This window comes from Bacillus cereus group sp. Bce041, assembly GCF_052646455.1.
The window spans coordinates 346,030-400,923 of sequence record NZ_JBQXON010000004.1 but is presented as its reverse complement, the minus strand read 5'-3'; the positions used below and the strand labels follow the sequence as shown (position 1 = coordinate 400,923).

Sequence of the window (54,894 nt, the reverse complement as noted above, 5' to 3'; positions counted from 1 at the left end):
CAACTTCCGAAGCGCGTTTTAATAACTGAAGGGGTGTTGTAAAATGAAAAAATTTTTAATCACTACATTATGCGCACTTGCGTTATCAATTGGGGTTATCGGTTCTAGTTCAGATCAGACTAAAGATTTAGGTAAAGAAAAAGCTACTGTACATACTAAAGAAGTACAATTAATGATGGTCGATCCAGGTGGGATGTAGTACATTAAGATAAATGAATATTTAAAAAGACGCTACTTATAGTAGCGTCTTTCGTCTTTTATAGGCGTGTCACGTTTTTGGAGGTTTCGGAAAAATTATACCAATTGATACATATTTCACAAACTTATAAGGATGAAGGGGAGGAAATAAGGTGAAAAAAGAGACTGCAAAACAAGAAACAAAACGTTTAATCGGTGAATTATTCGGTGCTGAAAATGTAAGTTGTGATATGAATTATCTGATGGGGGAACTTTATAAGCAAGGACAGATTACACAGGAGCAGTACAATCAAATTACAACTATATTGCAACAAAAAAAGGAATAGCATCTGGCTAATCCTTTTTTACTTATTGCTGTTTTCTTTGTAGGAGTTGTCTTAATAGAACATTAGCAATTTCAGCTTGCTCATCAGTAATTTCTACCCCATCAGAATGAAGTCTTCCTTGATCTAAAAAGTCTTTTACATTAAAGTTAAGACCGTTTGGATTTTCTGTTCTTCCTAAGATGAAGTCTGTAGTAGTATCAAATATGTCTGCTAACTGTACAAGAACTTCAGCGTTTGGTTTTCTTTTATTTGTCTCATATCCACTATACGTAGAATCGTTTTTACCAATACGATCTGCGACTTCTTGCATTGTCCAACCGCGTCTATTTCGTAAGAATTTTAATTGAGTTCCTATATCCATACTTTTTACCCCCGTTAAATTCTTTTTATATTTTTTCTTGATTTTATTTTTATAATTTTTATGAAAATATATAAAACGTTTTTTATTTTTTTGATGTTATCTATATATAAGATAACACTTTAGGGCACAATTACACAATGGAAAATGTACGCATATTGCAAGTGAAATTTACAATGATTTGGATATTTTTGGAGAGTGAGGAATAGAATACACTAGAAAAAAATAAAAATACCACTTTACTTACTTGCAAAACGCCAGTATAATAAAATCATTAAAGGTTGTCTGGAGGTGGACATATGAAAAGAACTTGGTTAGCAGATTTACGTGGTAAAAAACGTATGTCACAGGTGGCTCTAGCAGATAAGGTTGGTGTAACCCCTGGACATATTGCAGATTTAGAGACTGGTAGACGCGATCCAGGAGGAAAATTAGCCTTGCAAATCGCAATTGTACTTGGGTTCCCTATGGAACATTTTTATTTACCCTCTTACTTGCGAAACGCCAGTAAAAAAGAAGTTAGACAATCGTTTGAACTGGGGTTTCCACCAAAAGAAAAATTTTTAGAACATTATCCTCATTACGTTGATAAAACTGTAAAGGGCTGAGGAGTATGCGGAAAAAGAAATCAGGTTTGTATATTGGGGAAGAAACTTACGGGGGGCGGAAAATTGAAGATGTGTTTAAGGAAGTATATGAACACTATTTCAATGTCAAAGTAACTGTTACACGAAAAAAGAAAGCGGAAGTAAAGGCAAGTTAAATCATTGAAAGGAGGTGATACACATGCAACGGTACGTGACTTATGCGACTCGATTAGTAAAAGCAAAAGACGTAAAAGCTGTATGTTGCGAAAGTAAAAATTACTTCAAGAATGGCTCAGAAGAACAAGCGGTAAACACCATGTTAAAGCTAACGGAAAGGAGTGAACGTGTTGGCCAACATTAATGAGATTTTCGTAGAAGGATTCCAGTCACATACAAATAGCCATTTCAATTTAGGAAATGGGCTGAACGTAATTACCGGACCATCTGATAGTGGTAAAACATCCATCATACGAGCAGTTCGCTGGATAGCATTTAACGAACCTCAAGGTGAGGCTTTTGTTAACGAATCGGTTGGACATGCTACGGTTGCGATTCACTTGGATAACGGCATTATTATTTCGAAGCATCGTAGAAAAGGGAAAACATCGTACAGAATCCAAACAGATCATGGGGATGTAGGAAGCGTATTTGAGAAGTCAGAAGTACCAGAAGAAGTAAAACAATTACTCGGTATCACAAAGCAAACATTTGGAGATTTTGTTACTGCTTTAAATTTCGCATTTCAGCTCGAAGCCCCGTTCTTAATAAGTGAGACACCATCATCGGGTGCAAAAGTACTAGGTAAGTTAGCAGGAACAGAAGCTGTGGATCTCGCGGTAAAAAGTGTTTCAAAAGATACATACGCAGCAAGACAAGAGAGGTTACTAGCTGAAAAAGAAATTGAGAGATTAGCAGGTAACTTACTCGAGTACTTGGATGTGGATGATAAAGTACAGCAGTTAAAAACAGCTGAAAGTCTGATGGAGCACGTGGAGGAATTGCATAAAAAGAAAGAGGTACTGCAGCAACTACAAACTCAACAACAGATAGCATTTGAAAAATTCCGTGTAGCGTTTGTTGAGGATGAGAGGCTTTCAAAAGTGCCGGTTCTTATACAAATACTTGAAGAAACAGAAAAAGACCAGCAGCGTCTGCAAACACTACTGGACTTACAAAAAAGATACGAGTCACTGTCCACCGCCAAGAAGACATTGACTGAAACATTAAAACAATTTGATGGATTAGTAGAAGTAAGTAACTTATTACAAGATTCTACTAAATCTGAAGAAATATATTCTTTGCTTTCTATCTTATCACAAAACTATAAGAAGTATAGTCAAGTATTACAAGAAGCTCAATTGCAGGTCGGGAGGTTAACTGTAATTGAAAACATTAATGTAGCTGTGATTGAAGAGGAAGTAAAGAAAACAGATGAGTTAAAGAAACTCTTTGTACAACATAACGTGGTTAAACAACGCTACGAAAAAACAAGTATGGATGTAAAAAGATTATCTGTACCTGGTAATACGTCAGATCAACTACAAGAATGTGAAGCAAGTATTACACAACTAAGTCAAATGAGTGTGCTCTTACAAAAATACCAAAATATACACAATTATTATATGAGCTGGACAAGTCGTACGGAACATTTAAATGTTCCGAGAGAAGTGGTAATACAGATTGCAAATGCTGAGAACAATGTCACTCATTTAGCTGAATTAAAAGAGTTGTTACGAAACTATATGATCTGGCATCAAAGAGTTCGTCATAGTACAAGCACATTGGAACTATATGAAAAGCACATTGAAAATTACACAAAGGAATTGGAAGAAACATGGAACGAGGCTGGTGGAGTTTGTCCGCTATGCGAATCGCCGATGTCTTTTGAACATTCTCATTGAGGGGTGATTAGTGTTGGTAAATACAAAAGAAATTGATGAGTACGTTAATACCGTTGGACGTTTAAATACAGCACTTTCTGAAGTGCAGTCAACGTTAGCTGCGCTAGAAAGTGGGGAAGGTCAATTTGAAATAGATCTTCGTAGGCATCATGTTTATCACAGTATTCACAAATTAAATATGGTAAATCGTAAAGAACTAGATACGCTTATTCGCTATGTCATAATTGGGCACTTAAAAGATAAAGAAAAATTTGTGGAATCCGAGCTACAAAATTTACTATCAAAACAACTTGAAGGGGGAAATGAGTAATGGAATTAAAACAACGTATTGAAATTGCAAAAGCAAATTTAAAGAAAGCAGAAACAGCAAAAATCCAAGCAGAGGCGGAAAAGTCTTCAGCTGAAAAGCAATTAACGGAAATCGCTGAACAAATGGCGCAGTACGGGGTAACGCCTGAAACGATCCAGGAAGAAATCAATAAGCTTGATACATCAGTTAAAGAAAACCTGGAGCATGTAGAACGACTCATCCCGCAGGTATAAGGAGGCAACTTTTATGTACGAGCTTCTAAAAGCAAGAGCGGATATCCGTCAGGCAAGCGATAAATTGAAAATGAAAATCGGTCAACGTGATTTGTTAGTTAAGCAACAAAAAAGCGCAGAAGCAAGAAAAGCAAAAGCTGAGGAGCAACTTGGGGAGTTTGATTTAGTGCAAATTCTACTTCAGAAGACAAGCGATTATGCAAGGCAGCAAGCAAAACGTCGTATAGAAGAAATTGTTACGTCAGCCCTAACAGTTGTATTTGACAAAGACTACAGATTTGAAATTGAAATTGCCGTAAAAAGTAATCAACCGGTAGCAGAGTACTGGTTACAGTCTGAAGATGTAAGAACGCAATTAAAGCCACCTGATTATGATCGCGGCGGTGGTGTAGCAGACGTAGTTAGTCTAGCGCTCAGATTGGCCGTAGGAGAGATTAGTGGTGTAAGAGGCCCATTATTCTTAGATGAGGTTGGAAAGCACGTGAGTCAAGAATATGCTCCGAACGTGGCGTACTTCTTGAAAGAATACAGTACAAAATTTAAACGTCAAATCATTTTAATTACGCACAGTACTCACTTGGCTGAGATAGGTGACGTAGCACTTGGTGTGACTCAAAAACAAGGGAAAAGCATAGTAACTGCTTTATAGAAAGGGAGATCTGGATATGTGTATGAAATGCGAAATTAAAAATGTGTTAAAAGGTGCATTAGCTAATGCTGCAGGTTTAAAAATTACTGAGGAAGTTGTCGGGAAAGCAACCGAAGCTCAGTTAAAGGAATTACAAGCTGCAGATGCAGCGGAGAAAGCTATTAAAGAACAACTTCAAGCTGAATATAAAGCTGAGATTGCACCTATTCGTGAGAAGTATATAAAACGCACTGAGGAACTATTAAAACCAATTTTTGACCGACATGATGCGGCTTGTATAGAAATTCAAAATGCTTTAGGTATCAAAGAAGAAGACGATGTATCAATAGATCTCAAAACAGGTGAAGTTACAAAGGAAGTTATCAGAGAAAAACAATCCAGCACCCTTCACTAATGCGCCATATTGTTGATGGCGGTATTACCTTAGATACAACGTTACGAAGAACACGAAAAAGCAGAGGTGAGAGTATGAAGTTTCTATATTTCGGTGATCCACATATACGAGGTACGAATCCTCGTAACCGTAAGGATAACTACAAAGAGGCATTAATTGCAAAATTACGTGAGATTTTTGCTTTAGCTAAATACAAAGGTGTGACAGCAATTATTCAACCTGGGGATACGTTCGATAGGCCTGAGGTTACGACAAGTGTGTTACTAGAGTTCGCAAAGGTATTGAAAGAAAGTCCAGTTCCAATTTATACAACAGCTGGTAATCACGATATTTACGGGTACAATCTTGCAACGTATGAACGGACAAGCCTAAGAGTACTGGAGTTAATCGTTCCACAGCTTACAGTCATTAATGATCCTGGACAAGCTCATATGTTTCATCAAGATGGTAATCATGTACAGCTAACATTTACACCATACAGTGACCGAATTGATAAAGCTGGATATGGTTATTCTCCAGAAGTTATTGAAGATTATGATTCAACAAAAATACACGTAGCACACGGCATGCTACTTGATCACGATCCACCTTTTGACCGATACACAAAAGTACAGGATGTAAAAACAGAGGCGGATTTGGTTTTGTGCGGCCATGACCATACAGGTTTCGGTATCTATGAACGTTCTGATGGAAAAGTGTTTGTGAATGATGGGAGCCTGACACGATTATCAGCGTCAGAGGCTGAGATGCGAAGACAGATTTCTGTTCTTCTAATCGATGTGAAAGCACCCCGTGTTTTTGATTTAGAACGGATTCCGCTTCAAAGTGCAAAACCTGGTGAAGAAGTACTTGACCGTAGCCGGATTGAAGCTGAGAAGAAACGAGCGTATGCGATGGAGGAGTTTGCCTCATTAATTCAAACGGAAACAGGAGAAGATGTGCTAGTTGATATTAATACAATTGTTGAAAGTATAGCGAAGACAGATTGTATTAATCCTGATGTGGTGGAAATAGCGTTAACAAAAATAGCGGAGGCAAAGGAGGGATTACGAGCGTGATTGTTACTAAACCGCAATTTGATGAAAACGAATTAGGTGAAGGTACACCGGTGCAATTATGTATTTCTAGTAAAAAAGAGAAAGACTGTAAAACAAATTGGAACGGTATTGTAGTTGGTTTTACTCCTCTAAAGTTGAAGGTTGCTGGCTACACACCGAAGTGGGCTTTAGATATCGAAATTGTAGAAATCAGTATTGACCAGGTTTTAAAAGAAAAAGTATCAATTGAAAAATTGGTTCGACCGATACGTTGTACAAATCCTGAGGAGGTTTCAATAAATGACTGAATTAAATAATCAAATTCGTAGCCTACAAGAAGTCCATGGGAAAGAAAAGTTACTTGCTGCCGCAACCGAAATTTTAGGTAAGAAAGTACCGACAGACTACATTCGAGTATTAGATCCACTTGAGTTACAAGCATCCTTACAACAAATCGATGCTGCAGTACAAGATGTTCTTGAAAAAGGTAAGGCACGTGAAGAAGCTTATGGTAAGAAAGCAGAACTAATTAAACAAAAAGTGAAGCTGAAGACAGCTGTAGAACTAAAAGAAGCCGAAGCGTTTATGCAAATCCAAGGTGAAGGGCGTAATCAATTTGCTTATGTAAATGATCAAAAGGTTGCTCTTACTAACGACACATTACGTGATGCGTACCGACAACACTACAGTAAAGAAGAACGTCAACAGCTTACTGAGATAGAGCAAGAATTAGCTTCTATTGATATCAAAATTTATCAAACAAAAGATGCTTGGGAAACAGCGAAAGAATCAGCTGATCTTGTAAAGGCAAAAGCTTACGTACAAGCAAATCTATTGAAATTTTTAGCGTAGGGGGTAGAGAAATGGGGTGCGATATCCATGCATATGTAGAGGTTAAAAGATATCCATATCAAGATGAGAAAAGAGAAAACGGGGTATGGATAAATGCTGATAAATGGACGGTAAATCAAGAGCAAGTTCTTCACCCTGAAGATGATCAACGACATATGATTATTGATTATGATGATCATATTTATAAAGGACGTAACTACTATTTGTTTGCAATCTTAGCCAATGTGAGGAATGGAAAAGGATTTACACCAATTAGTGAACCAAAAGGGTTACCAGTAGATGTAAGTCCTGAGGTGAAAAAAATAAGTGATTATTGGGATCGTGATGGACATTCCCATTCGTATTTAACTTTGAAAGAATTACTAAGTTTCAATTGGGATGAAGTGATTGAAGCGGCGGAATTTTATGGGAGTGAAGAGAGAGCTAGAGAGATGCTGGGTGAAAAAATTACACGAATTATCCCTGAACTCTTAGGGGTAACTGTATATTACAACACAACTATAAGGGGTACAATGAGTGGATTTATGGAGACTATCGATAAGTTAAAAGGGTTTCTGAAAGATCATGACCACCCTTATTGGAAGACAACGGAAGAAGATATACGTTTAGTATTTTGGTTTGATAACTAAGGAGGTTGCTATGGATCCAAAACAAACAGCAATGAGAAATAAACAGCGTGAACGTCAGCAACGTGGGGATGATTTCCAAGCCGAAATCAGAAGAAGCTGGAGAGAAATTCCGAATGTATGGCGTATGAGAATTGCAGATGGTGCAGGTGCAACTCGTCCAGGTGATGAGATTGTGTTAACCCCTGAAGTAAATATATTAGCGGAGATGAAACGTACTGAGAGTCGTAGATTTTCATTAGATTATATGAGACCAAATCAGATTCTCGGTTTACGAGATTTTGATCAAATTATTGATAGAAATTTAGGTTTAGTATTTATTAGTTTTCTAAACGATAGCAAGGGGCTCGATGAGGCTTATGCATTCAGACTTATTACAGCTCTTATTCATATGAAAAAACGGAATGTGAACCATATAAAACTTGAAGAATTTCAAAGTCAGGCGGTTCCCTGTGTACCACTTCCAAGACTTACATACCACGAACCTTCTTACGATCTATTGGGGGTGCTCACTTGCTACAAATCTTTGTAAAACACAACATCCGAATAAGAGGTGCTAGTACACCTCTTAAGGCAGCAATTACTAAGGCGCTAACATTCGATAATCCAGCGTATTTGAAAGCAAAAAAACAACGTAGACCTACATGGGGCGTACAAGCAAAACTTGAATTGTTTGTATATGACAGAGGTGACATTGTTACGCCTCGAGGCTTCTTGTCAAGGTTGCAAGAGGTACTGAAAAGCTTAGGCTACGACCCAAGTAAAGTTATTACCTCACAGATTTCATATGGCCGAGATGTTAGTTTCGGGGAATGGGATGACGGGTTTGTTTTAAAAGAAGACCAGACACCAATGGTTGAAGCACTTATGCAAGAAAACGGAATAGGTGTAGCACCAGCTGGTTCAGGTAAAACCGTAATGGGCATGCGCTATATCTATGAAAAAGGTAAAGCGGCTCTATGGCTCACGCACACTAAAGACTTAATGTATCAATCCGCAAAGCGAGCTAAGGCTACAATGCCTGGTATCGGTCGTATCGGCTTTTTCGGTGACGGCGTACATGACTGGGGAGACGGTAAACTAATCGTTGCTACAGTACAAACCTTGCAGCGAAATCCACAAATAATCGATGCACTAAATGATTTTATCGGGACGGTAGTAGTGGATGAAGCCCATCACTTTCCAGCAATACAATTCATTGAAACGGCTGGGAAGTTAACGGCTGAAAATGTGATCGGTCTCACCGCAACACCTTCCCGAAAAGATGGATTAGAAATCTACATGTACAACGGTGTAGGTCCAAAAGTGTATGAGATTAGCAGAGATGGAATGTATGAAGCTGGGAGACTGGTAAAACCGACAGTGAAATTCGTATATACCGAATTCAATTACGAGACGGCAAGTAACCGTAACGAGATTGATAGTGTGGATGCTGGTGGAGAAAATCTTGATTACACAGATCTAATAAGGCACCTCATTTCTGATAAAAAGCGTGCGAAGTTAGTTTCTGAGAATATTGTTGAGTCTGCAAGTTTAGGGCCATCCATTGTTATAACAGAATCAGTTCGCTACTGTTTCGTACTTGAAGAACTCGTAAAACGAATGGCAAAAGCAAGATTCGGTATCGATGTTAGAACAGCTGTAGTACACGGAGGTATTAGTCGTTATACATGGAGAAAAGCAAAAAGCGAAAAACATGCACAGCAGCTTATCAATAGTGGTCATGCGGTAGATAAAAAGCAAGGTAAGTACGGTTGGCAGGTAAAGGTTGCTCAGTATTCAGAAAAAGAAATTCGTGAATGGCAAGTAACAAAACAACAACGTAAAGACATTTTAGAGGCTTGCGACAGAAAAGAAGTAGATATTTTGTTTGCCACTCAGTTAGCGCGTGAAGGACTGGACATGCAGCATTTAGTAGTTGGTCACATGGTAATGCCGAAACGTGGTGACTCCCGTGAGAGTAATAGTGGTTCATCAGTAGAGCAAGAAATTGGACGTATCATGCGTCCAGATCGGAACAATCCGGATAAAGAAGCATACTGGTTCGATTACGTTGACTACAATGTTGGAGTATTTAAGGACCAATATCACAGCCGTAGGAAAGTATACAGCAGAATCGGGTTAACGGTACCAAGAAAGCCGAAAACAGAACGCGATACAGTGGCTGACTTCTTAAATGATATGCCTTGGTGAAAGGGGTGATAACGATGGAAAAGTACGAATATGTGGGTGCGCTTTATGAAATCACAGAACTAATTGCTTCAGCGAAAGAGGTGGAGTAAGTGGGTTTGAAAGAAACAGGTCAAAAAATCGTTAAAAAAGTGATGAGGGTGTTTGCAAGAGGATCCGGTAAAAGTTTAACTCTTCAACGAGGAATCCCGATAATGGTAGAGGTTCCGGAATACGATTCGAAAGATTACGAGATTTCGTATAACAGAAAAGTAACCTATCGAAAAAAGAAAAGCCAAGCAAAACGAAAAGCATGGAAAAAACATGGCCTACAGGGGCGCGGGAGGAAAAAATAATGACACAAGAAACAAATCAAAATGAAGTAGTGGTACAAAATAACACGGTGGCGAAAAGAAACGATGGCAGCAATTATATTTCAGCAATTTTAGAAGAAACAAAGCAGGGATTCGTTGAAGCGAATAACGGTCTTGATATGGATTTCGTCCGTATGGGCGAGTGGTTAACGGTTAACAAGAAAGGGAATTTCGTAGAAAAAGATGATGAAAATGTAATGTACGGCGACAATATTGATGTAGTAATCGGATACGGTGAGCAACGTTGGTCTGTATGGGGGAAACAAGATTCTCCTGAAGATGGTCAGTTGATCGTGGCGGAAAAAACAAAAGAAGATGCGGAAGTTGTATTCAATCAATGGCTAGCTGAAAACCCTCAAGCAGAAGAACGTTATGAATTAGATGATATTCAACTTCGCTATATGGCGTCAGTTGTTCCAGTATCAACGTTAAGCCCAGAAGATTTCCCTCGTATCTACTTAATGAGCTTTAGCCCGACAGACACAATTATTTTCGGTCGTTTTGCGATGAATGTATATACAGGGAAATATAAAGCTCTAGGTGTTCCATCTAAATTAGGTGTCAATAAAATTGTTACACGCTTAGTAACAACAGAACGTAAAAGTCGTACAAACGCTAGTAACCAATGGATCGGTATCGACTTCCAACCTGTTGGTGTATTTAAACCAGAAGATTACGGAATTAACGTGGAAGAAACAGAACAAGCTTCAGAATAATTAAGGAGGGCGTCTACAAATGGCAAAAAAGAAAGATAAAACAAGTGAGTATCAATATGTAGACGCATGGTACAGCAATCAGAACGGTAGAAGCATTCCGTGGAAACGAATCCCTTCCTCTGAAGTGAAGCAATTCCAAACGGGAGAGGCATTCAATTTCAATTGCTTTGCTACAGTTCAACGATTTGCGAACGACACAAAAGTAAAGGGGGAGGCATTTATTGCTCCCCTATATTTTGACCTTGACCATGCGGAAGACCCATCAGTCAGCCAAAAGGATGCAATAAAGCTGGTGGAATTTTTTACGAAAGAGATGGATATTCGTGAATCGGATATGTGGATTTACTTTTCTGGATCAAAAGGATTCCACATCTTAATAAGCTCCGATGCGCTCGGTATTGAACCGAGGAACGACCTTCATAAAATCTTCAAACATATGGCTGGGTACTTAGTCCATAGACTAGGACTCACGTCACTAGACCTTGTGGTGTATACAGAAAAACGGATGATTCGTTTACCGAACAGTATGCATCAAAAAACGAACCTATTTAAAACAGAAATTAGTGTAAATGAATTAAACAAATTAACGTTGGAAGAAATTAAAGATTTAGCGAAATCACCAAGACACGCTGACGATCTACCTTATACGGCAGAAGAACGTAAAAAGGCCATGAAATACAGACCTCGTACGGGGTATTTACTAATAAATAAGACAGAAGAATATGAACAAGCTGCAGCAACGAGTGCTCGTAAGTATGCGAAAGAAGAATTCCAGTTTAAGAAAGATAAACCACCGGCATGTGTCGTTGATATTTTAAATGGTGGCTGGAAAAAAGACGGTGACCGAAACCAGGCAACAGTACAGCTTGCATGTTACTTCAAAGACGCTGGCTACACGAGAGAAGAAACAATGAAAGAGCTGGAAGACTGGGTGCTTAAATTCACATCTGAGAGTAACGAGTACGGAAAACAACAGCGTGTAGCAAATACGAGAAGTGTTGTTGATGCGGTATACAGCGGTGATAATACATACAAATTTGGTTGCGCGTTTATTCGTTCACTACATGGCGAAAAGAAACCAGGCAGCAAAGAATATGAGCGTGTAGCATGTGCGGGTGATATGTGCCACTGCATTAAGAAGAATGCGGAAGAAGAGGAAAATGCAAAGTTACTTCATTTAGCAGAGACAGGGAATGCAGATCTTACTGGAAAGCTTGTAAAAACACGTGTCATGGTTGCAGGTAAAAAGCATACGCCTTACATCATTCCGAAAAACATTGAGTACCATTGCTGGGGCAGGGAAAGTTGTAAAAAGGTACATTGCCCTCTATACGACATCCATACGCATACAGGATACAAAGACCTGGGTGTAAGTGATCGGGAAGTTATTCAAATGACGGGTGTAGGTGACGATAACATAAAAGGTATTTTACGAGAAATATCAGGCATACCGAATTGCCCGAAATACAATACGGATATTTTAGAGAACATGAACGTGGAAGAGTTACTTGTAATCCCGATGGCTGAAGAAGATGACGAAAAGCAAGAGCAGCATAAAGGGAATTATGTACTACGAAAAGTGTACGCCGTAAATGGACTAAACGTAAGTGAGAATAAGTACTACGAATTAACAGGTTATGTATACCCACATCCAAAGAACCAGGAGTCAACACTACTTGTAAAGAGTGCGGTACCGCTTCAGGATGTGGTTGAAAGTTTTGAGCTAAATGAACAAGTGAAGGAAGATTTGGCAACGTTTCAGCCGGCAGATTATACAGCAGAATCGATTGAACAAAAGTTAGGAGCTATTTGTAACGATTTAACGTACAACGTAACACACATCGTAGAACGCGATGAAACGCTACTTGCAGTATTGTTAACACTTCATAGTGTCCTTCGCTTTAAGGTACCTTGGGATTTAAATCCGTTACGTGGTTGGGTGGAATTAAAAATAGTAGGTGATACAGGTACCGGTAAGTCCGCGCTCATTGAAAAAATAATGAAATATGCAGGACTTGGAACACGAGTGAATGCGGAAAGTACGTCTCGTACAGGTCTAACATACAAGATGGAACAGTCAGGTGCTCAAGGTGCATGGTACATCGTTTGGGGTGCATGGCCGTTAGCGGACAAAGAAATGATTTGGATCGATGAGGATACAGGTATTACAAAAGACGATTACGGCGAAATGACACTTGCTCGCTCTGACGGGAAGCTAGAAGTAAAACGAGCTGTAACAGCTGAAACACCTTGTAGAGTACGTGCCATTATGTCAGGGAACGTACCAAAAGGGAAACGACTTGCTGATTACTCTCAAGGCGCTGAAAGCTTAAAAGATATTTTCAATAATGAGGATATACGTCGTTTTGACTTTGCGGTATTTATGAGAGCCAGTGACGTGGATCCTGAATTATATAACCAAACACTTGCTACGTACCCATCAATCATACAAAAGGATACGTTGAAAAATAACATCTTATTTTCATGGTCACGTAAGCCGGAGGACGTGTTATTTACAGACGGTACGATTGATAAAGTACTGGAAGTTGCGACAGACCTTGCGAAAGTATATGGAAATGCGAATGACATACCACTTGTTTCTCCTTCAGATCAGCGGAATAAAGTAGCTCGTTTAGCAGTAGCACTTGCCGCTCTTACGCATTCGGTTGATGAATCAGGTGAAAGAATTCAAGTTTGGCCGGGACACGTTGAGTTTATTGGGGAGTATTTAAAAGCTTTATACAATGCTCCAGGTTGCGGCTTAAATTACTATGCTCGTTTAGCAATAAAAGAGGAAGAAATGACTGAAGAAAGATACCAGAAGTTTACGGCTGATCTTAAGAAAATCGATACGTTAACAGGTGAAATGAAGTTCTATGAGTTTATTAAACTATTTGCTCAGCAGAAGTACTTACGACTTGGTGACGTTGAAGCGATGCTTTCTATCGATAAAGAAGAAGCGAAAGCAATTGTAAATCAATTAGCGAAAATGAGGATGATCCTTTTAACAAGTGGTGGCTATCGAAAAACACCACGCTTTAATGCCTACATTGCGTATTGCATGAAGAAAGGACTCTTTGATCATATACAGGATGAGTACTACTAATTATATGGACAAGCACTACAAATATGACTGGAAGTGAAAATATGAAGCTCGGAAGCTTATTTGGGAAACCAAGAACGTTAGCAAGTGGCAAAAAACAAGTACCGGTAAAGGAATCGAAATTAGCGGTAGAAATGGAAAAAAAGAAGAAGACCGGACAATTCGATATTGTTTGGCCAAAAGTAGAACCGCAACAAGTGAAAGACTATCAAGCTATTCTTACAGTTTCAGATTTAAAGAAATATCTTGAGCGTTGTATACAAACAGGTAAAGCAGGATTTGATTGGGAGACAGCAGCAAGTCAAGAAATTAGAGCGCATTATAAAAAGGCGTTTGAAGATATAGAAGAAGCCTGTGTTACAGGTACTATTGATGAGAAAGGAGCAGAAAAACAAAGAGAAAGTTTAGAAAAAGCATATTTAAAAACACCGTTAGATCCGTGGAAAGGTGAAATTTGTACCGTATCTTTATCAGCCGCAGCACATGAATCAAGAGTTGTTCCAATCTCACATAAAGTTGGCCAAGTATTCGAACCAAGTATGGATAGAGATGAAGCTAGGAAATTGGTTCTAGATTTGCTTGATGAATACCTATTTAAAAATGAAAAGGTATTAAAGATTGCGGTCAATTTGTCTTTTGAAACGAAATATGCAGCGAAGTACGGTAAATACATTTTAGGGAAAGTAGCAGATCCATTGATTATGTGGGTACGGTGTTTACAAATCGTAGCACCTCAAAAGATTAATAACCCGAAAAAACCTACAAGTGGATGGGGTTTAAAACCAGCTACGAAACACATTTTTGGTGTAACGATGAACGACTTTTCAGCCCTTTTAAAGAAATACAAGGTCAATTTCTTTGACGAAATTGATGCGAGTAAAGGTGAAGGGCTGCTTTACTCAGCTGAAGATGCGGATTATGCACTGCAGCATTATGAATATTGGTCTCAAATCGCTTCGCAAATTCCGCAATATGAGGAATGGCTTCATAAGATTGAAATGCCATTCACACGTGTTATCGGCCTTATGGAATATTGGGGGATGAATTGGGATCCAAACCTTGCAATGCAAAAGAAACAAGAAGCAGAAATTATGCAAGAGCAAGCGGCTGAACGAATTAAACAAATCGCGAAAGAAACGTTCAATATTGATATAAATACCGGTAAATCAGGTAAGACAAACGAAGTGAAAAGCTTAATGTTTGATTACTTAAAAATACCGATTGCCAAATATGGAAAAACAGGCGCGAGTCTTGATCAAGAGGCGCTTATCGATATGGCATTTATGCTTGAAAACAAGCTGAACGATATCGACGAGGAAAAATACCTCGGTGTTTCATCACCTGAAAATTGGGAAAATATTGATCCGGAAAAGGATCCTACTTTAGATAAGCTAGAACGCGGAGCGATTCGTATCGCAAAACGTGAACCGCATCCTTATAAAGAACAGGCGCTAGAAGTTATTGACCAGCTAAAGAAAATACAAAAATACACGACATTACTTTCTTCGCACATCATAGGACGTGAAAAGTACTTGAACTTTATGAGTGGACGGATTCATGCAGGGTACAGCCCATTTACGGAAACAGGACGTTTAAATAGTTTTAACCCAAATGGACAAAACGTTCCTAGACCTGATAATGACGAGTTTAAAATAAGAAACTTCTTTGTACCTAAACCAGGAAAGATATTATTCTTCATTGACTTCTCAGGGTTCGAGCTTCGCTTAATGGCATGGAAATCAGGTGACGAGGTCATGACGGAGCTGTTTAATACAGGCGGGGATATGCACCGTAGAACCGCATCTGTAATGACTGGAAAGTCTGAGGCTGAAATTGTAAAGAAAGAACGTACAGATGCAAAGGCAGGAAACTTCGGTATCTCTTATGGCGGTACGGAACACGCTCTACAATTCACATTTAAAACAAAGTACTTAATTCGTAAAACATTAGATGAATGTGCGCAGATTGTGAATGCTGTTAAAACAGCGTACAAACGCATACCAGAATATCAACGCAAGGTTGTTTTAGAAGCACGGGAGCAAGGCTATGTACAAACGATTTATGGGTATATGAGATTACTACCCGGCATTAACAGCGCGAATAGAAGAGATCGTGGCTCTGCTGAAAGACAAGCAGCGAATACACCAGTGCAAGGTAGTGCAGCTGACATTATGAAGAAAGTACAAAATGAAATTTATGAATCTATTGGTAAACAAGAAGGTGTACTTGCTCATGGTAGTGCCGATATGATTGCACAAATTCACGATGAAATTATTTTTGAAATAGATGATGATCCAGAGATTGTAGTGGCAGCAGAAAAACAAATTAAACAAGTTATGGAGCAACCTCCAGTACCAGGATTTCCAGTTCCTATTGAGGCAGAAGGAAGTGTAGGTTATCGATGGGGCGAGAAAATGAGTGTTGAGTCCTGGCTTAAACAAAGGGAGGAATAGCATGTGGGAAGAGGAGAGGGACCGCGTAAATCGATGTTTACAAAGCGTCACGCAACAGCATTACCACGTGTAAAACCAGCAAGAATTGTGGGAAGCATTGCTGGAGAACCGTACAACATGGTTTGGGTAGTAAGTTCATTAAGAAAAGATAAAAAGACTGGTGTGTTAGACCCAGCACCACAGGATCCGTACGCAGAATTACTATTCAGCAGTTGCTTTAAAAAATGGGGGGAAGATGATGAACGCCTTGAACCGTCAACAACGCCGGGCGAGTGAACGTGAGAGAAAAAAAACAAGAGAGCGTCAAAGTTTTCACAGAGGTGAAGTGCAGCAAGTATCCCTTTTATCGTATAAAGATGGCCGAACATTAGCATTACGAGCGGTAAAAGAAGTGTTAGGTTTGGGGCCAGTACGTTTAGAGCGTATACAGAAGCGATTGGAAGAATTAGAAAACGAGAATTTTAATGAACTATTTTTAGAGCATTTAAGAAAATAAAAAGCTGTAGAAAGGAAGTGCAGTTGTGGGTGGTAGACAGCAAGGAAAGGGGTACGAAAATCGGAAAAGTGATCGGAAGATGGAAAGATTAAAACGTGAAATGAGTAAGCAAAAAAGAAAAGTAGCAAAAAGTGAGCCACGAAAGGCGGTAGTGTATTTGGACAATTCGGAGCAACAGTTAAAAGATGTGATGCAAGAAAATCGTGATTTGCAGTTAGCAGTTGATTTATACAAGTCTCAGGTGAAAGTGAAAGACAATTACGCAAAACGTGTATTGAAAGAAAATAACGAATTACGGGAACAGATTAAAAATTTACGTAAAAAGTCTATTTCGTTATTTGTTTCTTATATGGTGGTAGCGGCCATTGTTAACTTTGTGATTACTAGATAAGAAGGGGGCGATTGAGGTGACTGTAGTGAAAGATAACGAGTTCTGGAAAGAAGTGTATTACTACATGGAAAAACATGCTTGCTATAAGGATGAGGCTGTAAAGATCGTGGAGGCTCAGTTCAATAATAAGAATGAGAAAAGAGTAAAAATTATTGAAGCTGTAAAAGAAAAGTTGATTTGTGCAGGAATACCTGAAAAGGACTCTTTAAAATTGGCAGAAACTGCACCTTTTGTTAATTCCTTAACTGGTGCCAGTGTAGAAAGAATGGTGAGAAGTTTTATAGATTTGTTTAAAAAAGGGGAGCGTGCAAAACAATGAACATCATTCATTTATTCCAGCTTCAAAAAGACCTTGATAACAAGATTGTTGAAAAACGTGGTTTACAAAACGTTCCATTGTTTCAAGAAAAGAAATTATCATTTCGTGATGAACTAAGTGAATTACTTCATATGTGGCGTGGTCATAAGTTCTGGAGTGAAAATAACAAGCCGATTACAAAAGGTGTACGTAACAAGGGTCAAATGATGGAAGAAGATAAGGTGTACTATAATCCGTTATTAGACGAATTTGTTGATGCACTTCACTTTGCTTTATCGATTGGATTAGAACGTGAATGGAATAAATATATCGATTTCTTTGTAGTACGTAATAACAAAGGAAATACAAAAACGGAAATTATCGATGTGTTTAACGATTTATATGAAAACAAATTATGGACTGCGGCACACTACATGACCTTGATGAATGACTTGGCGTACTTAGGTGCGGCACTTGGATTTTCGGCTATTGAGATTTATAACGCGTATATCGAAAAAAATAAAATCAATCATGATCGTCAGGCATGCGGGTACTAAAAGGAGGCGGAACGGTGGGGAAAGTTATTCTTTGGACAAAAGAAGAAATAGCGTATCTGGAAGATTCCTGGGGGACATACAGCATTAAAAGTATCGCGAAGAAGTTAGATCGCACTGTAAATGCCATAAAACTAAAAGCAAATCGTATAGGGTTAAGTGATCCACGGTTACATTTCAATGGGCTTACAGTGCTCCAATTAGCAGATGTATTACAAGTAAGTTATAAAACAATCGAATCGTGGTATGAAAGGTTCGCATTTCCTATAAGACTAAAGCTATTTGCAAAAACTCAAAAAATTAAGGTTGTTTACTATAAGGATTTTTGGGGTTGGCTAAAACAACATAAACAGGTAGTTGATTTTTCGAAGGTTGAATATGGAATTTTAGGACCTGAACCAGAATGGATGAAAGAGAAACGTGATGCGGATGTGTATAGAAGGAAAAAAGAGAGAGAGCCTTGGACCAAACAAGATGAATTATTACTAAAAAGTATGGTCAAAGCGAATTGTTATACGTATTTGGATATCGCGAAACGTCTCCAGCGAACAGAAAGTGCAATAAAGAAAAAACTGGAGGAGCTTGGGATATTCGAGAGACCTGTAGAAAGTCAGGCATCTTATACAGAAAATGAAATACGAATTAGTTTAGACCTATTTGAAAAAGGTTACACGGTAGATGCAATTGCAGAAAGGTTTGGGAAAAGTGCATTAACACTTGTTGGATACTTAGAAAGTAAGGGGTATCGGTTTAAGGCGAAAACGGTGATAAAACCGGAGAACGTCGCATTTTAGATTTTAAATAAAAAAGACTAGGATTGCTCCTAGCAAAAGAGTTATGTCGTACAGAAAGGTACTTGTGTGCAAACCAGGTGTTTGCAAATTCATTATATAACGTTTCTGAGGTGGACAGGCTGAATCATAGCAATCTTTACGTAAACTTTACATGGCATTGAAGAGTTTGATAGATATCAAATTTGAATTTTATTAGAAAAGGAGAATGCGAGATGAAGTTTCTACTAGTTACCTGTATTGAGGACGTGGTCATTACAGGTAGAAATAGTGATGGTACTCCAGACCATTGTTTTATTCAAGGCAAAGAATACGACATGTGCCTTGACGAGAAAAAAGGCGACTGCTTTACAGTGAATGAAGTTAGAGAAATGCACTTTATAGGCTATGAAAACAATTATTACTTTGACAAACATTTCAAAGTCGTAAAAGAGTTGGAGGACGAGGATCTCGCTAATGATGAATTAAGACTTCAACGACTAAAAAGAATGGCTCGAGAAAAACATAATTACGAAGAGTAAAGTCGAAGCGTTATTTGAAAGGAAGTGCCGTAAATGGAAGAGAGAAAACATCTTTTTGAAGATGGTGAAAAAGTTCGGATTATAGAGACTGGTGAAATTGTTACAGTAGATCATTGGTGGTTCGCGAAACCAACTGTAGATGTAAAGCTCTTCACAGCGCAATACAACATTGTAGAGCATCCTGGTACGTGGTTTGACGAGCGTGAATTAGAAAAGATTTCTTAACAAAATAGTTATTTTAATCGAAAGGAGGGTGTATATGGAGAACCAATGTAACCATGAAAAGGTGTATGACAATCGAATGATGATGTCATATCCACCTAAAAAGAATTGGATATGTAAGAAGTGTGGAGCAAAAGGGGTAATTGTCATTGGCGTTCCTGTTCAGAAAACAGAGACCTATGAAGAAATTAGGAAAAGATTTAAAGCTTAATAAAATTCTTATTTTGGAGGTAATTAATTTATATGAAAATCCCGTTTGAAAATACAATATCAATTACTGAAAAAGGAAAGGTTAGTAATTTTATTAAGGCTACTGATGACGGAAAGGTTTTACTGAATGACAAAGAAGTAGAATCCATTGAAGAAGTTAATCTGGTGTTAAATTTAATCATTAAAGCTATAAACAATATGGTGCGTTAAATATTTCAACAAAATCTTTATTTGGGAATAAGAGGTGGAAAAGTTGAAACGATATGAACCTTATATGGGGAAGCATAATGTGAAGATTGGTGAAATACTAGTATTCAAATTTAGAACATTATCGAATGCAATTTCTGAGATTATCGGGGAAGTGATTTCATTTGGTGTTACGAAAGATGGAATTGAATATTTAGAAGCCGATGTAGGAGCCGGAAGAAATAAGAAATATGTAATCTAAACAAAACCGTTATTTTGAGAAAGGAAGAATGAAAATGAATACAGTGACTATTAACTTTGGACCAGGTACAGCAGCATGGAAAGATATGCAGGAGGTTGCTAAAGTTCTGCAAGAAAAGGGTTACTCGGTTGAGCCAAAAGAGGGCATTGGAATGGTGAAGTTAACTAAGGATATTTCAGATGAACCTACGATACGAAAAATAGGGGATTTAAAAGTTGGAGATCAGGTTATGTATCAAGATGAAGTTGAAACAATTCACTCTATAAGTCGAGATGAGTATGGGGAATATGATGTTCAAATTGGATGCTATCACGAAAAGTTTTGTCAAACATCCGAATTTGAGGTAGTTGAGTAGGAAACCAAACAAAAATTTCATCTTAAATAGAGAGGACTGGCAAACATGAGCCTAAAGAAAAAGCTGGGAAACATCATCTGGCACATTGAAAATAACCGCGGAATTATAGGTGATACACAGGTACTTGATCAAGTGCTTGAAAGCTTGAAAGGTTTAGAGAGTGAACTTCACGTTGCACCCATGACATTAGAAAGCGCAAAAGAAAATGGCAAACAGTTTTCTACAGGATTTATGAATGGTATTAACTTAGTACAAGCAAGTACTCCAGTGCAACCTAGCCATACGTTTAAAGAGGGAAAACCACGTTTTTGGTACGGAAAGCATAGAGGCCATAATAAATGGGATTTAGCAAAAGACTATTTTCAGATGTCTAATGATGCGTTCTTTGATCATTACGGATTTAATTTTGTACCAACTGGTCGGCTTTATGATGAAGCGAAAGGTTTTTTAGCAAGACAAGAAAATGTATTTAGGGGAGGGACTATGAATAATGGCGCATATTAAATTAATCGATGAAACAACAGACTTGTCACAAGTGAAAAGACCTATCGGTTGGGATCTAGAAGTAAATGGCGTTCCGTATGATGTGTATCGCATTGATGGGTACAATCATACACTTGGCGGTAAGTTCTCAGAGAATTGTTATTGGGCATGTCCAGCAGGAGAGAAACCTACTTATAAAAACCTGATTGAGTTTAACGGTGATGCACCAACCTGGGGTGTCGTATTTGATCGTTCTAATTATACAAAAACAAAGTGGAATGAAACGTCAGTCGAATGTAACGGTATCTGCTGGATAACACGAAATGGGAAGAAATTTTACAGGATTCCTGCACGATACATGGATTACGGATTAGCAAAGGCACAGTACATTTTAGTGAAACTATTAGAAGAGTGCCCACTTTGGTTATCCGAGAGAAATTGGAACGAAAAAGCTATTGGACGAAAGATTTGGTACGAGAATCAACCAGCTAAAATAACAAGAATTAATGCCGATAATGAATTGTGGATTGAACCAGACGGTATTCCAGTATTTAAAGCTCCTGCTCATTGGGATCACGATGATTATTCCGATTATGAAAATGGATTACGAGTAGACTTGTTGTCACCGCACATCTATTGGTACAGAGATTAGGTAAGAGAAGGAGTATCTAAAATACTATGAAACCTGTAAAAGCGAAATGTGAAGTATGTGAGCACGTGTTTCGTGTCCAGATGCTCGTAGCGCGATTATCGAACCGTGTGGACAAGCACTATTTCATTTGTCCAAGCTGTAAAACAGAATTTGTAAGTTATTATTCGAACCGTGAAATGAGACAGTTGCAGAAAGAAATTTCGAAATTATACAACGGTTTCCGTAAATGTTATTCGAAAGAACATGCAGAAGTGATTCAGGCGAAAATCGATAAAAAGGATTTAGAGTTTAAGTGGTTACGAGATAAATTACGAACGGATATTGAAAATAATTTACCAAAATAAAGGGGGCTGAAGTTATATGAATATACCTAAACAATTAATGATTGGTAGTGTACCGTACGATGTGGAAGTCGTAAAAGGATGGCTTGAAGAAAGAGAAAACGGAGAAGTAAGAATTGCTGAAGTAACGTATCACGAACAACAAATCAAGATTTCGGATAATGTAGCAAAGCATGAAGGGCAAATGAAAAACGTACTTCATGAGGCGATTCACGCAATGCTTTATGAGTACGGATTTGATCGTTTAAATAAAGAAGCAAACGTAAATGCATTAACTACAGTCTTTTTCGACTTTATTGAAAATAATATTCGTGGTGGTATCTCCAGCTTTGTAGGATACCAGTATTTATTACTTAAACGTCCAGAAAAAACAGATATAGAATTTTATGACTCTGATGCGGAGCCTGCAAATCTAAGATTAAAAAAAGAAACAGATGAACTTTCCTTTATCAACACAGCAGCGGAACTTGTAGAAACTATTAATCAACACCCACCAGAAGTGGATGTCTCAGCATTAGGAACTGCGATGGCAAAAACGGAGATTCATAACGCAGTAGATGATATTACGCGTGAACAGCTTCATGAATGGACTGTTAAAACGGCTCCTGAAAAGCCGACTCGTAAACTTCCAATCGTAGACGTAAATCGTAGCTCGTTTCCTGTTGAAGAGATAGCAAAGATCACGAAAAAAGAAGAAGAAGCTGATCCGATTCATTGGAAAACAGGTATTAAGTATGACGATGAGGGTACACCGAGATATCGTACACGCTATGAATGCTGCATGTGTGGGAATCGCGGAAATCAATACGAATATGAAGGAAATAAATTCACAAAATGCCACAAATGTAATGCGAAACTCAAGATAGTGCAGGCAACGGAAAATGGATTTCCTGAACGTGATGCATTCGGTAATTTTTACGTAGCTAATGATGAATACAGTGTTATTTTGGATGGTGAGTAAAGGTGAAGAATATACCTACAAAAAACTTAAGTGAAGAGCTGGAGACACGTGAAGGTGTCACAACAGTGCAAGTAAGCCCCCATGAAAAGATTGAAGTAGCCGGTATTACGGTTGAGGGTCCGGCTGTGATTCTAATTAATAAAGACTAGGAGTGACTGGATGGAACTTGTATACGAATATCCCATTTGGACAACGTGGTTCATCTGTGTAATATTCTTTGGTTTAGCTAGCGTTATAGAAACGATTAAGAAGTAAAGAAAAGGAGTTGGGAGAAATGAAAGAAAAAGACTTGAACATTTCAGAAGTACGTGGTGCGAAAAAGAACATTTCAGACTTACAAGTTTATGGTGATGTAGATATGTTCGCTTTACTTTGCAAAGCGAGTTCTCAAGAACAAGGTTGGATGAAATCAACGAAGGTTTGTAACGTAAAATGCGGTTGCGTGATGCAGGTGACAACTCAGCAGAAGAATCCTGATGGTAGTTATGCGGTAGCTGAGGCTTTAACGTATGTACCAGGTGTTCATATTGATACAGAAAGTGAACCGCGAAAGATGGTTCCAATCCCTGCGGAAAAATATGAAGTTAACCCTCTTGTAGAACTAGGGGAACGACGTCTTCAATCTAGTTGGATAAAAGGAGCTGAAGAGAAATGAAATCAACAGGTATCATTCGTAACATCGACTCACTAGGACGAATTGTAGTTCCAATGGAATTACGCCGTACATTAGGTATTCAGGTGAAGGATTCAATGGAAATTTTTGTAGATGGTGAATCTATTATTCTACAAAAATATAATCCGAATGGCTCTTGCCAAATTACAGGTGAAGTTTCTGAAGAAAATATCGAATTAGCTGGTGGTAAACTCGTGCTGAGTCCTGAAGGGATTGATCAGGTATTAGCGGAAATTGAAGCGCATTTGAAGGGGCGATAAAATGAGTGAACCTAATAAGCAATATACAAATATCGAACTGGAAATGATTTTGGATAACTTCGTAAAGGCATTACCGATGCAAATGCGTATGCAGCGTGAAATGTCTAAAGTATATAAAGCGCGTTTTGATGCACTTGTTTCGGAAGGATTTACGGAACAACAAGCACTGGAAATTGTAAAGTCACGAGGTATAGAGTGAAAGGTTCGGAAGCAATCTTACGAGCGATGCACCAGGTAGGAGGAGAAATTCCAGCCACGCAGTTTGATACGTGGCTGGGACAACTCTCTCATTTAGGTCTACTGGAGCAAGTCACGAAAGATGATAAGCATGTTTACTATTACCGGCTTACGGATAACGCAAGACAGTTTCTAGCGAAGAAGGGTGTGGAGTGAAGGTGAAAATACGTGTATGGACCCTAGTAATGAATTTGTTTGAAATAGGAAAAAAATACAAAATTATTATTTTAGACGAGGATAATGGACAGGTTGTATATAAATGCACAGTCAAGGCAAAGGACGGCGGTAATTTACTAATCGATGTGTATGAGACAGACGGGGAAGAAGATTATGGGCAAACGTGGATAAAATGGCGCTGGATTCTCGAAATGGAGCAACTAGAAGTAAACGTAAAAACGTTGGAGGTTCCTGAATAATGATAAAAGAAACACCGATTAAAACGTTAAAAATTAACGGGGAGAAAGTTATGTGCGACAGTCCTGTATTACATGAACCGTCAGCTGCTACGTTTATACAGGGAAAAGGTATCTTCCAAAAACAGGACCACACTTGGTACATCGATTTCGTCACGTATGCTCGTAAAGATTTCTTTGATTCTTTAGAAAATCGTGAGTCCGTCTTAGTAGAAATCACAGAGGAAAACGGAAATACACATCAGGGACGTGCCATATTTACATGTATTGATTCTACCTTGAATGAGCCAATTGTATATCGAATGGAAGGTATTACGGAATTAGAGCTCGTAAAACCGCAATTGATTTCAGAGGTACCTGAATTCCGTACGAAAGATCTTCACGGTAAACAAGTCACGCTTTACTACAGTTCTGATACTTCTACTACAGGCGATTATACAGTTGAGACACTTATCGCTTTAGAGAATGCAGGTAGTAATAAAGTGGGAATATATGTTCTTAGTAGTGAGGTAAAGGAGAGAAACAAGTGAATTATATAGATCGTATCACGGAATTAGCCCCACAAGTACCGGCGGTCGTTTTAGAAGATGTGATGAACCGGATTAAGGATTGGGTTGTAAGTGGTGGGAAAGAGGATGACCCGTATATTGAACAACAACTGAAATTCGTGGAACGTGTGGCTGCAAGGAGTAAGGAACATGACGTCTGAAGAAATCCGTAACTTACAAATCGATGGAGTAGATGTTCCGTTTTACGATGGGTATGTGACGGTACAAGAAGGAGTTGTTACGGGTAAGCTCACATGGAGCCTCCATGTTGTGGATTATGGAGCATGCGAATTTGTGGCCACGAACCAGTTACGTGATGTGGATATCGAGACAGAGCAAGGTAATGTATATGCCGGAGAAGGATTGATAACGAAAGTGACTGAAGAAAGGTTTCTCCTAGCTGGAAAGTCGGTGCTACGTGGTTATGAGACAACAGCTGCGTGGCACGTGTTTCGAGATTCGGAGATTCACAGCTGATTACACGAAAATAAAAATATATAAACGAAAAGTTTTTAGGAGGGGGTCTAATACACTACAGTACTTAAAAAAAGAAAAACAAAATAAAAAAGAACCCCCCCTTAAAAAAATATACCTTATATATATAATATAAATATAAAACTAATAATTATATATTATATATATAGTATTATTTATTAATAGTTATATAGTATGTAATACTATTAATGGTTTAAGGTGTTTGTTTTAGGGGTTTGATTTTCTGAGTCAGGAGGTTCGGAGATGACCAGAATTGATGGCTATGTTTCAAAGAAGACAATACGACTATGGCTGGAGAATTACGAATCGCTGGCTGTAGGTGATCGGTTCCCTGATGCGCCGCCTAGCTTTACTGGACCTGGTGCACTGGACGGGAAAGGCGATGGACGGTTGAATAAGATTGTGCTGGATCAGGCGATTAAACAATTACCGAAGAACATGAAATATATAGTGCTTGCTCGGTATGTGTACAAGATTCCGAGGAAACGAATACTGTATAAGCTGAGTATTAATGGCAATGAGTATTATAAATACTGTGATAAAGCTGTAGATACGCTCTATCTGATAATCAATGGTGACATTGTTGGTATGAACCAGCTAATAAAAAAAGTTGAACAAGACTTGACAAAGTAGGGTTTTTCTAGGTACAATTTATGCTAGGATGGTGAACTTGTGTCCTACTCCAACATTAAATAATACGCATAGCCATGAGGCCCGTCATTAGGGTATCATGGCTATTTTTATGTCCGTTGGATTGGACTGACTGTGGTGTATATAGTAGGTAGGAAATAGGGAAAGCCTTGTAGCATACCATAAACTATAGGCAACGCGAAAGGTGATTTCGCCAGTCGCTCCCCCCTGGAGGAGACAGCTGTTTGAAACTCAGGGGGTCTTGATTCAGTGTCTAGGTAGTTAATAAGGTGAAGATTATGCATAAATTAGACTAACAAGGCCTGTATGTATGACTTACAAACGTTGATATAACAACGATGTATAATAAATGTATATTGGTTACGTAGTGAAAAAATAAAGAATCATTGATATCAATGGATTAAGTTTAAATGTAGTTTACATAACCAATGTTATAGGCAGTCATTTTTAATACAATATTCATCGTTATTCAAAATAGGTATTTTAGATTATTAAACATTTGGTTTTGTTTTAATCCCCCGGGGGAGGTCAGATCTGGTGAGGGGCTGGCAGGCGCTCGTAACGTACCGCCGGAATTTTTAAACTCGAGGGGCTATACAAAACATACGAATTTCAAGGCAATCGATACTAAATCGGTTGCCTTTTTCTATTTCACGAAGAAAGGGGAGCGAAACAATGGCTAAGTTAGACGAGTTAAAACAGAAACTTACAGCTAAACAAATTCAAGCGGCGTACCTGCTTGTAGAAAACGAGTTGATGGAATCGAACAACGAAGAAAAAAGGACTCAGGACGAAATGGCCAACGAGCTAGGCATAAATCGGACAACGCTTTGGGAATGGCGAACTAAGAATCAGGACTTCATTGCATTCAAGAGTGAAGTGGCCGATAGTTTTCTTGCAGAGAAGCGTGAGCAGGTGTACAGCAAGTTAATGCAGTTAATTTTAGGGCCGCAACCGAGTGTAAAAGCTATGCAATTGTATATGCAGCGATTCGGTTTACTGACTGATAAGAAAGTAATTGAGGGTGATCTAGGAAATGCGACACGTACAAATGCAGAAATCGAAGAACAGCTTCAGAAATTAAAAAAATTGACAGGCGAGTAAAAGGAGGGCGGGCTACATGGCATATATAGACGGTAAATGGTTAGCCCGTCAAGAACGTCAGGAACGTATCGATCTTGTAGCAGAAAGAGCGAAGAAATTACAGGAGTTGTACGAGACTGGTGAGGCAACAGAATATTACATGGATACACTACTTGCTGACATCGATGAGCTAGAAAAGTTAAAAAGGGTGCACCGAGGAGAACATGACATGTTGTACTTCATGTATGAGTATTTCTCTGAAGAAGGGAATCCCGGGAATCCAGATAACTTAATCCCTGCCGGAGTAACGATGGATGATGCTGCAGAGTTTCACCAAACGTTATGTGGGCTATTAGATGACATCACAACAGGTAGGGAGAAAAAGAAAAAAGTAGCATGGAGTGTAGGACGTGGCCACGCGAAAACCGCTTATCTGAGTAACGGTTATTTGTGTCATCAAGTCGTGTATCGATTAAAGCAATACATTGTTTTGATATCCGAGACTTCCGATGTAGCTGGTGACTTTATATCATGGGCGCGTGATCAGTTAAAGTACAACGAGAAACTACGTGAAGATTTCGGTATCTTACTTCACGAACAAAAAAGCCGAAATGAAGTAGATAACGATAAAGAGTTCGTGACTTTAACAAACACGAAAGTCGAAGCAAAAGGTATAGGGACGCAGGTACGTGGTTTACGTCACGGTTCCAAAAGGGTTCAGCTCTACATTTTGGATGACTTAGAAAGTAAGGAAAACACGGCGACGGTTGATTTAATTGCCAAAAACAAACGTTGGTTCAAAGAAGAATTACTACCAGGTTTAAGTCGTCAAGAAGGTGCCTGTATTTATATGGGTACCATCGTTTGTTACGACAGTTTATTGCATCATGTTATTAAAAACCGTCGTGACTTTGTATCAAGATCATTTCCAGCAATTCTGAAATGGTCAGAGCGCGAAGACTTATGGCAAGAATGGCGTGAAATTCGTCAGGTAGATGAAGAGAACGCTTCTGATAAAGCTCGTGAATTTTACGAACAAAACAAAGAAGAAATGCTCCGGGGTACAAAAACATTATGGCCGTCACATTTCCCTTATATCGATTTGATGGAAATTAGGGAAGATGACGGAACAAAAGCGTTTAATCAGGAGTACTTATGTAACCCGACTGACGAGGAAAGGCAGATATTTAAACCTAAATATTTCACGTACTGTACTGAAAGTGATCTAAAAGATAAAAAACTTTTATATTACGGCGCTGTCGATTTTGCAATGGGGAAAGAAAAAGGTGACTACAGTGTAGTTGTTACACTTGCGAAAAACGTGGAAACAGGTACGTGCTACGTTATAGATATTTTTATGGAGCGTGTGCATCCAAATACATTGTTAGAAAAGGCTGTAGAATACACGCTGGCATATCAATATGAATCAATCGCAGTAGAGGCACAACAAGCGCAGGAGTGGTTTGCTGAGAAGGTTGCTGAAGCGTTGCAAAAGAAAGGGTATCCTTCATCGACTCGCTTAAAACAAATTAAGCAGCGTACACGAAAAGCGCTCCGTATTGAGTCATTATTACCTGATATACAGAGTGGTAAATTACGTTTTATGAAACATTTACGTGCTTTATTGGAGCAATTTGAAATGTATCCGATGCATCCACATGATGATGGTCCGGATGCAGTTCAAATGGCTTTTTCTATTGCATATAAACGTGCAAGACGTAAAGCGGGAACTACAGGAAATTCAAGATATTGAGAAAGGAGGGGCTTGAATGAGAGTACAAGGTGATCGTAATTTTATGAATCCAGTAGAAATTGTAATGCCAGTTCGTACCGCACTCGGCGATTCTGAGTGGACACGTATTATGTCCGAGGTTCACTTATATGAGCGTTATGAAGGAGACTTAAACGTATGGTCTGATTATAAAAAACCAGACAATCTCGACTACGAACCTACGAAAATACAACTTGATTATCCTCAAAAAATCGTAAACATGATTGCAGCGTGGCAATTTGAAAAAGAACCAAAAGTCACGGTTCCTCCTGATGTGATAGACGATCCAGCTCTTATGATTCAATCAGGATATGAACCTAGTGAGGAGCAACAAGCAGAAAACAGTAGAGCGAAGGCGAAGGAACGGTTATTAACATGGGTTTGGGATGATAACCGAATGCATGAGAAGTTATTAGCAGCAGCAAAGGACCGCGCCATTTCCAAAACCGGTGTGTATGCTCGTATTCACTATGATAAACGTCGCGGTGAATTCAAGATTATTTGGCATCCATCAACAGAAGTTATCGCAAAGTATAGCGACTGGGATATAGATCAGCTGGAAGAGATTCATTTTATTGCGTGGCTTGATGAAGAACAAACGAAAATGTGGAAGTTATCGTATTATTTAGTTTGGCGTGAAGAAGCGGATCAGTACGACTGTGAAATTGAAGAGGCAGTATACAACGGTGACTTAGAAAAACAAGAGGATAGGGTTGAACGCTCATCAATGGGCATCGATTTTATTCCTGTTGTACCGGTGCCGACTGAAAAACTAAGTAAGCGTACTACAGGTTATAGTGAATTGGAGAAAACGATTGAGTTGTCTAATGAAATTGACAAAAAGATGTCCGATTACTCGGATGCGTTACGTTTTGAGATGTTTGCTATTACTTTGTTAACGAATGTAGATGAAGATCCTAAGAATCCACTTCAAGTTGCACCAGGTGCGAAATGGGATTTAGGTGACGGAGCTGAAGATGCAGGTGAGCCTAGTGCTAAAAAGTTGGAAAGTGGATTCCGATTTAAAGAAACCATTGAAGCTTATCTGGATCGATTGCAGAAACGCCTACACGAAAAAGCAGAGGTACCGATGGTGAACACTGCTGACATGAATACGGGCGGTATAAATGACATGGCGGTACAGCTTTTATTCAGTAATATCATTTCAAAAACACAACGCTCATGGGTGATATGGCAGTCCCGTCTACAAACCTTAAATGAGTATATTTTACGTTATATGAAAGCTAGGAAGGATGACCCCAAATTCAAATACGATAAAGAAATGTTAGCAAAAGTAGATAACTATTATGCTAGTAAGATTATTTTCGGTTTACCGTTACCGCAAGATCAAAAAGCACTTATCGAACAGTTAGGCGATGAAATTTCAAACGAAATCGAATCAATTAAAGGTGCGATTACGAGAAGTGGTAAAGAAAATGCGGAACAAAAGTTCATGGAGATTATGCAAGAGCGGATGTTGAAAAGACAGTCTCAGGATCCGTATAACGAAAAGTAATACTTGCCTTACGAAATGGCGCTATAAACTTTCGGAAATTATAGCCGACAGGCTCAAAATGGAGGATTTGCAAATGGAATATGTAAAACAAGCTACAGCATTAAAATTTTTTGTAGGACAAGTACAAAAAACACCTAAGTTCCCACTTCGATTAGACCTACAGTTTTTCTCCGATGGTGGCGGTTCTGGGGATGATCCAGACAAAAAGCCTGGGGGTACTGACGATCCGTCAAAAACTTTTACGCAAGAAGAACTAGATGAAATTGTTAAGAAGCGCTTAGAACGTGAACGTAGTAAATCCGCTGAGAAATATGGTGATTACGATAATGTGAAAGCGAAATTAGCAGAATACGAAAAAGCTGAAGAAGAGCGTAAAAAGCAAGAAATGACGGAAATTGAACGTTTGCAGGCTGAAAAAGAAGAAGCTAACAAAAAGGCACTAGAAGCTTCCGAAGCAGCGCAAAAAGCACAAGAAAAAGCAAATACACGTATTCTAAATACGGAAATTAAGAGTATTGCACGTGCTTTAGATGCAAATGATCCAGGTGACGTATTGGCGCTTTTAGATAAGTCGACCATTCAACTTGATGAGAATGGAAATTATCAAGGAGTTGAAGAGGCTGTTAATGCGCTAAAGGAAAGCAAACCTTGGATGTTCAAGAAAGTTGTGGGAGCTGATGCAGCTGGTGGCGCGAATCCAGGAACAAATCCGAGAGCGAATGAAATTCTTGCTTTAGAAAAAGATCTGGAAGAAGCGAAAACAAAAGCGTTAAAAGATTCAAAGTATGCGGGCGAGGTAACTCGTATTTATAACAAGTTGTTAGAAGCAAAATCGAAGAAATAACGGATCGTTGGTTAAAAGTCAGCGATTTTTTAATTTAAAAAATTTGAGGGGGCTACAAATATGCCAGTACCAACTACGTACGAATTTCAACAACAAGTAAGACAAATGCAAGCGAATGTGGATTTAATTCTTACGAAAGCACCTGTTCTTTTCGGATTAATTGGTGTAGGAGACACTTTAACACAAACTAAATTCGAATGGCAGAACGACTATTTAAACTCTGATACAGGTATTGTAAAAACTGCCGCAGCTGTTGGGGATACGGACCTAGTTTTAGAAAAAGGCGAGGCTCGTAAATTCACTGAAAATGCTCTGGTACAAAACGGCTTAGAAGTGCTACGTGTAGTAAGTGTTGATGAAAATGCCGATAAAATCACTGTACAACGTGGTTACGATAGTACGAAAGCGGAGGCAATTACAGCTGGTGGTGAATTAAAAGTCATCGCAAGACCGAGACCAGAAGGTGAAGATGCTTTCCGTAAGAATGAGATTAATGACCGTTTGGTGTCACATAACTTCTCACAAATCTTTTCAAGATACGCATCTGTTTCACGTACACAACAACAAGTGAACACATACGGCGTATCAAACGAATTAGATTATCAAGTAAACCTGCGTTTACAAGAGATGATTCGTGAAGCAAACACTTCTCTAATTTATGGTCGTAGAAATGTTGGCTCTCCAACACAACCGCGTACTACAGGTGGTTTATTTGCATTTGCGGGTATTGAAGGTTCTCATAAGCAAGACTTTAAAGGGAACGAAATTGCGGCAAAACCTTTAAATGACGCTGTAGAACAAGTATTTACTCGAGGCGGTTCAGCAAATACGATTCTATGTGGACCGAATATCGCACGACAAATCACAAAACTTGGTGGCGATACAATTCGTACTACGCGTCAAGATACTGCGGCAGGTTACCAAATCTTATCGTTTGTATCGGATTTACCAGGTGGAGCAATTTCTAGTGTGGTAGTCGATTTAAATATGCCTAAAGATCGTGCATTACTTCTTGATACGGAGAAAGTTAAGGCGCGCTACTTAACTCCAATTTATGATCAAGATGCTACACCAAATGGCGCTGACTACTTCTCTCGTGTCATTCGTGGGGAATTTGGATTTGAAGTTAAGAATGCGAAAGAGTCTATCGCTGTTCTTGAAAATATCTCTAAAACAATGGCTTAAAAGGTAGCGTCTATGCTACCTTTTTTTCATTTTGAAAGGAGTGTTATAAATGTCTATTTCTGAAAATCAAGCACAACGGTTAAATAAATCGATGCCGATTGCGAAAGACACATCGCTTGGCACTATTATTAAAGGTCTTGAAGAAAAAATAGCTCTAATACCCAAAAAGGTTGATAAACAACCTGATAGTACAGCGACTGACGTAGCGGGTGTAGTGAAAGACTTAAACGCCCTTATCGCAAAGTTAAAAGCTGCAGGAATCATGACGCCTTAACAAAATACAGTGACGGAGGTGACGCCAAATGAAGGTGTCGGAAAGGCTGGAGAGTCGGTTAGCAAAAGTTCCAAAAGTAACTCCGGAAGACATCGGAAATTGGCTAGCTGAAGCCGAAACTGAGTCAGAATTAACCGAAGAGTTAAACGCAAATGCTGTTTTTTATCTTGCCCTGTCATTTGCTTATGAATCGATTGCTGCAGACGCAGCGCGCTATTTTTCTTATACAGATGGTGAAGAATCGGTTGATAAATCAATGATCTTTGCAAACTATAAGAAGTTATCAGCGGACGCGCTTAAAAAGTACAGGAAGTATCGACGGGGAAAAGGTACTCACCAAACATTTGCTAAACGGGCAGATGGGAGATGATTACATGAGCGATTCTCAACAAGAGATGGATGCAGCGCTCGATACCATTTCCGAAGAATTTAAAGAGGAGCACGAAAAACAAGTTTCTGACACTGTTAAGGCCATTATCCTAATACGTTTGTTTTTAGTTGATTTATTGAATGACTATCAAAAGGATGGAATTGTGAAGCGTAGTAGGTTAAATGCGTTATTACGAGACCTTACTTTATACGAAAAAGAATTTCGTAAACAAGCAGAGCGGTCATTCCATACATTGATTGAAAACACGTCGAAATGGACCACATCAAAATTATCAGAAGCAGGTTTGGACGTGAAATCTATAACTGCAGTAAATAAGCAAATTATTCAAGGGGTTATAAAAAGACCTGGTGAAGATGGCTTAGTTCTGTCTGATCGTGTATGGAATTTATCTGGAGATATGAGAGATCGATTAAGTAGTGTCATTCGTCCATCTGTATTAAAGGGTGAGAGCATTACAATGATTTCTCAAAAGATAAAAGAAGTACACGACAATGAGAGATGGAAGGTTGAGCGTGTAGCAATTTCTGAGAGTACTAACACGTACCGAGCAGCTACTATACAGAATGGGTTAGAAAGTGAAATTGTGGCAGGTTATCAAATTATTGATAATGGTCACCGTCACAGATATCATTCAAAGCACATGTGTTACAAGCTAGCCAGACGCGATGCGTATGGTTTAGGAGCTGGGAAGTATCCGAAAAATATTCCGGAAAGCCTTATGAATCAATTAATAAGCCCACATCCACAATGTTCTTCACGGTTGAACTATTTGATAAGCGAGGAGGTGTAGCAATTGCTTACTGAGGATGATATTAATGAAATTCGTGAAAATCGTGAAATGATTGAGCAGGGACGTAGAGAACCGGTAATTTTATACATTAAAGGGGTTTCTGAAAAGGATCCAATTACAGGAGAAGAAGTCCAAGGTGACCCCCGAAAAGAAGCTGTTCAATTAGTTTGGAAGAAATTCACGTCAGTGGAAAAGACGAAGTTCGCTGATCTCGATGTTAAAAAAGGAGAGGCGCTTGTTACATTTCCTCTTAATCTGGACTTAGAGAACATTGAAAAAATTGAACGTAAAGGTGTTTTTTACGTTATCGAACTTATCGATGAAAGAGGGCTTGGTGGCGTAAACCGTCGTGAGGTCATTGTAAAGAGGGTGATTTGATGAGAATCAGAGTTGTTGTTAAAGGAAAATCAAATGTGTTAAAAGCACATAACCCCAATAGTTACAAAAAACCAATTGAACAAATGGTAGAAAAACATACACGTCTACAGGCTAATCAAGCATCTAATCGTGCTCCGATATTACACGGTCCTTTATCTGAAAGTATTCCTGCAAGTGTAAAGATGATAGTCGGTGCAAGAATTATTGGTACGTATGGATCTCCTCTTATTTACGCGGCGGTACAAGAATTTACGCACAAAACCAAAAAAGGTTTTATGCGTAAAACAGCATTTGAAGGTGAGCAACCATTTGTTGAGGATATAAACAAAACTGTTCAACGTGTAGCGAAGGGGCATTAATTATGTTGAATGATGTAATGTACTCATTAAAAAAGTTGCTGGATGTTTTTGCACCTACTACATGGATATACGATGGTGTTTCTGTATCAGGAAAAGACAAACCCTTTATTACCATTGAGGATTTGTCAGGAACAATTAGCAGGTTTTCAAAGGAGAATTTCTCGCGTAATCACCTGATTCAAGTTGGTGTGTATGCAGATAAAGTTTTTGATAGGAATGATTTGCAAGATAGAATAATTAACCGATTCGAAAAGGGTTCAATTGACTTGTACGATACAAGTAAAAAGAATCCAGAACGAATCGGTTTTTTTAATGCAAAAGTAAAGGATTTTGAACCACTGTCTCAAAAAGACGTTGAGATTTTAACAGCGAAACATTTGAGTTTTATTACTATAACAATCAGAAATTAGAGGGGGACTAAAAATGGCAGAAGTGAAAAAAAGTAATGCACCTGAGTTTAAAGGTGCCGAAACGCTTTACTTGATTGACATTCCGCAACCTGATGGGAAGACTACAAAAACAGTTCGATTTTTTAACCAAACGTCAGGTTCACGATCAATTGAGGCTGGAGAAATCGAGTTGAAAACAAAAGATAAGAGTGGATCTGATTACGGTGACGTAACACAATCAGCTAGCATTGAAGGGATTTGTACTGAAGGTGACGAGGGACTTGATTATGTAGAAGAAGCAATTCTTAATAAAGTTTTAGTAAGAATTCATGAAGTTAACCTACGTAGTGCAACCGCTTCTGAGTTTAAAGTTAAATCAGGAACATACATGTTGAATAGTTTGGAACTTTCTCATGAAAATGAGGAGTACTCAAAGTATTCTATTGGCTTAAAATTAAATGGTAAAATTTCTAAAGGGACGCTTAATAAAGTACCTGAAGGTGCGCCTTCTGGTGACGTAGCTACACCAGGAGCGTAATAGTAAGTCTATTTATTAATAATTAAGTATGTTTATGGGGGTAGGGATTTTTGGATATTTCTAAAATCGAAAAAATTGCAATCGCATCTTCAATTCTTTCAACATTCGGAGAGGATGCATTGGCTCCTCACGTTGATTTAAATCGTTTATCAGAATTATGTGAGGAATCGACTCGAAATTCAACAGCGAGACAATGTGGTGAAGCGACAGTTAGTGTTTTAAATAAGATTATTGATAGCTTGTCAGAGGAGGGCGAACAATGAAACTAAACAAACAAGAGCAAGCGGTTATTATAGGCAATACAATTTTATTGCTTGGTGGGCATGAGGAAGTAGCTAAGCAAGTTGACCCTCAGAAGTTGGCAAAAGTAAGCGAAATTCACAATGAGTTATACGATAATACAACGCCGCGTGAGCGAAGAGAAGCAATGATTAGTTTGCTTAATAAGACAATGGATGAATTCCTGGAAAATAAATAATTGAGATTTGAATAAGCGTTCATATAAACGCTTTTTTATTTTGAACAAAAAATTGGAGGTAATTATTATGGCTGAAAAATCATATACACGTTTCGTAATTAATGGTAAAGAACAAGAACTGAAATTCTGTTTACAGGCACTGAGGTTATTAGATGAAAACGGTGGGCCGATGCAATTCGTTTCCCAAACCATGCAGGGCGGAATTACTAATTTCACGGATGTGGTTTATTACGCACTGATTCATACAAATGAGGGAATCACGTATGAAGCTGTACAGAAAGAGATTGAAAATATGTTTAATGCTGAAAAACTAGACCTTGATGAAATTCTAAAGTACAACAAAGCAGTTGTGCTAAATAGTTTTTTCTTCCAGAAGACAGTGAAGAAACTTCTAGGGACAATGACAGTGGAGCAACAGAAATCGTTCGAGAACCTGTACGCATAAATATTGATGAATTGCAAGGTGAGTGTTTTCGTTTTTTTAATATGACCACCTTGCAATCTTGGCGTATTAGTCTCAAGGAGTATCACCTTATGTTGAACGGATATAAGGAACAACTACTTGATAAGTACGAGTTTGCAAGTGTACAAGCTTTGTTTAATCGAAATGCTCAAAGTGACAAAATCAAGTCATTAGCGGATATATATACCCGTCCAGAAAGTGTTCGTGATATTGAAAAACAAGCAAATGAACGGAAAGAAGTAGTTGAAAAAATTCAAAGAAACGAATCGTTCTTTGATCAAATAGAATCAATGATTAGAAGTCAAATACAAGAAGAGGAAGGGTAGGTGAGGTGAATGAGCCAGAACAAGGTAGAAACTCAGGTGATTGCAGACATATCTAATTTAATAAGTAACCTTGGAAGAGCTACACAAGCATGGAATACATTTTTTCAGCAGATTAGTAGACCACCTCCTATCCCACCAGCACCGCAACCGCCGTCACCTCCACCATTACCGCCAGCGCCACCAGCACCACCGCCTCCTGATTATTCAGGGTGGCGTGCTAGATTTCAAGAAGTAGGTAATCAAGCAATTGAAATGGGCCGACGTGTACAGCAAACAGGACAAACAATGCAAAATGCTTTTGGTCCTGCAGCTGCAGCGTCGGCTTTTGCTTTAGGAAGTATGATTCAAAAGTCACGAGAATTTGAATCACAAACTCGTAAAGCAGCAGTTTTAACTGCAGGTGACTACGGTCAAGTAAAGAAAGCGATTCTTGATATGGCAAAAGATTCTGTGTATTCAACAGGGCAGGTAGCAGCGGCTTTTGCTGAAATGGGTGCGAAAGGTTTCGATTCGGCTCAAGCAACGTCCGCATTACCTGGTGTGTTGAGTGCAGCGGCTGCATCAGGTGAAGACCTGGGAATGGTTGCTGATACGATTACGTCAGCTTTAAACTCATTTGGTATGGAGGCAAGTCAAAGTACACATGTTGCTGATGTTCTTGCAACAGCCGCAAACGCTACAGCTGCGGGGGTAGGAGATATGCAATACGCTTTTAAATATGCGGCGGGTCCCGCAGCTCAATTAGGCATATCGATGGAAGAACTAGCGGCTTCTGTTGGTATTATGTCAAATAGCGGTATTAAAGGGGAGACAGCTGGTACAGCATTGCGTGCATCTTTACTACGTTTAGTTAAACCGCCAAAAGCAGCGGCGAATGAGTTAAAACGACTTGGCGTATCTATTACGGATCAACAAGGTAATATGAAACCATTGTCTCAAATTATTGGTGAGTTGAAATCAGGAATGGAAGGTATGACAAGTGCACAAAAAGGTGCGGCGCTAGCAACAATATTTGGTACAGAAGCTGTATCAGGTATGATGGCACTTGTAGCAGCGGGGCCTGAAAAGATTGATGCTTTAACACAATCCTTAGTGAACTCGGACGGTGCTTCTAAAAAAGCTGCGGACTCCATGCTTGAAGGATGGGCCGGAGCACTCACGAAAATGGAATCCTCTCTTGATGCTGCAGCACGTGCATTTACTGATGCATTAGCTCCTGCATTAATGGCCGTAGCTGGAGTCGTTGAAACCTTGGCAAACGCGTTTATGAAATTACCAGCTCCTGTGCAGACGGTGATTGCTTCCGTAGTAGCATTTACTACGGCTTTTTTAGTTATAGCAACGGTAGCGGGTATTGTTATTAACGCAATCGGTGGTGCAATTATCACCCTCGGTCAACTTATGATATGGATGTCAGGAACATCAAAAGCAGCGGTAATGCTTCGGGCTACTTTATCAGCATTAAGAGCCGGATTTGCATTATTGTTAGGACCGGTTGGTGCGATTATTGCAATTCTAAGCTTAGTGGGGGTAGCGCTAGTCCAATTATACAAACATAACGAGACTTTCCGAAATGCTGTGAATAATGCGTGGGAATCAATAAAAAATGGGACAGTAGCAGCTGTTGAGGCTATGAAAGCCGCTTTTGATTCTTTAGGTTCTTATCTGGGGACAATACCGGAAAAATTTTCAGCAATGGGTACAGCAATCAGCGCAGCATTAGAGACAGGGTTAATTAAAGCAGGTCAGGTGTTTTCTGGTTTTGCAACAGCTGTAGAGATTTCGTTAACTGTAATAAAATCAAAATTTAGTGAATTTGGTCAGGGGATAAGTGGTGCGTTTAGTTCAGCAATATCAGGACTTAGTTCAGCATTTGCTGGAATTGGATCAGCTCTTTCTCCAGTAATTGATTTTATTAAAATGTCTTTCTCCTCAATAGGAAATACGATAGCCACTTTAACACCATTAATTGTACGTTTAGGTTTATCGTTTTTAGGTGTTTCAGGCCCCGTAGGATGGGTAATCGCTATTGTAGCTTCTTTAGGTGCTACGATATTTAAATTGATAAATACAAATGATCAAGTGAAGTCTGCTTTTATGTCGGCTTGGCAGTCTATACAATCGATTTTTAGTTCTGTGATGTCAGCAATTTTGCCGGTTGTTCAGTCAATAGCTCAGGGGATTACACAAGCATTTGCACCACTTGCTCCTGAATTTGCGAAAACGGGACAAGTTATAGCAGAAAGCTTCGCTACACTTGGACCTGCTCTTTCTGAACTAGGCGCGGCCTTTGGTGAGTTAGGTTCTACAATAGCTAGTTTGTTTAGTGAAGTAGTACAAGCTGTAGTACCGATAGCACTCGACTTATTCCGTTTGTTTGGGGAAACAATCCAAGCTGTAGTACCTTTAGCGTCTGATTTATTTAAACTTTTTGGTCAAGTAATACAAGAAGTAATGCCTATGATTACTGAATTAATTCAGATGTTTGCAAATACGACAATAGAAATTATGCCAGTGATAACGGAGGCTATACAACAAGTAGCTCAAATTTTTACTGAGCTAGCAACTACAGTTTTACCGATATTCGCTCAAGCTTTTCAAACGGCATTCCCTATCATATTACAAGTAATCCAGGCGGCGTTTAGCATAGCAGGAATGCTGATTCAAGGGTTTGGAGAAGTCTTATCAATCATAGCGACGTCGGTGATTCCGATTATTCTCCAGGCGGTACAAGCGGTCTTCCCAGTAATAGCTGGGATTATAGCTGCTGCGATTTCCGTTGCGATTCCTATTATTCAATTATTAGGCCAGGTAATCTCTATCATAGCGACTACAGTTATTCCTTTAATTTTGCAAATAGTCCAGGCGGTTTTCCCGGTAATAGTTTCTATAATTCAAGCGGCGATTCCTGTAGCAACTGCGATACTTGAAGGTCTGGCAACAATAATAAAAGGCGTAGTGATCCCGGCCATTCAATTTATTCTGTCGATTGTCCAGGCGGTTTTTCCCGCTATTATGGGCATAATAACCTCTGTTATTGGGATAATCACCAACATAATAAAGCTTTTCACTTCAGTTTTAAAAGGAGATTGGAGCGGGGCGTGGAACGCGGTGAAAGGCATTACGTCGAGTGTAATGTCATTAATCGGAAATATCATCCAAGGGGCAATAAATTTAATTTCTGCGGTCGTGACTGGTGGGCTAAATTTAGTGAAATCTATTTTTTCTAGTGTTCTATCAGCGATAGGTTCTCTAGTAAGCTCAATTTTCTCGGGGATAGGCTCGGTTATTTCATCTGTTATGAATGCAGCAGGTAGCATCATTTCCTCAATTTGGAATGCGGCTAAGTCAGCGACATCTAACATCCTAAATTCTATCTATAACACAGTGACTCAAATTTTTGGCAATGTAAAGTCATTCCTAAGCGGAATCGATTTAGGAAGCATAGGAAAAAATATGATGCAGGGGCTTTTAAACGGTATAAGCTCTATGGCAGGGGCTATTTGGGACAAAATTACGGACATTGGAAATGGAATTAAAGATAAAATTTCAGGACTTTTATCGATTCACTCACCGAGTCGTTGGTTCAGAGATTTCATTGGTGTCAATATGATGAAAGGGTGGATTAATGGTATTGATGCCATGAAAGGTGCTGTACAAAGAACAACCGAACAAATGACTGAATGGATGAAACCGGAAGCTTTACAAGTAGAGACTGTATACGGAATGCCTAGAGGACTGGGTGCATACCAGACAGCTAGACCACAAGCAAGCTCAGGAAGTACGGATGCCGGAACTGCTTCGAATTCTACTGCTAGTGAAAGACAACCTGCGTATATTAATATACAGCTTGGTAGACAAGAGTTTAATAGGTTCGTTGATGATATTACTGGAGAGCAAGAGGCTGTAAAAAAACGGAAAGACGTATTTTAAAGGAGGGCGGTATATTGTTAGTTTTTAATGAAATTAATTTAGAAGAATACTTTGAGAAAAAATACGAAAAAGGATTTTTTATGGTTAACGATATAAGAGGTCGCGGAATTTTAAGTGACGAAATTAATGAGTTAACGGTACCTCACCGCCCAGGTTCATATTTTTTAAGTAAAAGGACTTCCAAGAGAGTATTAGAAGTAGATTTCTCTCTTAAGGGAGTCTCTCTTTTTGAACTAAGGAAACGGATAGATGAATTGAATGGTTTATTAGATACAGAAGAACCTGTAAAAATTACCTTCACAGACGAACCGGATATTGTGTATTACGGGATTAAGGAATCTGTAGAGGAGACTTTAGAAAAATCTAATATTCATCAAGCAACTATTACACTAATATGTCCAATGCCGTATAAGTTAGGGAATGAGAAAACGGTTGACTTTGAAAATGACGGTCGAGGGTTAATAGCCAACATTCAAAATAAAGGCAGTGCGGAGTCAGAACCTATCATCGAAATTGAAGTTGAAAACCCTTCTACATTTTTAGATGTTCGGAATAAGAGCGTATATCTTCCAAACAAAGAAGATTATTTTCGGATTGGTTACCCGTTACAAGTAAACCAACTTCCAGTAGAGTGGAAACAACGTGTAATGTGGGATGAAATGTCTACTACAGTAGGATGGACAAGTGTATCACAGTTTGAAAACACTAAAGGTGGAGGTACATTCAAATCTAATGGACATCAATTTTATGTAGAAGATTATGGTGATCAGAATTACAAAGGGAATCATGGAGCGATTGCTAAAAAAAGTATTCCTAGCGGACCATTACAAGATTTTATAATGGATGCTTATGTAAGGTTCAACTGCAGTAGTTATGTACAAATGGGACAAGTAGAAGTGGCCCTACTGGATGAGACTAGTAAACCTGTAGTTCGATTGTCGCTAAACGATGTATATTGGGAGGCTGAAGAAACTTTTGGTGTTGCTAAGATTGCCTATCCAGGGCATCCAGCTGAACAAATGATGATTCATACGCGCGGTATGTATCCTTGGACGTGGAATAATTTTTACGGAAAGTTATGTGTTTACCGTATTGGGAATGAATGGGAGTTTTATATTGCGAAATTTGCGTACGGTACTGAGATTGATGATGCTGGAGCAAAAGCTCGTTGGGTAGACAAAGATGGGATTTTGATGAATAAAATTGCACAGGTACAAATTTCTATCTGTCAATGGTGGAATAATAATCCGGCTGTACTTATGACAGTTGATGATATTAAGATTTGGAAAGTTAACCAAAATACAAGTAATAATCCTCCATATATTGTTGGAAAAGGAGATAAAGTACAAATCGATACAGCTAAAAGTCTAGTTAGTATTAATGGTTCAAGTGCAATTAATCTGAAGGAATTATTCAGTGATTATCCTAAAATTACTAAGGGCCAGAATAAACTTGAAATTATGCCAGCAAATATCGGAACAGCAAAAGTTAAATATAGGGAGCGATTTCGATGAGAACACCAAGCGGATTACTTCATGTTGTTGATTTCAAAACAGATCAAATTCTATCCGCTATTCAACCAAAAGACTACTGGGAAGATAAGCGTCATTGGGAAATCAAGAATAACATTGATATGCTAGAGTTCAAAATTTTTGACGGTACTCCACATGCAATTACATTACAACAGCAGAACTTGGTTTTAAAGGAAGTACGTGATGGTCGAATTGTTCCGTATGTTATTAATAATGAAGTAGAAAAAGATTCAAAGGATAGATCATTAACTGTACACTCTTCCGGTGCCTGGGTTCAAATCGCCAAAGATGGGATTATTAAACCTCAACGTATAGAGAGCGAAACAGTTAATACGTTTATTGATATCGCTCTTGCCGATTCAAAATGGCAACGTGGAATAACGGATTATTCTTCGTTCCACACGATGACTATCGATGAATTCATCGATCCCCTTACTTTTTTAAAGAAAATTGCAGCTTTGTTTGAATTGGAAATCCAATATCGAGTTGAAGTATCTGGTTCTCAAATTACTGGATGGTACGTCGATATGATAAATAAACGAGGGAGAGAAACAGGGAAGGAAGTAACCCTGGGAAAAGACTTAGTAGGCGTTAGACGCATTGAGCATTCCAGGGATATTTGTACCGCCTTAGTCGGATTTGTACGAGGTGAAGGTGATGAAATTATTACGGTTGAGAGCATCAATAACGGACTTGTTTATATTACAAATAACGATGCCTTTCAACGCTGGAATGCACATGGTAAACATAAATTTGGTTTCTACACTCCAGAAACAGAAGATCAAAATATGACACCGCAGCGATTAATGACTTTGATGAAGACGGAATTAAAAAAGCGTGTCAATTCTTCCGTTTCGTATGAAGTAGAGGCACAATCAATCGGTCGCATTTTCGGACTAGCACATGAACTCATTAACGAGGGCGATACAATCCGAATCAAAGATACAGGCTTCACACCTAAGTTATACCTTGAAGCAAGGGCAATCGCTGGTGATGAATCATATACGGATCCTTCGCAAGATAAATATGTATTTGGAGACTATCGAGAGATTATAGATTCGAACGAGGAATTACGAAAATTATATAACAAAATGCGTGCTTGGTTAGAGGGGAAGGCTAACAAAGAACTGTTAGAACAACTAGAAAAGTTGGCCGAAGAAGCAAAGAAAGAATCAGGAAAAGCTGTAAAGGAATCGCAAGAGGCTAAAGATATATCAGAGCAACTAAAAAAAAATATTGAAAATAATATGGTTAATATTATAGAAGGTAAAGAACCACCAACTACTGATCTTAAGCCAAACAAAACGCTATGGCGTGATATTAGTAATGGAAAGCCTGGTATTTTAAAAATATGGACAGGTACAGCTTGGGAATCGGTTGTTCCGGATACAGGACCATTACAAAAAGATATAAAGAATGCACAAACAGAAATTGATACTTTAAAAGAGACAATTGAAGATATACCTGATAAGACTTGGTTAAATCAGCAACTTGAAGGAAAGGCCAACAAAGAGGGTGTTTATACAAAAGATTGGGTAAACGAAAACCTTATTGGAAAGCAAGTGTACGAAACAAACCGTAAAGGTGATATAAAAGTATTAAATGAAACAAAAACGACTGCTGAACGCACAGCTGAAGAAATTAAAAATAAAGCAGAGAAAACGGAGATAACGACTCTAAACGATAATCTTAAACTAGTAAGCCAAACTGCTAATACTGCTAAACAGACAGCCGAATCTAACACTAACACCATTACAGAATTAAAAACTACTGTAAATAATATTTCTGTAGGTTCAATCAATTTAGCTAGCGGTTCAGAAACAGGGTTAAATAAACAGAACATGACTGGAACCTGGTCAGACAGTAAACAAATGACTTTATCGGATAAGGTCAACTATAGAAATAAAATTTTTACTATCTCATTTTTGTTTACTGGTAAAATGACAAAATTTAATACAAATGCTTGGTTTGGTGTAGAAACAGCGATAACGTATGCAGATGGAGAGCAAGAATGGAAATCTGTACGCGCAGACTCGCAATTAAAGATTAATGTGGATTATAAAGACGAGCCACTATCAGTTACATTCAGAACAAAAGACAAAGACGTAACTCAAATTAAAGTCTACTATTCTGGGCGCAATATTGATGGGAGTTTAAACTCATATCACGCTAAATTTGAAGAAGGTAACATACGAACTACATGGCAACTTTCTAACGATGAAGTTACTTCTAAAGCAGATTTTACCCAAACAACTAATGAAATTCAGCAAACAGTAAATACGAACTCTAAAACAATCTCGAAAGTACAACAAGATCAAGGTACAATGCAAACAACTCTAAATGAAGTGAAGCAGACCACAAATTCGAATTCTCTTAGTATTAAAACACTAACAGAAACGCAAACAGATCAAGGAAAGCTCATTCAAGAAAACAAGAATGAAATTACACAAACAAAAGACTCATTAAGTTCAAAAATTTCGGAAAAGCAAATGAAAGCTTATGTAGGGGCACTTGGCAGTATAAATCAATTCTTCAACACAGAGTTTAAGAAAAAAACAGTTGATGCTAATGGCAATATAACAAATGAGGTTGCTAGTACCGATAAATGGACAGTAGCAGGAGTTGTATCAGGTGCTACAGTAACACCAGTAACAGACAGACGCCATGACGGTTATAACTCGGTCAGAATTGCAAATGCGGGGGTTGCAGCAAATAGCTGGACTGGTATTGCTCAAAGTATTGGAGCCTCACAAAATAGCGGTGACTATGTATTGTCTGCATGGGTTTATGTAGTAGATAAAAACTTATTAGACCAAGGAGCGTGCGTTAAGCTTCAATTCTTTAATGGTTCAACCGCATTAGGTTATGAGCAAACTGAAATAAAAGAGTTATTAGTTAATGGCTCCTGGATACTAGTTAGTGTAACCATTAAAGCTCCTGACGTTCCTGTAACTCGTTTGCAAGGAGATATATGGGTACGCCGTAATGGCACAATGTGGGTATCTCAACCGCAGCTACAGCAAGGAAAAGAACCATCTGTATACATGCCAAATCCAAAAGACATTACCAACTATAAAGAATTGGTTGACTTAGTGGCAGATAAGGTTGCGAAAAGTGATTTTGATACAGTAACTACCAACATGCAGACAGAAATTAAGCAGAATACCGAGGAAATAGGTTTTCGTGCTAAAGCGACTGAAGTGTATTCAAAGACGGATGCGGACAAAAAATTTGCTTATGTTTTAGAAATGGAAGCGGCTTTTAGTTTAACAAATCAAAATATTAATTCTAGGGTTAAAAAAGGCGATGTTATATCCCAGATTAATCAATCAGCTGAGGAAATTCTAATTCAGGGGTCCAGAATTAATCTTATAGGATATGTAACAGCTGAGCATATCAAAGGGAAAGTTTTAGAAGGAGTAACACTTAAAACGAGTGGAAACAGATTTGTTGAAATAAATAAGCAAGACATGAAGATTTTCGATGCAGATAAGCCACGTGGCTATATAGGATTTATGGAAACAAATGATGGAAGTATTCAACCTTCACTCGTCCTTGGTTCTGACAATATTAAATACAGGGGTACAGGATCGTTTTATATTTATCAAGTCATGCCGCGAATTAATGGAGTTGATCAACCTTCTAAAGCATATGCAAAATTTGGGATTTCTAAAGGAGAAAATGCAGAAGGAACTAATATTTGGTCAAACTATATTCAAATGCATAATGACGGTGGACATCTGAGCGTATATTCAGATGGACAATTTCGTTTTCAAAACTTGAATAATATTATTTTTGAATCTGAAGGATGGGCTCCAGGATATGGTTACTTCTCTGTAACTACAACTGAGCCGCATATTTTTACAAATAACTCGGGGCAGTTTACTTTCAAAAGAAAAGGCAGTGACTATAAAATACATTTCGTAAACGGCGCCACCGATCATGATTTAATCATGGGTAATGCAATGATAAGGTCAAGTTTTGTACAAGGTTATAACAATGGCTTGCAGATTAAAGATATGATGGGTCAAGGATGGAAAGATATAGAATTAAGAACACTACGAGCGCAAGAAAATATAAATGCTAATGGCCAAATGTGGGCGAAAGCATTTAATCCTACATCAGCTAGAAATATGAAAGAAAATATAAAAGATATTTCTTTTTCAGCTCTTGATAAAATCATGAGTTTAGCTATCAAACAGTATAACTTCAAGGACGATATGTATGATCTGTATCAAATGCGTGTGAACAAGCCGGAAGAACAAACAGAACCATATACAACAAAAGAAATTGAAACATATTTTGGCATGATTGCAGACGATACGGATGCTATATTTACAGATAAAGAGAAACGAGCCATTAATCTATATAATACGGTCTCTATTTTCATTGCGGCTTTTCAACAACAGTATCGTGAATTTATCCAGCTAAAAGAACAGGTTAAAAAGAATACCGAAGAGTTAAATGTAGTTAAAGAAGAAAATAAACAACTAAAAGAGCAAGTCACTACATTAACAAGTCAAGTTGCGATACTTACAAGTAATGTGGCCATATTAACAGCTTTAGTTCAAAAGTTAAATAATGAAAAACCAGAGCAGTGATAAGCTGGTCTTTTTTTATTGTCTAAAAAAGGGGTGGTCGAAGTGGAGGGGTTACAAGATGTACGAAGTGATGTTCAAGAAATCAAGCAAGATATTAAGGACATTCGCTTAGAGATTAAAAGTTTAGAAATGCGGACAACAGGTAACGAGAAAGACATTATCAATATCAACAAACAGCTAGATAAAATCAGCGCCAATACTACCTGGATTCTGCGACTTATAGTTGGTGGAATTGTTGGTGGTATTCTCACTTTCTTAATGAAAGGAGGTGGTATGTAATGTTTGAAATTACTGTAATGATTGGAATTGTAGTTGGTCTTTCACAGATTGGAAAAACAATTGGATTACAAACAAAATATGTTCCGTTACTAAATTTAACGCTTGGCATTGTGCTAGGCGTTTTATTTTTGGGCGAAGATATTAAAACAAATATATTTCAAGGAATCATTATCGGACTGTCAGCAAGTGGATTATTTGACCACACAAAAATTATGAAAAAGGATGTTGATGCTAAATGAAAAAGACCATGAAACATATTACTTCGTTCCTTATGATTCTAGTACTTGCTGGTTCTTTTGCTACAAGTGCTTTTGCTGATAGAACGCTTATTATTCCTGATTTACCGAAACAACCATACCGTTATGGTGTAGGTGCTTACGAGGGCGTTGTAGCACATTCTACAGCAACTCCAGAAGCTCCAGCTATTAATATTCAAAAATATGAGTCTCGTACATGGAGAAATGCATTTGTTCACTATGCAGTCGATTGGGACGAAACGATCCAAATTGCTGATATAAAATACATCGCTTATGGTGGCGGTCCTGCTGCTAATAAACGATTTGTACATGTAGAGTTATGCGAAACAGCGGACTATACAAAATTCAAACGCAGCTATGACAAATATGTTAAGCTACTAGCTAAAATCTTACGTGACCGTGGGTTATCTGTAGAAAAAGGATTATGGACACATAGTGATGTAACTCATTACCTTGGTGGTACAGATCATGAAGACCCAATTGATTACTTAAAGTCTCATGGCGTTTCAGAAGCTCAATTTAGAGCAGACGTACAACGAGCATACAATAATTCTAGCGTGGATGTTTCTGTCCCAGAAAAGCCATCTAAACCAGCGGAAGTACCCACAGCAGTAACAGACGGTATCGCCTATATTGAAGGTTACAACGTTAACTTACGTAAAGGACCAGGTACAAGCTATTCTAAAATTCGTCAACTAAACAAACCAGAATCTTATATTGTGTGGGCTGAAAAGGATGGTTGGCTAAATCTTGGTGGAGATCAGTGGATTAAAAACGATCCATCTTATGTGAAGTTTAATAAGAAAAGCACAGTAGATTCTACTATTGTTGGAAAGCGCGTTGTTTCAAAAGTTAACAATCTACGTTTCTATGACGCTCCATCTTGGCAAGATAAAGATGTTGCTGGTACTGTAAATTCGGGTGAAGGATTCATAATTGATGCGAAAGTAAGTGTAAATGGTTCACCACAATACAAGATGCACAATTCAAAAGGGAACACATACTATATAACAACAAATGAAGCCTATGTGTATGTGAAGTGATAGAAAAATAAAAGGGGTTCTTCTTGAGAGAAGAACCTAGTTTGTAGAACATTATAAGATATACTATCCCCGTAATGGTGTTCTATATCATATGTATGTAATGATGGGCAAAGATATGATGGCAATAAAAACAGAGTACTCTTAACCAGGGAGTGCTCTGTTTTAGTGGTTTCTCTTGAACCAATTTATTTATATACAGAAAATTGGTTTGCATGATTAAAAAGTCAGAAAAAAAGCATTTCATGATGGTGATGAAATGCTTTTTTCTGTATATAAAATGGCATCATGCCAGGAGCAGTTTATTTATATGCTATTAAAATAGATGATATGCAATGAGATAAAAAAGAGTATTCCTGGTTGGATGGGAGGAATACTCTTTTTCTGTATTACAGTATTGGCATTTTAATTATATGAATTCATTGCATACAATATGACTCAAAAATAATAAAGACACCTTCCCCAGCTGAAGGTGCCTCATTTGATGATTCTCTAGATGTATAAATAGTATACCCAATATTAGTGAAGGGTAGAACTTATTATTTTTTCAATGTTGCCTGACCTTGACGTCTTTGTAGTTTAATCTTAGTTGCTGGTGGTAGTAATGATTTCCCGTATTTTAACCAATCGTAAATTCGTATTAGTCTTTTTAGTTCCATTGACGCAGGTGTATCTGCGTCCAATTTATTTACATGCTGTTTTAACAAATGATGTAATTCATCGAGGTTAATCCCATCTGCCCCTAAATGAGGAATACACTGGAGGGCTTTTGTAAAATCAGCGTACCCATCTATTGTTTCGGGAATACTATTATACAAACGTAATTGCGATTTTTTGATATCTCTCTGTGATTGAGTCAAAAAGTAATTCATGGTTAGTTTCTTTTCTAGTTTCCTTTTTAATTGTACAGGTAATTCTGCAGTTTCAATTCCGCATTCCTTTATAAACCTAAAAACAGGAAGTCTATGATTTGTTCCTAACAACTGCGGTAATGTCTGGCTAATTAATGCATCATAGTCATATGAAGGTGGATCGGCTAAAATTTCTTTATAAATATCTATTTGTGGAATAGACTGGTACCCTATTGGATTTAAGTAACCCGTATCCAGCATTTCATCTCGAGTCACCCTAAGTTGTTCCGCTGCTTTAGTTACCCCAACACCTATAACAAATTCAATGTCTGCAGCACTTAAATTTTCTCCATCAATAACTGCTATTTTTCCACTTGGATCATTCGTTTTTACTAATTCATAAATTTGTGATTTAATTTGACGCATAGTTTTCATGCTAAATTTTCTTTTGTTTTTTGAGAGTGCTTTATAAACTAATTCGTAGTTATCAGTCTTTATTTTTGTAATTGGAATTGTAACACGGTTACTGGTTGTAAAAGAAGAAGATTCAAAAGCGTCTGCTGCACCAGCCGCACGCTCCACAAAGATTAACCGATCTTTAAGTTTATCTATGTTTTCTTGATCTAAACATGCAGTAATAGAATCTAAAATTTGTTGAATGTTAGGGTCAGATATTGAATAACCAAGAAAAATGACAGGGTGTTCTATGAAAATTGTTAATAATTTAGCTGCAAGGTATGGGTTCTTTTGATTGAAAAGTTTATAGTCATTAGAAGTTAGTACTAACGACTCGTGGTTAGTACTACACCCATGTATCTTATAGAGCTCATTGACTTCAAAAGGTTGAGAAAATAAAAGTTCTTTTTGGCCAACATATGCTTTTATATCGGAATCTACGAATACTTGCTCTAAAAAAGTATCCCAATTAGTAGTAATAATGCCGTCTATCACAACTTGTTTTAAAGCATCGATTTCTCTGTCGTTATTTTCGTTTTTACCATATTCATAGGTAATATTCCGTAGATATTGGGCAATCTCAATTTTTAGAGGGCTCTCTATAGTATTGATTTTACCTTTAAATTCTTCCCTGCTCGTTAGGTATTTATCATCATCCCACCAAATCGGGTGGAAATCTTGAGCGATTAGTCTTGCAACTTCAGGTAGTTCTTTACTTGCGGTTGAGACATAATAGTCATAACTTCGAGGAACTAACTCCGAAAATTGTTCTAATAGACCATCCCAATTAGGTAGGTCTAAGTATCTCCTAGAAAATCCTGAGCCTATAAATAAAAAAGGTGCTGTACTTATTTTCTTTAGATGTTCTGCTAAAAGTTCTTCTATATTAATCATACTATCCATCCTCAATTATTAAGTTTTATGTGTTGTTAGTACGGCACTTAATAGTTATGGCATTTGATCGATTTATCTCCACTCTACTAAAGTACGTTTCTTGCAACTTCCACAATCAAAATAACCATTTCCTTTTGTAATTCTTTGTTTATGACTACAGTTAGGACAGTGGATTTCTTGTTTTTCAAACGCTGCATATATAAAGCCTAACGAAAAAAGAAACAGTGGAACCGCAAAAAATAACCCAACTATTGTGATACCTAAGATAACAGAAAGCAGGATGCCAAAAATTCCGGAAACTAATGAAGCTTTACGGCCGAATTTTTCTTTTGTGGAACTCTTCTTTTGCTCAATCTCAATTATGTAAGTATTACCGTCTACGGTTGTTTTTGTCTCCATATTTCTCCTCCTTTACCATTTTTAAATAAGTATATCAGAGTATTAAGAAATATTTCTATAAACAAAAACAGTACATTTACTTTATGTACTGTACAACGTCCTCAATACGGTATGTTTTATCTATACCTTTTTCTTCAGCTAGTTGGTTTAGAGCGTCCAGGATTGACTTTAATGTATCAAAACGCACAAGACCAACCTCACCATTAACTAGATTACTAATAGTGGCTGGACGAACTTTTGACTCCACTGATAACTTGTTTTTGGTAATCCCAATTTCCTCCATCGTTTCTCCTAAAGTGAATACCATAGAACTCATGGTAATACCTCCGTTCATTCCGATCATTTATTACTTTCCATTTTACACAATTTACATATCAAAGTAAAACTTTTTCCGAAACACTATTGACGTATGACTCCTAGAGTTATATATTGATACTATCAAAGTTTTACTTCTGGAGTCATACTCTTATATAAATATGAAGGGTGGAACAGTATAGATGCAAAAAATAAGCGATTACTTCGGTTTAGAAACAAAATCTGATTGTATTTGGTTTTATGGTTTTTATACTGTAGCTTCGGTTTTATTCATTATCAATATGCTTATAGCTCATGTGCTATAAGCTCTTTCTTTAACTAAATATCGGACAACCTCCAGCCTCGTGAATATCTTCATTCGAAAAAACAGATATACACGAGGTCTAGTTTCCTATTGTCTTTTTTAGGTAACTAAGAGGAGGATCCACACGAGGAATGACCTAACACTCGTTAAACTTGAACAGGTTAGCTAAGCCAACGTCAGAAAGTTAAGCGTCCTAACGAATAACGTTTCCTTGTTTGCGTTGTTAGGAGTCTAGGCGAGTACGGCCATTAACGGTACGGCGGTTGCTTGGCGTGTTACGGCACGGGTAGCAGCTGATAAGAAAGAGTTATAGGTTACGAGTAATGAAGGATACGCCAGTAGTGCATTTCTTCCCCGGGTTCTTTCAGCAGATAGGACAAGCTTTATCTGTAAAAAATCAGCTGTGTAAGAAATTACGGCGTTTAAACAGGGTGTTACTATACGGATTCCTTAACCCGATAGACCATGATTGACAGAACGTCTACTTTACGACGCTTTTTATTTTTGAAGCGTTGTAAGGTAGTCATTCTCTGCCCTAGCCGTTGTCCTGTACCCTCATCCCATGATTGTCTGCCGAAAGCAAAAGTCAAGTGTAAAAAGAAAATTAAAGATAAAGACTTATTAAGGCTGGAGGGGAGGAATTACTCCTCGATGGTCCAGATCTCCTCAATTGGTTTACCGAGTTCTTTGCAAATTAGATAGGCTGTATCAAAACGAGGTTTAGTACGATTACGAACAATTGCACTAAGAGTAGAATCGTCAACTCCAATACGTTTTGCAAAATCACTCTGTTTAATATCAAGCTCTGCAAAGATTACTTTAAGTTTACATTTAAACTTCATATACGTTCACCTCAAGGATTTACTTTCTATATACAAAAATAAACTCCTTTATAAATAGTACAAGCTAGAAAGAAAAAAATTGGTGTGGACGTGCAAAAATAATTCTCCATGTCATATACCTATATCAAGACCACGAGGAATACCAAGTGGAACTAAGGACATCAAGAGGGGAAAGGTGAGGAACAATGAGACCTGGATATAAGTATTTAAATCGCATGCAACTGTATCCATCCCAAACGCTTTACAACATGTACGCAGCTGCAAATGACTATACTGAAGTACGATGTGTGTACGATCACATTGCAAATCACAATATGTTACAAAATCCTAACTACGTCGATATCGTTGACTTATTAGGAGAAGAAGAGCCTTATGGTCCGTATAACGAAATAGGGATTCAAAAAAGGATTGATGCATACTTAGAGGACTGTAAACAGTGGAGGGATGAGCGATGAGGTGGCAATATGATTACTTGAATGACACGCCGTATCTGTATCCTTCTAAAGAGCTGAGAAGCATGTATAAAGAGTCCAGGGGTAAAGGTGAAGTAAACTCTATTCTAAAACATATGGAAAGACACGAGGTATCTAACAACAAAGAGTACCGCGGTTACTACAGATTATCTAACGATATTATGGAGGATCTATATGGGGAAGAGGAAGAAATTCTTGAATGGGATGAAATGGTTAATCAATATCAACCAATCCTCACGTCAAAAGGATTACAACTAAAAAGAAAGAGGGATTCGATATGACACTTGCTGGGGAAGTTGTAGTAATTTGGACAGCGACAGGATTGTCTGTAGTGGCGATGAAGGTAGCTGAGAAAATGGGGATGAGTGTGCCACATTGGCTTCCACGTATGACAATGTATACAACTCTTACCGGCTCGTTTTTGTATCTTCTACGTTATGTGCTAATGGTGTTTCTTTGAAGGAATGAAACCTGGAATCATGGGACACTTTGTTATATAAGAAAAACAACTTGTATGTAAATCTTCCAGTAAAGAGCAACTATATCCTTTAAGGATATATAAGGAGTGAACCCCTATGCTTGAATTGTTATTAATACCTGCAGTTTCGCTCGGGTACGCTTTGCTAAATGATAGTTTAAAAGGTAAAGAGGATGATAGAAAGAAGATACAAGTATTCTTTGAAGTAAGTGGGATTGCAATTAGGAAGGATGAAAAATTACATTATCCGGTTTTTCTCCAAACAAAAGAAGATGATCGTAGTACGACTTATGTATATAAACTTCCGTTAGGAATGCCCTCTAAATTAATACAAAAGGTTGAGGACGTTGTAAGTGAAGGATTAAATAAGCCTGTACGTATCAAATACGATAACTACAAGATAATGATTCGGGTATTCAGTAAACGTATCCCACAAAAGTGGTGTTGGAATGAGGGGCTAATAAAAAAAGGTGAATGGCAAGTACCGATGGGGCAAAGCCTCGAGAAGTTAATTTATCATGACTTTGATAAAACTCCTCATATGGTGTTAGGTGGTCTTACACGAATGGGGAAAACGGTATTTATGAAAGTACTACTTACTACTTTGATTGAGGCAAATCCTGAAAATGCTCACGTATATTTAATTGATTTAAAGGAAAAGGGATTGGAATTTAGCGAGTTCAGCGGCTTAAAACAGGTGGAAGAAGTGGCTGATTCTGTAGAAAAAGCACATCATGTACTAAAACAAATAATGAAAAAAATTGAAGAGCGTGGAAAATTCATGAAGGAAAATGGTTACAAAAATATTGTTGAAACAAAAGAAAAAGATCGGTATTTCGTTATTGTTGATGAGGGTGCCGTACTTGCTCCGGCCAAAGGATTACCACGTCCAGTTAATAAAATTCGAGAGGAGTGTCAGTACATGCTTAGTTATATAGCGACTGTATCGGGTGGTTTAGGATTTCGTCTGATTCTGGCTACACAATATCCGACCGTTACGTCCATCCCTTCAGTAGTAAAACAGATGTCCGATGCAAAGTTAGGATTTCGTTTACCAACATATAAGGCATCTGAGGTTGTTCTTGATGAATCAGGGCTAGAAACATTGCCGTCCTTACCTGGTAGGGCTATTTATAAAACTGATCGACTAACTGAGCTGCAGGTGCCGT

78 protein-coding genes (2 of these 78 cut by a window edge) are annotated in these 54,894 nt (G+C 38.1%); 73 read left to right on the top strand and 5 right to left on the bottom strand.

What is annotated here, in order from left to right:
• The 3 genes from ACUN13_RS16385 to ACUN13_RS16375 all read left to right on the top strand — a co-directional run.
• Positions 1 to 42, top strand: the 3' end of a protein-coding gene (locus ACUN13_RS16385) for an AimR family lysis-lysogeny pheromone receptor (RefSeq protein WP_086395786.1). It extends 1,104 nt beyond the left edge of the window; the window shows 42 of its 1,146 coding nt (coding positions 1,105-1,146); the start codon falls outside the window, past its left edge; its stop codon occupies positions 40 to 42.
• 1 nt (position 43) lies between these two features.
• Positions 44 to 199 carry a hypothetical protein gene (locus tag ACUN13_RS16380; RefSeq protein ID WP_165498051.1) on the top strand — a complete coding sequence of 52 codons (156 nt, stop codon included), beginning with the start codon at positions 44 to 46 and terminating at the stop codon, positions 197 to 199.
• Positions 200 to 350: 151 nt separating this feature from the next.
• Positions 351 to 524, top strand: a complete 174-nt coding sequence (locus ACUN13_RS16375; protein WP_086395748.1) for a hypothetical protein — start codon at positions 351 to 353, stop codon at positions 522 to 524.
• A 22-nt stretch (positions 525 to 546) separates the two neighbouring features.
• On the opposite strand, the gene ACUN13_RS16370 is transcribed toward ACUN13_RS16375, so the two are convergent.
• On the bottom strand, positions 547 to 885 hold the full coding sequence (locus tag ACUN13_RS16370; RefSeq protein WP_000351123.1) for a helix-turn-helix domain-containing protein: 339 nt from the start codon (positions 883 to 885) through the stop codon (positions 547 to 549).
• 296 nt (positions 886 to 1,181) lie between these two features.
• Here ACUN13_RS16370 and ACUN13_RS16365 point away from each other — a divergent pair, with 296 nt between their 5' ends.
• The 65 genes from ACUN13_RS16365 (at position 1,182) to ACUN13_RS16045 (ending at position 48,716) form a co-directional block, all read left to right on the top strand.
• Positions 1,182 to 1,490: a helix-turn-helix transcriptional regulator gene (locus ACUN13_RS16365; protein ID WP_440039354.1), complete on the top strand. Its 309-nt coding sequence runs from the start codon at positions 1,182 to 1,184 to the stop codon at positions 1,488 to 1,490.
• A gap of 5 nt (positions 1,491 to 1,495) precedes the next feature.
• Entirely contained in the window at positions 1,496 to 1,645 is a 150-nt protein-coding gene (locus tag ACUN13_RS16360; protein ID WP_165498052.1) for a hypothetical protein, read from the top strand.
• A 23-nt stretch (positions 1,646 to 1,668) separates the two neighbouring features.
• Entirely contained in the window at positions 1,669 to 1,830 is a 162-nt protein-coding gene (locus tag ACUN13_RS16355) for a hypothetical protein (protein ID WP_001190219.1), read from the top strand.
• Positions 1,814 to 3,370, top strand: a complete 1,557-nt coding sequence (locus ACUN13_RS16350; protein WP_086395750.1) for an AAA family ATPase — start codon at positions 1,814 to 1,816, stop codon at positions 3,368 to 3,370. Before ACUN13_RS16355 ends, ACUN13_RS16350 begins: the two co-directional genes overlap by 17 nt.
• Positions 3,371 to 3,383: 13 nt before the next feature.
• Positions 3,384 to 3,680 carry a hypothetical protein gene (locus tag ACUN13_RS16345; protein ID WP_000248330.1) on the top strand — a complete coding sequence of 99 codons (297 nt, stop codon included), beginning with the start codon at positions 3,384 to 3,386 and terminating at the stop codon, positions 3,678 to 3,680.
• Complete coding sequence (locus ACUN13_RS16340) at positions 3,680 to 3,913, top strand: hypothetical protein (protein WP_000421150.1); 234 nt, start codon at positions 3,680 to 3,682, stop codon at positions 3,911 to 3,913. The genes ACUN13_RS16345 and ACUN13_RS16340 overlap by 1 nt, the downstream gene beginning before the upstream one ends.
• Positions 3,914 to 3,926: 13 nt before the next feature.
• A complete protein-coding gene (locus ACUN13_RS16335) occupies positions 3,927 to 4,562 on the top strand; it encodes a chromosome partitioning protein ParA (protein WP_086395751.1) in 636 nt (211 codons plus the stop codon).
• A gap of 16 nt (positions 4,563 to 4,578) precedes the next feature.
• Entirely contained in the window at positions 4,579 to 4,956 is a 378-nt protein-coding gene (locus ACUN13_RS16330; protein ID WP_086395752.1) for a hypothetical protein, read from the top strand.
• Complete coding sequence (locus tag ACUN13_RS16325; RefSeq protein WP_440039351.1) at positions 4,956 to 6,014, top strand: metallophosphoesterase family protein; 1,059 nt, start codon at positions 4,956 to 4,958, stop codon at positions 6,012 to 6,014. The genes ACUN13_RS16330 and ACUN13_RS16325 overlap by 1 nt, the downstream gene beginning before the upstream one ends.
• Positions 6,011 to 6,301: a hypothetical protein gene (locus ACUN13_RS16320; protein ID WP_000637402.1), complete on the top strand. Its 291-nt coding sequence runs from the start codon at positions 6,011 to 6,013 to the stop codon at positions 6,299 to 6,301. Before ACUN13_RS16325 ends, ACUN13_RS16320 begins: the two co-directional genes overlap by 4 nt.
• Positions 6,294 to 6,845, top strand: a complete 552-nt coding sequence (locus ACUN13_RS16315) for a hypothetical protein (RefSeq protein ID WP_086395753.1) — start codon at positions 6,294 to 6,296, stop codon at positions 6,843 to 6,845. Before ACUN13_RS16320 ends, ACUN13_RS16315 begins: the two co-directional genes overlap by 8 nt.
• Positions 6,846 to 6,856: 11 nt before the next feature.
• A complete protein-coding gene (locus ACUN13_RS16310; RefSeq protein WP_086395754.1) occupies positions 6,857 to 7,474 on the top strand; it encodes a hypothetical protein in 618 nt (205 codons plus the stop codon).
• Between the two features lie 10 nt (positions 7,475 to 7,484).
• Positions 7,485 to 8,003 carry a hypothetical protein gene (locus ACUN13_RS16305; RefSeq protein WP_440039349.1) on the top strand — a complete coding sequence of 173 codons (519 nt, stop codon included), beginning with the start codon at positions 7,485 to 7,487 and terminating at the stop codon, positions 8,001 to 8,003.
• A gap of 83 nt (positions 8,004 to 8,086) precedes the next feature.
• Positions 8,087 to 9,664, top strand: a complete 1,578-nt coding sequence (locus tag ACUN13_RS16300) for a DEAD/DEAH box helicase (RefSeq protein WP_440039375.1) — start codon at positions 8,087 to 8,089, stop codon at positions 9,662 to 9,664.
• Between the two features lie 89 nt (positions 9,665 to 9,753).
• Positions 9,754 to 9,996 (top strand): hypothetical protein, encoded by a 243-nt coding sequence (locus tag ACUN13_RS16295; RefSeq protein WP_144488852.1) that lies wholly within the window; start codon positions 9,754 to 9,756, stop codon positions 9,994 to 9,996.
• The gene (locus tag ACUN13_RS16290; RefSeq protein ID WP_144488853.1) at positions 9,996 to 10,730 is read left to right on the top strand and encodes a hypothetical protein; all 735 of its coding nucleotides are present in this window, start codon (positions 9,996 to 9,998) and stop codon (positions 10,728 to 10,730) included. The genes ACUN13_RS16295 and ACUN13_RS16290 overlap by 1 nt, the downstream gene beginning before the upstream one ends.
• Positions 10,731 to 10,749: 19 nt before the next feature.
• Positions 10,750 to 13,836 carry a DNA primase small subunit domain-containing protein gene (locus ACUN13_RS16285; RefSeq protein WP_440039347.1) on the top strand — a complete coding sequence of 1,029 codons (3,087 nt, stop codon included), beginning with the start codon at positions 10,750 to 10,752 and terminating at the stop codon, positions 13,834 to 13,836.
• 23 nt (positions 13,837 to 13,859) lie between these two features.
• The gene (locus ACUN13_RS16280; protein ID WP_445423878.1) at positions 13,860 to 16,286 is read left to right on the top strand and encodes a bifunctional 3'-5' exonuclease/DNA polymerase; all 2,427 of its coding nucleotides are present in this window, start codon (positions 13,860 to 13,862) and stop codon (positions 16,284 to 16,286) included.
• A gap of 3 nt (positions 16,287 to 16,289) precedes the next feature.
• A complete protein-coding gene (locus tag ACUN13_RS16275) occupies positions 16,290 to 16,562 on the top strand; it encodes a hypothetical protein (protein ID WP_440039344.1) in 273 nt (90 codons plus the stop codon).
• Positions 16,525 to 16,782, top strand: coding sequence for a hypothetical protein (locus ACUN13_RS16270; protein ID WP_033698362.1), 258 nt, complete (start codon positions 16,525 to 16,527; stop codon positions 16,780 to 16,782). Before ACUN13_RS16275 ends, ACUN13_RS16270 begins: the two co-directional genes overlap by 38 nt.
• Positions 16,783 to 16,807: 25 nt before the next feature.
• Positions 16,808 to 17,173 (top strand): hypothetical protein, encoded by a 366-nt coding sequence (locus ACUN13_RS16265; protein WP_033698364.1) that lies wholly within the window; start codon positions 16,808 to 16,810, stop codon positions 17,171 to 17,173.
• Positions 17,174 to 17,189: 16 nt separating this feature from the next.
• Entirely contained in the window at positions 17,190 to 17,492 is a 303-nt protein-coding gene (locus tag ACUN13_RS16260) for a hypothetical protein (protein WP_440039343.1), read from the top strand.
• Positions 17,489 to 18,028 carry a dUTP diphosphatase gene (locus tag ACUN13_RS16255; protein WP_440039341.1) on the top strand — a complete coding sequence of 180 codons (540 nt, stop codon included), beginning with the start codon at positions 17,489 to 17,491 and terminating at the stop codon, positions 18,026 to 18,028. The genes ACUN13_RS16260 and ACUN13_RS16255 overlap by 4 nt, the downstream gene beginning before the upstream one ends.
• A gap of 14 nt (positions 18,029 to 18,042) precedes the next feature.
• Positions 18,043 to 18,819, top strand: a complete 777-nt coding sequence (locus ACUN13_RS16250) for a hypothetical protein (RefSeq protein ID WP_440039340.1) — start codon at positions 18,043 to 18,045, stop codon at positions 18,817 to 18,819.
• A 212-nt stretch (positions 18,820 to 19,031) separates the two neighbouring features.
• The gene (locus ACUN13_RS16245) at positions 19,032 to 19,337 is read left to right on the top strand and encodes a hypothetical protein (protein ID WP_440039338.1); all 306 of its coding nucleotides are present in this window, start codon (positions 19,032 to 19,034) and stop codon (positions 19,335 to 19,337) included.
• Positions 19,338 to 19,370: 33 nt separating this feature from the next.
• Entirely contained in the window at positions 19,371 to 19,562 is a 192-nt protein-coding gene (locus ACUN13_RS16240) for a hypothetical protein (RefSeq protein WP_440039337.1), read from the top strand.
• A gap of 34 nt (positions 19,563 to 19,596) precedes the next feature.
• On the top strand, positions 19,597 to 19,770 hold the full coding sequence (locus tag ACUN13_RS16235) for a hypothetical protein (RefSeq protein WP_440039335.1): 174 nt from the start codon (positions 19,597 to 19,599) through the stop codon (positions 19,768 to 19,770).
• Positions 19,771 to 19,802: 32 nt separating this feature from the next.
• Positions 19,803 to 19,979: a hypothetical protein gene (locus ACUN13_RS16230; RefSeq protein WP_440039334.1), complete on the top strand. Its 177-nt coding sequence runs from the start codon at positions 19,803 to 19,805 to the stop codon at positions 19,977 to 19,979.
• Between the two features lie 43 nt (positions 19,980 to 20,022).
• Entirely contained in the window at positions 20,023 to 20,217 is a 195-nt protein-coding gene (locus ACUN13_RS16225) for a hypothetical protein (RefSeq protein WP_440039333.1), read from the top strand.
• A gap of 34 nt (positions 20,218 to 20,251) precedes the next feature.
• A complete protein-coding gene (locus ACUN13_RS16220; RefSeq protein ID WP_440039331.1) occupies positions 20,252 to 20,572 on the top strand; it encodes a hypothetical protein in 321 nt (106 codons plus the stop codon).
• Between the two features lie 45 nt (positions 20,573 to 20,617).
• On the top strand, positions 20,618 to 21,076 hold the full coding sequence (locus ACUN13_RS16215) for a hypothetical protein (protein WP_440039329.1): 459 nt from the start codon (positions 20,618 to 20,620) through the stop codon (positions 21,074 to 21,076).
• Positions 21,063 to 21,707, top strand: coding sequence for a hypothetical protein (locus tag ACUN13_RS16210; protein ID WP_440039328.1), 645 nt, complete (start codon positions 21,063 to 21,065; stop codon positions 21,705 to 21,707). The genes ACUN13_RS16215 and ACUN13_RS16210 overlap by 14 nt, the downstream gene beginning before the upstream one ends.
• A 26-nt stretch (positions 21,708 to 21,733) precedes the next feature.
• Positions 21,734 to 22,051, top strand: coding sequence for a transglycosylase (locus ACUN13_RS16205; RefSeq protein WP_221826517.1), 318 nt, complete (start codon positions 21,734 to 21,736; stop codon positions 22,049 to 22,051).
• 16 nt (positions 22,052 to 22,067) lie between these two features.
• Positions 22,068 to 23,009: a hypothetical protein gene (locus tag ACUN13_RS16200; protein ID WP_440039327.1), complete on the top strand. Its 942-nt coding sequence runs from the start codon at positions 22,068 to 22,070 to the stop codon at positions 23,007 to 23,009.
• A gap of 2 nt (positions 23,010 to 23,011) precedes the next feature.
• Positions 23,012 to 23,158 (top strand): BC1881 family protein, encoded by a 147-nt coding sequence (locus ACUN13_RS16195; protein WP_071714789.1) that lies wholly within the window; start codon positions 23,012 to 23,014, stop codon positions 23,156 to 23,158.
• A 125-nt stretch (positions 23,159 to 23,283) separates the two neighbouring features.
• Positions 23,284 to 23,664 carry a hypothetical protein gene (locus ACUN13_RS16190; protein WP_098409525.1) on the top strand — a complete coding sequence of 127 codons (381 nt, stop codon included), beginning with the start codon at positions 23,284 to 23,286 and terminating at the stop codon, positions 23,662 to 23,664.
• Positions 23,661 to 23,942, top strand: a complete 282-nt coding sequence (locus ACUN13_RS16185; protein WP_246962882.1) for an AbrB/MazE/SpoVT family DNA-binding domain-containing protein — start codon at positions 23,661 to 23,663, stop codon at positions 23,940 to 23,942. Before ACUN13_RS16190 ends, ACUN13_RS16185 begins: the two co-directional genes overlap by 4 nt.
• Before the next feature lies 1 nt (position 23,943).
• Positions 23,944 to 24,141, top strand: coding sequence for a hypothetical protein (locus tag ACUN13_RS16180; protein ID WP_001294615.1), 198 nt, complete (start codon positions 23,944 to 23,946; stop codon positions 24,139 to 24,141).
• Positions 24,142 to 24,331: 190 nt separating this feature from the next.
• Complete coding sequence (locus ACUN13_RS16175) at positions 24,332 to 24,595, top strand: hypothetical protein (RefSeq protein ID WP_242447950.1); 264 nt, start codon at positions 24,332 to 24,334, stop codon at positions 24,593 to 24,595.
• The gene (locus tag ACUN13_RS16170) at positions 24,595 to 25,122 is read left to right on the top strand and encodes a hypothetical protein (RefSeq protein WP_440039322.1); all 528 of its coding nucleotides are present in this window, start codon (positions 24,595 to 24,597) and stop codon (positions 25,120 to 25,122) included. The genes ACUN13_RS16175 and ACUN13_RS16170 overlap by 1 nt, the downstream gene beginning before the upstream one ends.
• Positions 25,119 to 25,301, top strand: coding sequence for a DUF6877 family protein (locus ACUN13_RS16165; protein WP_033698399.1), 183 nt, complete (start codon positions 25,119 to 25,121; stop codon positions 25,299 to 25,301). Before ACUN13_RS16170 ends, ACUN13_RS16165 begins: the two co-directional genes overlap by 4 nt.
• Positions 25,291 to 25,617, top strand: a complete 327-nt coding sequence (locus tag ACUN13_RS16160; protein WP_144488875.1) for a hypothetical protein — start codon at positions 25,291 to 25,293, stop codon at positions 25,615 to 25,617. Before ACUN13_RS16165 ends, ACUN13_RS16160 begins: the two co-directional genes overlap by 11 nt.
• Positions 25,618 to 25,878: 261 nt before the next feature.
• Positions 25,879 to 26,268, top strand: a complete 390-nt coding sequence (locus tag ACUN13_RS16155; protein WP_440039320.1) for a hypothetical protein — start codon at positions 25,879 to 25,881, stop codon at positions 26,266 to 26,268.
• 693 nt (positions 26,269 to 26,961) lie between these two features.
• Positions 26,962 to 27,390, top strand: coding sequence for a phBC6A51 family helix-turn-helix protein (locus ACUN13_RS16150; protein ID WP_001086032.1), 429 nt, complete (start codon positions 26,962 to 26,964; stop codon positions 27,388 to 27,390).
• 16 nt (positions 27,391 to 27,406) lie between these two features.
• Complete coding sequence (gene terL, locus ACUN13_RS16145) at positions 27,407 to 29,122, top strand: phage terminase large subunit (RefSeq protein ID WP_325098395.1); 1,716 nt, start codon at positions 27,407 to 27,409, stop codon at positions 29,120 to 29,122.
• Positions 29,123 to 29,138: 16 nt separating this feature from the next.
• Positions 29,139 to 30,656 (top strand): phage portal protein, encoded by a 1,518-nt coding sequence (locus ACUN13_RS16140; RefSeq protein ID WP_445423877.1) that lies wholly within the window; start codon positions 29,139 to 29,141, stop codon positions 30,654 to 30,656.
• A gap of 73 nt (positions 30,657 to 30,729) precedes the next feature.
• The gene (locus ACUN13_RS16135; protein ID WP_440039316.1) at positions 30,730 to 31,500 is read left to right on the top strand and encodes a phage scaffolding protein; all 771 of its coding nucleotides are present in this window, start codon (positions 30,730 to 30,732) and stop codon (positions 31,498 to 31,500) included.
• Positions 31,501 to 31,560: 60 nt separating this feature from the next.
• Entirely contained in the window at positions 31,561 to 32,685 is a 1,125-nt protein-coding gene (locus ACUN13_RS16130) for an SU10 major capsid protein (protein ID WP_340933862.1), read from the top strand.
• 49 nt (positions 32,686 to 32,734) lie between these two features.
• A complete protein-coding gene (locus ACUN13_RS16125; protein ID WP_440039314.1) occupies positions 32,735 to 32,959 on the top strand; it encodes a head fiber protein in 225 nt (74 codons plus the stop codon).
• A gap of 28 nt (positions 32,960 to 32,987) precedes the next feature.
• Complete coding sequence (locus ACUN13_RS16120) at positions 32,988 to 33,329, top strand: hypothetical protein (RefSeq protein ID WP_000868476.1); 342 nt, start codon at positions 32,988 to 32,990, stop codon at positions 33,327 to 33,329.
• A gap of 4 nt (positions 33,330 to 33,333) precedes the next feature.
• Entirely contained in the window at positions 33,334 to 34,140 is an 807-nt protein-coding gene (locus ACUN13_RS16115; RefSeq protein ID WP_042597813.1) for a hypothetical protein, read from the top strand.
• Between the two features lie 3 nt (positions 34,141 to 34,143).
• A complete protein-coding gene (locus tag ACUN13_RS16110) occupies positions 34,144 to 34,518 on the top strand; it encodes a hypothetical protein (RefSeq protein ID WP_325098390.1) in 375 nt (124 codons plus the stop codon).
• Positions 34,518 to 34,877, top strand: coding sequence for a hypothetical protein (locus ACUN13_RS16105; protein ID WP_440039313.1), 360 nt, complete (start codon positions 34,518 to 34,520; stop codon positions 34,875 to 34,877). Before ACUN13_RS16110 ends, ACUN13_RS16105 begins: the two co-directional genes overlap by 1 nt.
• 2 nt (positions 34,878 to 34,879) lie before the next feature.
• Positions 34,880 to 35,287 (top strand): hypothetical protein, encoded by a 408-nt coding sequence (locus ACUN13_RS16100; RefSeq protein WP_061684689.1) that lies wholly within the window; start codon positions 34,880 to 34,882, stop codon positions 35,285 to 35,287.
• A 13-nt stretch (positions 35,288 to 35,300) separates the two neighbouring features.
• Positions 35,301 to 35,804 (top strand): phage major tail protein, TP901-1 family, encoded by a 504-nt coding sequence (locus tag ACUN13_RS16095; protein WP_000852561.1) that lies wholly within the window; start codon positions 35,301 to 35,303, stop codon positions 35,802 to 35,804.
• 50 nt (positions 35,805 to 35,854) lie between these two features.
• Complete coding sequence (locus ACUN13_RS16090; RefSeq protein ID WP_000355285.1) at positions 35,855 to 36,067, top strand: hypothetical protein; 213 nt, start codon at positions 35,855 to 35,857, stop codon at positions 36,065 to 36,067.
• Positions 36,064 to 36,282, top strand: coding sequence for a hypothetical protein (locus ACUN13_RS16085; RefSeq protein WP_440039310.1), 219 nt, complete (start codon positions 36,064 to 36,066; stop codon positions 36,280 to 36,282). The genes ACUN13_RS16090 and ACUN13_RS16085 overlap by 4 nt, the downstream gene beginning before the upstream one ends.
• A gap of 67 nt (positions 36,283 to 36,349) precedes the next feature.
• Positions 36,350 to 36,727 carry a tail assembly chaperone gene (locus ACUN13_RS16080; RefSeq protein WP_136983591.1) on the top strand — a complete coding sequence of 126 codons (378 nt, stop codon included), beginning with the start codon at positions 36,350 to 36,352 and terminating at the stop codon, positions 36,725 to 36,727.
• Positions 36,728 to 36,816: 89 nt separating this feature from the next.
• The gene (locus ACUN13_RS16075) at positions 36,817 to 37,071 is read left to right on the top strand and encodes a hypothetical protein (protein WP_000931847.1); all 255 of its coding nucleotides are present in this window, start codon (positions 36,817 to 36,819) and stop codon (positions 37,069 to 37,071) included.
• A gap of 36 nt (positions 37,072 to 37,107) precedes the next feature.
• Positions 37,108 to 41,004, top strand: coding sequence for a phage tail tape measure protein (locus tag ACUN13_RS16070; RefSeq protein ID WP_440039373.1), 3,897 nt, complete (start codon positions 37,108 to 37,110; stop codon positions 41,002 to 41,004).
• Between the two features lie 14 nt (positions 41,005 to 41,018).
• Positions 41,019 to 42,518 carry a distal tail protein Dit gene (locus tag ACUN13_RS16065; RefSeq protein WP_440039308.1) on the top strand — a complete coding sequence of 500 codons (1,500 nt, stop codon included), beginning with the start codon at positions 41,019 to 41,021 and terminating at the stop codon, positions 42,516 to 42,518.
• On the top strand, positions 42,515 to 47,137 hold the full coding sequence (locus tag ACUN13_RS16060) for a phage tail spike protein (protein ID WP_440039307.1): 4,623 nt from the start codon (positions 42,515 to 42,517) through the stop codon (positions 47,135 to 47,137). Before ACUN13_RS16065 ends, ACUN13_RS16060 begins: the two co-directional genes overlap by 4 nt.
• Before the next feature lie 42 nt (positions 47,138 to 47,179).
• Positions 47,180 to 47,416 (top strand): hemolysin XhlA family protein, encoded by a 237-nt coding sequence (locus tag ACUN13_RS16055; RefSeq protein WP_016081457.1) that lies wholly within the window; start codon positions 47,180 to 47,182, stop codon positions 47,414 to 47,416.
• Positions 47,416 to 47,655 (top strand): holin, encoded by a 240-nt coding sequence (locus ACUN13_RS16050; RefSeq protein WP_440039305.1) that lies wholly within the window; start codon positions 47,416 to 47,418, stop codon positions 47,653 to 47,655. Before ACUN13_RS16055 ends, ACUN13_RS16050 begins: the two co-directional genes overlap by 1 nt.
• Positions 47,652 to 48,716 (top strand): N-acetylmuramoyl-L-alanine amidase, encoded by a 1,065-nt coding sequence (locus ACUN13_RS16045; RefSeq protein WP_440039304.1) that lies wholly within the window; start codon positions 47,652 to 47,654, stop codon positions 48,714 to 48,716. Before ACUN13_RS16050 ends, ACUN13_RS16045 begins: the two co-directional genes overlap by 4 nt.
• Before the next feature lie 536 nt (positions 48,717 to 49,252).
• On the opposite strand, the gene ACUN13_RS16040 is transcribed toward ACUN13_RS16045, so the two are convergent.
• The 3 genes from ACUN13_RS16040 to ACUN13_RS16030 all read right to left on the bottom strand — a co-directional run bounded on the left by ACUN13_RS16040 (position 49,253) and on the right by ACUN13_RS16030 (position 51,629).
• Positions 49,253 to 50,914: an SIR2 family protein gene (locus ACUN13_RS16040; RefSeq protein WP_440039302.1), complete on the bottom strand. Its 1,662-nt coding sequence runs from the start codon at positions 50,912 to 50,914 to the stop codon at positions 49,253 to 49,255.
• Positions 50,915 to 50,986: 72 nt separating this feature from the next.
• Positions 50,987 to 51,313, bottom strand: coding sequence for a hypothetical protein (locus ACUN13_RS16035; RefSeq protein ID WP_086395556.1), 327 nt, complete (start codon positions 51,311 to 51,313; stop codon positions 50,987 to 50,989).
• A gap of 76 nt (positions 51,314 to 51,389) precedes the next feature.
• A complete protein-coding gene (locus ACUN13_RS16030) occupies positions 51,390 to 51,629 on the bottom strand; it encodes a helix-turn-helix domain-containing protein (RefSeq protein WP_086395555.1) in 240 nt (79 codons plus the stop codon).
• A 181-nt stretch (positions 51,630 to 51,810) separates the two neighbouring features.
• Between ACUN13_RS16030 and ACUN13_RS16025 the strand changes: the two genes are divergently transcribed.
• Entirely contained in the window at positions 51,811 to 51,933 is a 123-nt protein-coding gene (locus ACUN13_RS16025) for a DUF3961 domain-containing protein (RefSeq protein ID WP_001169624.1), read from the top strand.
• A 640-nt stretch (positions 51,934 to 52,573) separates the two neighbouring features.
• Here the strand turns inward: ACUN13_RS16025 and ACUN13_RS16020 are convergent.
• Entirely contained in the window at positions 52,574 to 52,774 is a 201-nt protein-coding gene (locus ACUN13_RS16020) for a helix-turn-helix transcriptional regulator (RefSeq protein WP_000669088.1), read from the bottom strand.
• A 185-nt stretch (positions 52,775 to 52,959) separates the two neighbouring features.
• Between ACUN13_RS16020 and ACUN13_RS16015 the strand changes: the two genes are divergently transcribed.
• From ACUN13_RS16015 to ACUN13_RS16000, 4 genes are all read left to right on the top strand, one after another.
• Complete coding sequence (locus ACUN13_RS16015) at positions 52,960 to 53,229, top strand: hypothetical protein (protein WP_053513910.1); 270 nt, start codon at positions 52,960 to 52,962, stop codon at positions 53,227 to 53,229.
• Positions 53,226 to 53,528, top strand: coding sequence for a hypothetical protein (locus ACUN13_RS16010; RefSeq protein ID WP_086395554.1), 303 nt, complete (start codon positions 53,226 to 53,228; stop codon positions 53,526 to 53,528). Before ACUN13_RS16015 ends, ACUN13_RS16010 begins: the two co-directional genes overlap by 4 nt.
• Positions 53,525 to 53,707, top strand: a complete 183-nt coding sequence (locus ACUN13_RS16005) for a hypothetical protein (protein ID WP_086395553.1) — start codon at positions 53,525 to 53,527, stop codon at positions 53,705 to 53,707. The genes ACUN13_RS16010 and ACUN13_RS16005 overlap by 4 nt, the downstream gene beginning before the upstream one ends.
• A 115-nt stretch (positions 53,708 to 53,822) precedes the next feature.
• Positions 53,823 to 54,894: the 5' portion of an FtsK/SpoIIIE domain-containing protein gene (locus tag ACUN13_RS16000; protein WP_086395552.1), read on the top strand. The gene runs 113 nt beyond the window's last position; only the first 1,072 of its 1,185 coding nucleotides appear in the window; it begins with the start codon at positions 53,823 to 53,825; its stop codon lies beyond the right edge, outside the window.

Excerpts from the sequence above, each read along its gene's own strand:
- ACUN13_RS16040 (WP_440039302.1), bottom strand. The coding sequence starts at position 50,914 with ATGATTAATATAGAAGAACTTTTAGCAGAACATCTAAAGAAAATAAGT.
- ACUN13_RS16230 (WP_440039334.1), top strand. The coding sequence starts at position 19,803 with ATGAAAATCCCGTTTGAAAATACAATATCAATTACTGAAAAAGGAAAG.
- ACUN13_RS16205 (WP_221826517.1), top strand. The coding sequence starts at position 21,734 with ATGAAACCTGTAAAAGCGAAATGTGAAGTATGTGAGCACGTGTTTCGT.
- ACUN13_RS16310 (WP_086395754.1), top strand. The coding sequence starts at position 6,857 with ATGGGGTGCGATATCCATGCATATGTAGAGGTTAAAAGATATCCATAT.
- ACUN13_RS16140 (WP_445423877.1), top strand. The coding sequence starts at position 29,139 with ATGAGAGTACAAGGTGATCGTAATTTTATGAATCCAGTAGAAATTGTA.
- ACUN13_RS16245 (WP_440039338.1), top strand. The coding sequence starts at position 19,032 with ATGAAGTTTCTACTAGTTACCTGTATTGAGGACGTGGTCATTACAGGT.
- ACUN13_RS16100 (WP_061684689.1), top strand. The coding sequence starts at position 34,880 with ATGTTGAATGATGTAATGTACTCATTAAAAAAGTTGCTGGATGTTTTT.
- ACUN13_RS16060 (WP_440039307.1), top strand. The coding sequence starts at position 42,515 with ATGAGAACACCAAGCGGATTACTTCATGTTGTTGATTTCAAAACAGAT.
- ACUN13_RS16150 (WP_001086032.1), top strand. The coding sequence starts at position 26,962 with ATGGCTAAGTTAGACGAGTTAAAACAGAAACTTACAGCTAAACAAATT.
- ACUN13_RS16190 (WP_098409525.1), top strand. The coding sequence starts at position 23,284 with ATGAAAGAAAAAGACTTGAACATTTCAGAAGTACGTGGTGCGAAAAAG.
- ACUN13_RS16355 (WP_001190219.1), top strand. The coding sequence starts at position 1,669 with ATGCAACGGTACGTGACTTATGCGACTCGATTAGTAAAAGCAAAAGAC.
- ACUN13_RS16270 (WP_033698362.1), top strand. The coding sequence starts at position 16,525 with ATGAACGCCTTGAACCGTCAACAACGCCGGGCGAGTGAACGTGAGAGA.
- ACUN13_RS16115 (WP_042597813.1), top strand. The coding sequence starts at position 33,334 with ATGAGCGATTCTCAACAAGAGATGGATGCAGCGCTCGATACCATTTCC.
- ACUN13_RS16160 (WP_144488875.1), top strand. The coding sequence starts at position 25,291 with ATGACGTCTGAAGAAATCCGTAACTTACAAATCGATGGAGTAGATGTT.
- ACUN13_RS16170 (WP_440039322.1), top strand. The coding sequence starts at position 24,595 with ATGATAAAAGAAACACCGATTAAAACGTTAAAAATTAACGGGGAGAAA.
- ACUN13_RS16085 (WP_440039310.1), top strand. The coding sequence starts at position 36,064 with ATGAAACTAAACAAACAAGAGCAAGCGGTTATTATAGGCAATACAATT.
- ACUN13_RS16235 (WP_440039335.1), top strand. The coding sequence starts at position 19,597 with ATGGAGAACCAATGTAACCATGAAAAGGTGTATGACAATCGAATGATG.
- ACUN13_RS16290 (WP_144488853.1), top strand. The coding sequence starts at position 9,996 with ATGACACAAGAAACAAATCAAAATGAAGTAGTGGTACAAAATAACACG.
- ACUN13_RS16075 (WP_000931847.1), top strand. The coding sequence starts at position 36,817 with ATGTTGAACGGATATAAGGAACAACTACTTGATAAGTACGAGTTTGCA.
- ACUN13_RS16220 (WP_440039331.1), top strand. The coding sequence starts at position 20,252 with ATGAATACAGTGACTATTAACTTTGGACCAGGTACAGCAGCATGGAAA.
- ACUN13_RS16120 (WP_000868476.1), top strand. The coding sequence starts at position 32,988 with ATGAAGGTGTCGGAAAGGCTGGAGAGTCGGTTAGCAAAAGTTCCAAAA.
- ACUN13_RS16035 (WP_086395556.1), bottom strand. The coding sequence starts at position 51,313 with ATGGAGACAAAAACAACCGTAGACGGTAATACTTACATAATTGAGATT.
- ACUN13_RS16285 (WP_440039347.1), top strand. The coding sequence starts at position 10,750 with ATGGCAAAAAAGAAAGATAAAACAAGTGAGTATCAATATGTAGACGCA.
- ACUN13_RS16200 (WP_440039327.1), top strand. The coding sequence starts at position 22,068 with ATGAATATACCTAAACAATTAATGATTGGTAGTGTACCGTACGATGTG.
- ACUN13_RS16050 (WP_440039305.1), top strand. The coding sequence starts at position 47,416 with ATGTTTGAAATTACTGTAATGATTGGAATTGTAGTTGGTCTTTCACAG.
- ACUN13_RS16370 (WP_000351123.1), bottom strand. The coding sequence starts at position 885 with ATGGATATAGGAACTCAATTAAAATTCTTACGAAATAGACGCGGTTGG.
- ACUN13_RS16005 (WP_086395553.1), top strand. The coding sequence starts at position 53,525 with ATGACACTTGCTGGGGAAGTTGTAGTAATTTGGACAGCGACAGGATTG.
- ACUN13_RS16105 (WP_440039313.1), top strand. The coding sequence starts at position 34,518 with ATGAGAATCAGAGTTGTTGTTAAAGGAAAATCAAATGTGTTAAAAGCA.
- ACUN13_RS16380 (WP_165498051.1), top strand. The coding sequence starts at position 44 with ATGAAAAAATTTTTAATCACTACATTATGCGCACTTGCGTTATCAATT.
- ACUN13_RS16095 (WP_000852561.1), top strand. The coding sequence starts at position 35,301 with ATGGCAGAAGTGAAAAAAAGTAATGCACCTGAGTTTAAAGGTGCCGAA.
- ACUN13_RS16215 (WP_440039329.1), top strand. The coding sequence starts at position 20,618 with ATGAGCCTAAAGAAAAAGCTGGGAAACATCATCTGGCACATTGAAAAT.
- ACUN13_RS16305 (WP_440039349.1), top strand. The coding sequence starts at position 7,485 with ATGGATCCAAAACAAACAGCAATGAGAAATAAACAGCGTGAACGTCAG.
- ACUN13_RS16340 (WP_000421150.1), top strand. The coding sequence starts at position 3,680 with ATGGAATTAAAACAACGTATTGAAATTGCAAAAGCAAATTTAAAGAAA.
- ACUN13_RS16180 (WP_001294615.1), top strand. The coding sequence starts at position 23,944 with ATGAGTGAACCTAATAAGCAATATACAAATATCGAACTGGAAATGATT.
- ACUN13_RS16020 (WP_000669088.1), bottom strand. The coding sequence starts at position 52,774 with ATGAAGTTTAAATGTAAACTTAAAGTAATCTTTGCAGAGCTTGATATT.
- ACUN13_RS16045 (WP_440039304.1), top strand. The coding sequence starts at position 47,652 with ATGAAAAAGACCATGAAACATATTACTTCGTTCCTTATGATTCTAGTA.
- ACUN13_RS16255 (WP_440039341.1), top strand. The coding sequence starts at position 17,489 with ATGAACATCATTCATTTATTCCAGCTTCAAAAAGACCTTGATAACAAG.
- terL (WP_325098395.1), top strand. The coding sequence starts at position 27,407 with ATGGCATATATAGACGGTAAATGGTTAGCCCGTCAAGAACGTCAGGAA.
- ACUN13_RS16030 (WP_086395555.1), bottom strand. The coding sequence starts at position 51,629 with ATGAGTTCTATGGTATTCACTTTAGGAGAAACGATGGAGGAAATTGGG.
- ACUN13_RS16335 (WP_086395751.1), top strand. The coding sequence starts at position 3,927 with ATGTACGAGCTTCTAAAAGCAAGAGCGGATATCCGTCAGGCAAGCGAT.
- ACUN13_RS16365 (WP_440039354.1), top strand. The coding sequence starts at position 1,182 with ATGAAAAGAACTTGGTTAGCAGATTTACGTGGTAAAAAACGTATGTCA.
- ACUN13_RS16315 (WP_086395753.1), top strand. The coding sequence starts at position 6,294 with ATGACTGAATTAAATAATCAAATTCGTAGCCTACAAGAAGTCCATGGG.
- ACUN13_RS16010 (WP_086395554.1), top strand. The coding sequence starts at position 53,226 with ATGAGGTGGCAATATGATTACTTGAATGACACGCCGTATCTGTATCCT.
- ACUN13_RS16155 (WP_440039320.1), top strand. The coding sequence starts at position 25,879 with ATGACCAGAATTGATGGCTATGTTTCAAAGAAGACAATACGACTATGG.
- ACUN13_RS16210 (WP_440039328.1), top strand. The coding sequence starts at position 21,063 with ATGGCGCATATTAAATTAATCGATGAAACAACAGACTTGTCACAAGTG.
- ACUN13_RS16025 (WP_001169624.1), top strand. The coding sequence starts at position 51,811 with ATGCAAAAAATAAGCGATTACTTCGGTTTAGAAACAAAATCTGATTGT.
- ACUN13_RS16015 (WP_053513910.1), top strand. The coding sequence starts at position 52,960 with ATGAGACCTGGATATAAGTATTTAAATCGCATGCAACTGTATCCATCC.
- ACUN13_RS16080 (WP_136983591.1), top strand. The coding sequence starts at position 36,350 with ATGGCTGAAAAATCATATACACGTTTCGTAATTAATGGTAAAGAACAA.
- ACUN13_RS16130 (WP_340933862.1), top strand. The coding sequence starts at position 31,561 with ATGCCAGTACCAACTACGTACGAATTTCAACAACAAGTAAGACAAATG.
- ACUN13_RS16135 (WP_440039316.1), top strand. The coding sequence starts at position 30,730 with ATGGAATATGTAAAACAAGCTACAGCATTAAAATTTTTTGTAGGACAA.
- ACUN13_RS16185 (WP_246962882.1), top strand. The coding sequence starts at position 23,661 with ATGAAATCAACAGGTATCATTCGTAACATCGACTCACTAGGACGAATT.
- ACUN13_RS16360 (WP_165498052.1), top strand. The coding sequence starts at position 1,496 with ATGCGGAAAAAGAAATCAGGTTTGTATATTGGGGAAGAAACTTACGGG.
- ACUN13_RS16240 (WP_440039337.1), top strand. The coding sequence starts at position 19,371 with ATGGAAGAGAGAAAACATCTTTTTGAAGATGGTGAAAAAGTTCGGATT.
- ACUN13_RS16325 (WP_440039351.1), top strand. The coding sequence starts at position 4,956 with ATGCGCCATATTGTTGATGGCGGTATTACCTTAGATACAACGTTACGA.
- ACUN13_RS16125 (WP_440039314.1), top strand. The coding sequence starts at position 32,735 with ATGTCTATTTCTGAAAATCAAGCACAACGGTTAAATAAATCGATGCCG.
- ACUN13_RS16280 (WP_445423878.1), top strand. The coding sequence starts at position 13,860 with ATGACTGGAAGTGAAAATATGAAGCTCGGAAGCTTATTTGGGAAACCA.
- ACUN13_RS16330 (WP_086395752.1), top strand. The coding sequence starts at position 4,579 with ATGTGTATGAAATGCGAAATTAAAAATGTGTTAAAAGGTGCATTAGCT.